Annotated in this window: 48 protein-coding genes (1 of these 48 running past the window's edge); 21 read left to right on the forward strand and 27 right to left on the reverse strand. The window is 42.1% G+C overall.

Annotation, left to right across the window (positions count from 1 at the left end; translation table 11 throughout):
- The coding region (locus tag QVD32_RS02205; RefSeq protein WP_287710093.1) for a phosphodiester glycosidase family protein at positions 1-2,446 on the forward strand (2,446 nt) is incomplete at its 5' end.
- 193 nt (positions 2,447-2,639) lie between these two features.
- The gene (locus QVD32_RS02210; protein ID WP_021891180.1) at positions 2,640-5,246 is read left to right on the forward strand and encodes a M6 family metalloprotease domain-containing protein; all 2,607 of its coding nucleotides are present in this window, start codon (positions 2,640-2,642) and stop codon (positions 5,244-5,246) included.
- 89 nt (positions 5,247-5,335) lie between these two features.
- Here the strand turns inward: QVD32_RS02210 and QVD32_RS02215 are convergent, their stop codons facing one another.
- Entirely contained in the window at positions 5,336-6,721 is a 1,386-nt protein-coding gene (locus tag QVD32_RS02215; protein ID WP_021891181.1) for a Gfo/Idh/MocA family protein, read from the reverse strand.
- A 163-nt stretch (positions 6,722-6,884) separates the two neighbouring features.
- On the opposite strand from QVD32_RS02215, the gene QVD32_RS02220 reads away from it, so the two are divergent.
- Both QVD32_RS02220 and QVD32_RS02225 read left to right on the forward strand, forming a co-directional pair.
- Positions 6,885-7,442 (forward strand): hypothetical protein, encoded by a 558-nt coding sequence (locus QVD32_RS02220; RefSeq protein WP_147401592.1) that lies wholly within the window; start codon positions 6,885-6,887, stop codon positions 7,440-7,442.
- Between the two features lie 94 nt (positions 7,443-7,536).
- A complete protein-coding gene (locus QVD32_RS02225; protein ID WP_021891183.1) occupies positions 7,537-8,574 on the forward strand; it encodes a DUF6340 family protein in 1,038 nt (345 codons plus the stop codon).
- A gap of 477 nt (positions 8,575-9,051) precedes the next feature.
- On the opposite strand, the gene QVD32_RS02230 is transcribed toward QVD32_RS02225, so the two are convergent.
- The 5 genes from QVD32_RS02230 to QVD32_RS02250 all read right to left on the reverse strand — a co-directional run bounded on the left by QVD32_RS02230 (position 9,052) and on the right by QVD32_RS02250 (position 16,846).
- Positions 9,052-10,314 (reverse strand): phosphoglycerate kinase, encoded by a 1,263-nt coding sequence (locus QVD32_RS02230; protein WP_021891184.1) that lies wholly within the window; start codon positions 10,312-10,314, stop codon positions 9,052-9,054.
- A 96-nt stretch (positions 10,315-10,410) separates the two neighbouring features.
- Positions 10,411-11,241: an orotidine-5'-phosphate decarboxylase gene (pyrF, locus tag QVD32_RS02235; protein WP_021891185.1), complete on the reverse strand. Its 831-nt coding sequence runs from the start codon at positions 11,239-11,241 to the stop codon at positions 10,411-10,413.
- Positions 11,242-11,253: 12 nt separating this feature from the next.
- Positions 11,254-12,366, reverse strand: a complete 1,113-nt coding sequence (gene prfA, locus QVD32_RS02240) for a peptide chain release factor 1 (protein ID WP_008861909.1) — start codon at positions 12,364-12,366, stop codon at positions 11,254-11,256.
- A 248-nt stretch (positions 12,367-12,614) separates the two neighbouring features.
- Positions 12,615-15,170: an alpha-glucan family phosphorylase gene (gene glgP / locus QVD32_RS02245; RefSeq protein WP_008861910.1), complete on the reverse strand. Its 2,556-nt coding sequence runs from the start codon at positions 15,168-15,170 to the stop codon at positions 12,615-12,617.
- Positions 15,171-15,193: 23 nt separating this feature from the next.
- Positions 15,194-16,846 (reverse strand): glycosyltransferase, encoded by a 1,653-nt coding sequence (locus tag QVD32_RS02250; protein ID WP_021891186.1) that lies wholly within the window; start codon positions 16,844-16,846, stop codon positions 15,194-15,196.
- Positions 16,847-17,065: 219 nt separating this feature from the next.
- On the opposite strand from QVD32_RS02250, the gene QVD32_RS02255 reads away from it, so the two are divergent.
- The 3 genes from QVD32_RS02255 to QVD32_RS02265 are packed head-to-tail and all read left to right on the forward strand — an operon-like array spanning position 17,066 to position 18,744.
- Positions 17,066-17,347, forward strand: a complete 282-nt coding sequence (locus QVD32_RS02255) for a hypothetical protein (protein WP_021891187.1) — start codon at positions 17,066-17,068, stop codon at positions 17,345-17,347.
- Positions 17,348-17,355: 8 nt separating this feature from the next.
- A complete protein-coding gene (locus QVD32_RS02260; RefSeq protein ID WP_118687220.1) occupies positions 17,356-17,904 on the forward strand; it encodes a lysophospholipid acyltransferase family protein in 549 nt (182 codons plus the stop codon).
- Between the two features lie 54 nt (positions 17,905-17,958).
- Positions 17,959-18,744, forward strand: a complete 786-nt coding sequence (locus QVD32_RS02265; protein ID WP_021891189.1) for an amidohydrolase — start codon at positions 17,959-17,961, stop codon at positions 18,742-18,744.
- A gap of 96 nt (positions 18,745-18,840) precedes the next feature.
- Here QVD32_RS02265 and QVD32_RS02270 read toward each other — a convergent pair whose 3' ends face one another.
- The 4 genes from QVD32_RS02270 to dnaG all read right to left on the reverse strand — a co-directional run bounded on the left by QVD32_RS02270 (position 18,841) and on the right by dnaG (position 23,892).
- Entirely contained in the window at positions 18,841-19,158 is a 318-nt protein-coding gene (locus QVD32_RS02270; protein ID WP_147401591.1) for a hypothetical protein, read from the reverse strand.
- 83 nt (positions 19,159-19,241) lie between these two features.
- The gene (locus QVD32_RS02275) at positions 19,242-20,582 is read right to left on the reverse strand and encodes an ABC transporter permease (RefSeq protein WP_118687218.1); all 1,341 of its coding nucleotides are present in this window, start codon (positions 20,580-20,582) and stop codon (positions 19,242-19,244) included.
- A gap of 11 nt (positions 20,583-20,593) precedes the next feature.
- On the reverse strand, positions 20,594-21,526 hold the full coding sequence (locus QVD32_RS02280) for an ABC transporter ATP-binding protein (protein ID WP_046414160.1): 933 nt from the start codon (positions 21,524-21,526) through the stop codon (positions 20,594-20,596).
- Between the two features lie 122 nt (positions 21,527-21,648).
- Positions 21,649-23,892, reverse strand: coding sequence for a DNA primase (gene dnaG, locus QVD32_RS02285; protein ID WP_394368836.1), 2,244 nt, complete (start codon positions 23,890-23,892; stop codon positions 21,649-21,651).
- 541 nt (positions 23,893-24,433) lie between these two features.
- Here dnaG and QVD32_RS02290 point away from each other — a divergent pair.
- On the forward strand, positions 24,434-25,690 hold the full coding sequence (locus QVD32_RS02290; RefSeq protein WP_147401590.1) for a T9SS type A sorting domain-containing protein: 1,257 nt from the start codon (positions 24,434-24,436) through the stop codon (positions 25,688-25,690).
- 71 nt (positions 25,691-25,761) lie between these two features.
- Here the strand turns inward: QVD32_RS02290 and lpdA are convergent, their stop codons facing one another.
- The 6 genes from lpdA to lplA all read right to left on the reverse strand — a co-directional run bounded on the left by lpdA (position 25,762) and on the right by lplA (position 32,500).
- A complete protein-coding gene (gene lpdA, locus QVD32_RS02295; protein WP_118687215.1) occupies positions 25,762-27,111 on the reverse strand; it encodes a dihydrolipoyl dehydrogenase in 1,350 nt (449 codons plus the stop codon).
- A 70-nt stretch (positions 27,112-27,181) separates the two neighbouring features.
- On the reverse strand, positions 27,182-28,645 hold the full coding sequence (gene gcvPB, locus QVD32_RS02300; RefSeq protein ID WP_118687214.1) for an aminomethyl-transferring glycine dehydrogenase subunit GcvPB: 1,464 nt from the start codon (positions 28,643-28,645) through the stop codon (positions 27,182-27,184).
- Positions 28,646-28,648: 3 nt separating this feature from the next.
- The gene (gene gcvPA, locus QVD32_RS02305) at positions 28,649-29,977 is read right to left on the reverse strand and encodes an aminomethyl-transferring glycine dehydrogenase subunit GcvPA (protein WP_021891198.1); all 1,329 of its coding nucleotides are present in this window, start codon (positions 29,975-29,977) and stop codon (positions 28,649-28,651) included.
- Positions 29,978-29,995: 18 nt separating this feature from the next.
- The gene (gcvH, locus tag QVD32_RS02310) at positions 29,996-30,373 is read right to left on the reverse strand and encodes a glycine cleavage system protein GcvH (RefSeq protein WP_021891199.1); all 378 of its coding nucleotides are present in this window, start codon (positions 30,371-30,373) and stop codon (positions 29,996-29,998) included.
- 28 nt (positions 30,374-30,401) lie between these two features.
- Complete coding sequence (gene gcvT / locus QVD32_RS02315) at positions 30,402-31,496, reverse strand: glycine cleavage system aminomethyltransferase GcvT (RefSeq protein WP_021891200.1); 1,095 nt, start codon at positions 31,494-31,496, stop codon at positions 30,402-30,404.
- Positions 31,497-31,525: 29 nt separating this feature from the next.
- Positions 31,526-32,500, reverse strand: a complete 975-nt coding sequence (lplA, locus tag QVD32_RS02320) for a lipoate--protein ligase (RefSeq protein WP_021891201.1) — start codon at positions 32,498-32,500, stop codon at positions 31,526-31,528.
- A 154-nt stretch (positions 32,501-32,654) separates the two neighbouring features.
- Here lplA and QVD32_RS02325 point away from each other — a divergent pair, with 154 nt between their 5' ends.
- Positions 32,655-33,212: a pentapeptide repeat-containing protein gene (locus tag QVD32_RS02325; RefSeq protein WP_021891202.1), complete on the forward strand. Its 558-nt coding sequence runs from the start codon at positions 32,655-32,657 to the stop codon at positions 33,210-33,212.
- Positions 33,213-33,222: 10 nt separating this feature from the next.
- On the opposite strand, the gene QVD32_RS02330 is transcribed toward QVD32_RS02325, so the two are convergent.
- Both QVD32_RS02330 and lon read right to left on the reverse strand, forming a co-directional pair.
- Positions 33,223-34,287 (reverse strand): D-2-hydroxyacid dehydrogenase, encoded by a 1,065-nt coding sequence (locus QVD32_RS02330; RefSeq protein WP_021891203.1) that lies wholly within the window; start codon positions 34,285-34,287, stop codon positions 33,223-33,225.
- A gap of 8 nt (positions 34,288-34,295) precedes the next feature.
- Positions 34,296-36,728, reverse strand: coding sequence for an endopeptidase La (gene lon, locus QVD32_RS02335; protein WP_371417637.1), 2,433 nt, complete (start codon positions 36,726-36,728; stop codon positions 34,296-34,298).
- A 193-nt stretch (positions 36,729-36,921) separates the two neighbouring features.
- On the opposite strand from lon, the gene QVD32_RS02340 reads away from it, so the two are divergent.
- The 9 genes from QVD32_RS02340 (at position 36,922) to QVD32_RS02380 (ending at position 49,756) form a co-directional block, all read left to right on the forward strand.
- The gene (locus QVD32_RS02340) at positions 36,922-37,635 is read left to right on the forward strand and encodes a tRNA1(Val) (adenine(37)-N6)-methyltransferase (RefSeq protein WP_215664655.1); all 714 of its coding nucleotides are present in this window, start codon (positions 36,922-36,924) and stop codon (positions 37,633-37,635) included.
- A 67-nt stretch (positions 37,636-37,702) separates the two neighbouring features.
- Positions 37,703-38,257, forward strand: a complete 555-nt coding sequence (locus tag QVD32_RS02345; RefSeq protein WP_008861930.1) for an HdeD family acid-resistance protein — start codon at positions 37,703-37,705, stop codon at positions 38,255-38,257.
- 255 nt (positions 38,258-38,512) lie between these two features.
- Positions 38,513-39,850 (forward strand): hypothetical protein, encoded by a 1,338-nt coding sequence (locus QVD32_RS02350; RefSeq protein ID WP_021891205.1) that lies wholly within the window; start codon positions 38,513-38,515, stop codon positions 39,848-39,850.
- A 28-nt stretch (positions 39,851-39,878) separates the two neighbouring features.
- On the forward strand, positions 39,879-41,507 hold the full coding sequence (locus QVD32_RS02355) for an OmpP1/FadL family transporter (RefSeq protein ID WP_021891206.1): 1,629 nt from the start codon (positions 39,879-39,881) through the stop codon (positions 41,505-41,507).
- A 91-nt stretch (positions 41,508-41,598) separates the two neighbouring features.
- Positions 41,599-43,638 (forward strand): tetratricopeptide repeat protein, encoded by a 2,040-nt coding sequence (locus tag QVD32_RS02360; RefSeq protein WP_021891207.1) that lies wholly within the window; start codon positions 41,599-41,601, stop codon positions 43,636-43,638.
- Between the two features lie 9 nt (positions 43,639-43,647).
- Positions 43,648-46,287, forward strand: coding sequence for an AsmA family protein (locus QVD32_RS02365; protein WP_252206186.1), 2,640 nt, complete (start codon positions 43,648-43,650; stop codon positions 46,285-46,287).
- Positions 46,288-46,477: 190 nt separating this feature from the next.
- A complete protein-coding gene (locus QVD32_RS02370; protein ID WP_021891209.1) occupies positions 46,478-48,043 on the forward strand; it encodes a DUF3943 domain-containing protein in 1,566 nt (521 codons plus the stop codon).
- 235 nt (positions 48,044-48,278) lie between these two features.
- Positions 48,279-49,160, forward strand: coding sequence for a decaprenyl-phosphate phosphoribosyltransferase (locus tag QVD32_RS02375; RefSeq protein ID WP_021891210.1), 882 nt, complete (start codon positions 48,279-48,281; stop codon positions 49,158-49,160).
- Between the two features lie 5 nt (positions 49,161-49,165).
- Entirely contained in the window at positions 49,166-49,756 is a 591-nt protein-coding gene (locus QVD32_RS02380; RefSeq protein WP_021891211.1) for an HAD family hydrolase, read from the forward strand.
- 27 nt (positions 49,757-49,783) lie between these two features.
- Here QVD32_RS02380 and QVD32_RS02385 read toward each other — a convergent pair whose 3' ends face one another.
- A complete protein-coding gene (locus QVD32_RS02385; protein WP_008861938.1) occupies positions 49,784-50,902 on the reverse strand; it encodes a DUF362 domain-containing protein in 1,119 nt (372 codons plus the stop codon).
- A gap of 250 nt (positions 50,903-51,152) precedes the next feature.
- On the opposite strand from QVD32_RS02385, the gene QVD32_RS02390 reads away from it, so the two are divergent.
- The 3 genes from QVD32_RS02390 to QVD32_RS02400 are packed head-to-tail and all read left to right on the forward strand — an operon-like array spanning position 51,153 to position 52,976.
- On the forward strand, positions 51,153-52,106 hold the full coding sequence (locus tag QVD32_RS02390; protein ID WP_021891212.1) for an alpha/beta hydrolase: 954 nt from the start codon (positions 51,153-51,155) through the stop codon (positions 52,104-52,106).
- Entirely contained in the window at positions 52,103-52,399 is a 297-nt protein-coding gene (locus QVD32_RS02395) for a DUF2089 family protein (protein ID WP_021891213.1), read from the forward strand. The genes QVD32_RS02390 and QVD32_RS02395 overlap by 4 nt, the downstream gene beginning before the upstream one ends.
- Entirely contained in the window at positions 52,389-52,976 is a 588-nt protein-coding gene (locus QVD32_RS02400; RefSeq protein ID WP_021891214.1) for a hypothetical protein, read from the forward strand. The genes QVD32_RS02395 and QVD32_RS02400 overlap by 11 nt, the downstream gene beginning before the upstream one ends.
- Positions 52,977-53,232: 256 nt before the next feature.
- On the opposite strand, the gene QVD32_RS02405 is transcribed toward QVD32_RS02400, so the two are convergent.
- From QVD32_RS02405 to QVD32_RS02440, 8 genes are all read right to left on the reverse strand, one after another.
- Complete coding sequence (locus QVD32_RS02405; protein WP_008861942.1) at positions 53,233-53,712, reverse strand: DUF4252 domain-containing protein; 480 nt, start codon at positions 53,710-53,712, stop codon at positions 53,233-53,235.
- 2 nt (positions 53,713-53,714) lie between these two features.
- Positions 53,715-54,209: an anti-sigma factor gene (locus tag QVD32_RS02410; RefSeq protein ID WP_021891215.1), complete on the reverse strand. Its 495-nt coding sequence runs from the start codon at positions 54,207-54,209 to the stop codon at positions 53,715-53,717.
- Positions 54,206-54,703: a GFO_1088 family ECF-type sigma factor gene (locus QVD32_RS02415; protein WP_021891216.1), complete on the reverse strand. Its 498-nt coding sequence runs from the start codon at positions 54,701-54,703 to the stop codon at positions 54,206-54,208. The genes QVD32_RS02410 and QVD32_RS02415 overlap by 4 nt, the downstream gene beginning before the upstream one ends.
- A gap of 2 nt (positions 54,704-54,705) precedes the next feature.
- Entirely contained in the window at positions 54,706-55,140 is a 435-nt protein-coding gene (locus QVD32_RS02420) for a DUF4252 domain-containing protein (protein ID WP_021891217.1), read from the reverse strand.
- A 20-nt stretch (positions 55,141-55,160) separates the two neighbouring features.
- Positions 55,161-55,616 carry a DUF4252 domain-containing protein gene (locus tag QVD32_RS02425; RefSeq protein ID WP_021891218.1) on the reverse strand — a complete coding sequence of 152 codons (456 nt, stop codon included), beginning with the start codon at positions 55,614-55,616 and terminating at the stop codon, positions 55,161-55,163.
- 169 nt (positions 55,617-55,785) lie between these two features.
- Complete coding sequence (locus tag QVD32_RS02430) at positions 55,786-56,328, reverse strand: 2-oxoacid:ferredoxin oxidoreductase subunit gamma family protein (protein ID WP_021891219.1); 543 nt, start codon at positions 56,326-56,328, stop codon at positions 55,786-55,788.
- A gap of 15 nt (positions 56,329-56,343) precedes the next feature.
- Entirely contained in the window at positions 56,344-57,105 is a 762-nt protein-coding gene (locus QVD32_RS02435) for a thiamine pyrophosphate-dependent enzyme (RefSeq protein ID WP_008861948.1), read from the reverse strand.
- A 38-nt stretch (positions 57,106-57,143) separates the two neighbouring features.
- A protein-coding gene (locus tag QVD32_RS02440; RefSeq protein ID WP_008861949.1) for a 3-methyl-2-oxobutanoate dehydrogenase subunit VorB crosses the window boundary here: on the reverse strand, positions 57,144-57,671 show its final stretch. The gene runs 552 nt beyond the window's last position; only the last 528 of its 1,080 coding nucleotides appear in the window; the start codon falls outside the window, past its right edge; its stop codon occupies positions 57,144-57,146.

A 57,671-nucleotide genomic window follows, 5' to 3' on the forward strand; every position in this document is an offset into this window, starting at 1 on the left:
ATATATGAAAAATTATTTGTTCCCTTTTAGTTTCTTATTGTTTAGTTTGGGCATTCAGGCTGAGAAGCCGCAGTGGGGTATTCCCGATACGATAAGTCATTATCCGATAGGTCCCGGAGCTGTGTATACTCATATCGAGTTTACACAAAAGCCGATACAGTTACATCAAATTACATTGGATTTGAATAACGAATATAATGCGGTAGAGGTATATCCGTCTAACGGGAAGACTCCGGATGCCTCACGGGAGACAACGTCATCGCAGTGTAAGAGTAACTCTTATGAAGGACACCGGGCGTTTTTCGGGGTAAATCACGATTTATTTCATTATACGGGGCAGACTACGGCTGCGGGGATCAATGTACGTAACGGAGAAGTTGTCAGTCATTACGGCGATTATGGTCGTTCTGTCATGTCTATTAGCAAAGATAAGGTGGCAGAGGTTTTCCCTCCTAAATATTCGGCAAAGGTAATTTGTCCAGACCAAACAGAAATAACGATCGACAATGTGAACGAGTCGGCATACGGAATACAATCATACAGAAATTGCGTATTGTTCAATACGTATAGCAGTCTTACTCTTACGGAAGACGGTTTATATGTGAAAATAACGCCGCAAGGGGAATGGATTATTAACGGTAACTCGACTCCTTGTCGGGTGGAGGCTATGGAGCATACCCCTATACAACCCGATGGAAAAAGTCATATTTTGTTTATGAGAAACCATGCGTCGGAGCAGTTCGAGGATAAAGTAAAAGTAGGCGATGTCGTTTATATCGACCAGCGGTTTGTGAATACGACGTTTCCCAATTCCGGCATATCCGTTCCACCGGCACAAAACGTTGTACAAGCGTTGCATGGTTGGCCGAGCGTGATATTGAACGGAGAACTTCACGATAAAGAGTACAACGATTTTGTCACTCCCGGACGTGAGTTCCAAGACTATCCTTGTACATTGGTGGGGATAACGAAAGACGGGAAAAGATTGTTTATCATTACCGCCGACAAGGCCTCTATGGTTGAGAATGCTTATTATTTAGTAGAGCAAGGAGCTTGGAATGTCGTTAATTTTGACGGTGGGGGATCGGCTACTATGGTTGTTTGTGACGAAGTGGTAAATACTCCTACCGATGGAAAAGAGAGGGCTGTGATGGATTCGTTTCAAGGTATTTCGTTAGCTCCGGTTGACAGTACGTTTTCTTTCGTTTCTTTTTCTAAACCTTCTGTGCAGGCTATACCTTTGTCGGTGGTTCCTTTGAGGGTATTGGCTCATAACCGTTATGGCGAGATTATCGACGATGATTTTAAAGATGTTACTTATTCGTGCGAACCGGAGGAATTGGGATATGTGAATAGTCGTGGCGAGTTTTGTGCGGGAGCTGTTTCTATGTTAGGAACGATTACGGCTCGGAAAGGTGACTCTGCATGTAAAATACGGGTCGTTATGGGTAATGCCGGCAAGTCGGTTAAATTATGTGCCGATAGTCTTTATATTGACGATATTAGAGAATATCCGATAGAGATCGAGACCGAATCGGACGGAAAGAAATATATGGTAAATCCTGCTATTTTTGACTGGCAATCTGTGGGAACGGATTGTTGTGATGTAGTGGACGGTGTCGTGAGAGGTGTCACGAACGGGCGAACTGTGTTGCAAGGGAAATATGGAGATGTAGAAATTCAGTTACCGGTTATTGTTGAAATTGGAGTGGGAGAGAAGGTGCATGAACATTTTTCTGATGGAGCTTCTTTTTCTGTAACCGGTAGTTCTGCTATAACCGACATTCGTTTCGATTCGTCTGTCCTTCCTGTGGGTTGGAGTGACGGTACTACTCTGTTGTTCGATTTATCCACCGGGCGTGCTCCTAATATTATGTTGGATAAGCCGATACGTTTCTTCGGGTTACCCGATTCGATTTCGATACAGGTGAAAAATTGGGGCGCTTTAATCAATAATATTTCCTATGAATTTTCTTGTTCTACTGGTTCTTGGAGCCGTATCATTAATCCGGATGCCGATAGCGATTCTGTTTATACAGTGTCTTTTGCCGATTTAGATGTAACGGCTTTCCCGGTGGTGTTGAATGGTATGAAGATATACTTGTCGACACAGATAAAGGGACCGAATCAGAAAATTTCATTTAGGGATTTGAAGGCTTATTACCCTCATGAAGCACCCGATGGGATAAAAGAGGTAAAATGCGGATCTGATTTTTCGATAAGTAAGATTGATCCGGGAGTAATAAGGATACAAGGTATATCGGAAGGAGAAGATATTGTTATTACTTTGTCGGATATGAACGGGAGACTGCTGGAAACTTTCTGCGATAAGGCTGTGGATTGTGGTGTTTGTGACATAGAGTTACCGTTCGTATTACCTCCGGGTGTATATTTGGTGGGAATACAGACGAAAAGCGGTCGTGTAGTGGAAAAACTTGCATGGTAATGAGAAGCGAACCCCGAATTTTTCGGGGTTCTTTATTTAGGATTCTTTCGAGAGAAGGCTATCTGTATTTTTTAAGAGTGTTTTGATCATTCGGAGGAATACAAAACTTTTTTCATAAATTAAGAATACCGTATTTTTTTCTTTGTTTTATTTTTATTAGTATCTTTATTCGCTTTTATAAACATGATTGTCTATGAATAAAAATTTTATCTCATTGTGCGCCGGTATTTTATTGGGTGTATCTCCGCTTTTTGCCGTACCGGCCAAGCCTGTCCTTGTTAGGGTCGCTCAACCGGACGGGACCGTTGTAACCGTTAAAACCGTAGGTGATGAATTTTATCATTACAAGTCTACTTCCGATGGCATTCCGGTAGTACGTGGCGAAGATGGTTTCTATCGTTATGCCGAGTTGTCTGCAACGGGACTGGTTGTTGCCGGCAATGTGATAGCCCGCGATTCGTCGATGAGGAGTGTTTCGGATAAGGCGTATTTAACATCGCTGTCCGAGAAGAAGATTTCACAGAAACTTTTTAGTCGTCGTAATCTACGGAAGCAACAACTACAAAACAATATAACTCGTCGGGTTACGCAGGCTACTGCCGGTGACGATGTGCACGGTTTGGTCTTGTTGGTTCAGTTCAGCGATAAGAAATTCAGTTCGGTGGGGACACAGCAGGCTTTTGACGAGATGATGAATAAGGAAGGATATGATTATATGGGAGCCATCGGTAGCGCTCGGGATTATTTTATTTCTCAATCGGGAGGACTTTTTCAACCGACATTCGATGTGGTAGGGCCTATCACTCTCGACAATACGATGGCTTATTATGGGGCTAATGATTATTCCGGGCAAGACGTACGTCCCGATGAGATGGTTATCGATGCTTGTAAGAAAGCCGAATCGATGGTCGATTTCACGATATATGACAGAGACAATGATGGATTCGTCGATTTGGTGTATGTGATTTATGCCGGATATGGAGAATCCTCGGATATAGACGGTTCTTTGGAAGATGCGATTTGGCCTCATGCTTGGTATATTTATCAAGGTGCGCAAAAGCGAGTATCGGTCGACGGTAAATATCTCGATGCTTATGCTTGTTCGGCCGAGCTGTTGGGGAACAGTGGTACTACTCGGGACGGAATCGGTACATTTTGCCATGAATATAGCCATACGTTGGGACTCCCCGATTTTTACGATACGAGCGGTGTGACTTCGAATTATGGAATGGGCACGTGGAGTTTGATGGATTATGGCTGTTATAATGGCCCTGATTCCGATGGCGACGGTTATTCCGATGGTTCTGTTCCGGTCGGGTACACAGCATACGAACGGGAGTTTTGCGGTTGGATAACTATCGAAGAGCTGACGGCTCCTTCTTCGGTTACACTGGAAAATCTGGCCGATAGCAAGAAGGCCTATAAGATAGTATCGAGCGATAAAGATCAATATTTTACATTGGAAAATAGGCAACAGACAGGTTGGGATCGATATATGGCATCGGCCGGGCTGATGATCGTGAAAGTCGATTACGATCAGTCCGTTTGGGATTATAATACGGTTAACAACGAATCGAGCCGCCAACGCATGACCATTATGCCGGCTGACAATAAATATAGCGAGTATAATGAAGATGGTGACTTATATCCCTATAATGGTAATACTTCTTTTACCGATGACAGTCGCCCAGCTGCAAAGACAAATACCGGATTGAAGTTGGGAAAACCTGTAACCAATATCGAACAGGATAATGGTGTGATTACGTTCGACTTTATGGGAGGAACCCCGGCAGTGGTTGCTCCCGTGGCCGATGTCGCTACTCATGTGACAACAACCGGATTTACCGCAAACTGGTCGTCGGTAGAGAATGCTGTCAGCTATACGTTGCAGGTCGATAGAAAACAACCGTCGGCCGGTGGCGAAATTTTACTGTCGGAAGATTTCTCGAATTGCACGGCTGACGAGACTACAAATATCGCGGGAACGACTACATTCGGAAATGCGAAGGACGGTTATTTCCAAACTTCGGGTTGGAGTGGTAAGTATTTGTTCCCGAACATAGGAAAGATGAAACTAGGTAATTCGGATAATGGGGGAGCTGTATGTACTCCGGCTATTGATTTATCTTCTTGCGACGGAGTATTTACTGTCCAGTTCGATGCCTCTATGTTCGATGGAAGCAAAGAGAAAAGTGTTGTGATAAAGGTATATGTCGAAGGAGATGAGTCGAATGCTCAATCGACCGAAATTCTTTCGACCAGTAAGATGAATACTTACACAATGACTTTTACAGGTGGTACAGCCGATAGTAAAATCGTGCTGATGTCGACAGCGAGCAGTGGAAAAAAGAGGGCTTATCTCGATAATATCGTTGTATATAGCGGTGAAGTTTTACCTGAGATGGCTTCTAAACAAGCTGTTAGCGATGTTTGGCCTCTGATTGTGACGGGAATTACGGATACATCGTATCAGCTCGTTGACTTGGAGCCGGGGTATGTGTATTCTTATAAAGTAAAAGCTGTGACCGCAGAGGGGGAAGAAAGTGACTATTCCAATGTGGTGAAGGTGGATTTATCTACCGGTATTTGCGATTTGCCGGAGTCGCACAATCGAGTGTATACTGATAACGGTTATATTGTGGTCGAGTGTGAAACGTCACAGCCGGTCGAGGTCGTTAATTTGACAGGTCAGATTGTCGTATCTGCATCCGTGAATGGACGTTCTTTGTTATTGGTTCCGGTTAGGGGTGTATATGTCGTGCGCTGTGGTACATCGGTAACTCGTGTGGTTGTGAAATGATGGTATTTATATAATAAAGAAAAGACCGAAGCGAATGTAAATGGGCTTCGGTCTTTTTTTATGGTCTATATATAAAAGTTTTTGAGAACTTAAATTTTTACTTTTCGATCGTTCAGCCGACTTTCTTCGGCTTTGAATCCCATAATATGGCTTTCGACTGAAACACTTATGGGGCTAGACAGATAGTCGCGGTTATCGTTCCCGACAGCGTTTATAAAATCGCGAACCAAACACAAGTCTCCACCGCCGTGCCCGTGTCCGACGTAACTTTTCACTTCTTCTACTTTGGCATCCCATATGCGCTGTTTCCCACTGCGGAAATCGGTTACGGTAAATGTTGTCATATCACCTACGATTTCTCCTTTTGTACCCATTATTTGAGTCCTTCTTCCTCCTTTGGCCATGAATGCCTCCATAGAGAAATTGGCTGTAACACCATTTTCAAATTCCATGCTGGTCACGTAGTGGTCGCATTGGTCATTGTCCATTTGGAACACGCAGCGTCCGTAGTCGGTAGTCCGTATCACTTTACGTATTGCCTCGTTTTGAAGGCTGCGTTCTTTGGGCAGGTCGAATGCATATATATGTTTTCGTTTTTTCAAATAAATGTCTAATGCAGAATAGGGGCATTCATTTTCATGCGGACAATCTAAACAACGTTCGGTAGCACCTTGCGGCATATTCTTCCGCTTGAAATAGGTTAAAGAGCCGTAGGCCGAAATGGATTTGCATGGAGAGCCGACCAGCCATCTGATAATGTCGAGGTCGTGGCAGGATTTTGCCAAAATAATGGGGGTGGTTTCCTTTGAATTATGCCAGTTGCCTCTTACATAAGAGTGCGCCATGTGTGCGTATTGTATGGGTTCGAGATGTTGTATACTAATCAGTTGCCCTATGTCACCCGAATCGATGATTTGTTTGAGAGCGATGAAATAGGGTGCGTATCGTAATACATGGCAGACTCCTACAATGGCATTTTTTTTGATCGCTAAATCTCGAATGTCCGTACATTCTTTTTCAGTAGGTGCTATGGGTTTTTCGAGTAAGATGTGATATCCCATCGAAAGCGCTTTCATACAAGGATCATAATGTAGATTGTCGGGTAGACTAATGATAACGGCATCTGCGAATTTTGTTTTATTCAAGGCTTCTTTCCAATCGGTAAATCTGTTTTCTTCCGGGACATCGTGGTCTTCGGCCATAGATTTTAGCCGAAATTGATTTTTATCGGCGACTCCTACTATTTTCATGCAATCGGGGTACTTTTTCGCATATCCGGCGTAAACGCTTCCTCTGTTACCCGCACCAAGGACAAGAAATGTTACCGGCCGATTTACATTGGCTTTCAGGTCTTTTATGTCGGTGGCGATTCGAGATACATTGTTTGTCTGTTTTCCGTTGGCTAAAATAGAAGGAGCAAAAGCTGCACCGACAGCGGTAAGCCCCATTACTTTTAAAAATTCCGAGCGTTTCATGATTTAGATTTGATTTTCAAAATTTCTACAAATATATAAAAGAGAAAAATACGAAACAATTTATATGTTTAATATTTTCGATTTATATATATATTGCTTCGATTCATTTCTTATGAGATTGTAATGGTGTTTTTTTTGATCTTGTTTGTGTGAGAGAAGTTGAATGATTACATTTGTTTGTTCAATATTGGCATGTATGGGGAGCGATGAGTTGAAGGCATTTTTGACGGCTTTGTCGGGTAGGGATATGAAAATTCGAATTGCAGAATTTTTACAGCAGGAGGATTGTATCGCCGAAGCAATGGATATAGCTGTGGGGGAATCTGGTTCAGAGGCATTTCGTGCAGCATGGGGTATCTCTGCAATATACGAAACGAACCGCCTTTGTTTTTTACGATATAAAGATAAGTTCGTTTCGGATTTTTGTCGTGTCAACCACCACGGGGTAAGAAGAGAATATGGCCGTATAATGTTGAGTATGTTGAAACATAAGGAGTATATTCCAGATAGGCATTCTGCTGAAAATTTGGCCGAAATAGTCTGTTCGTGGAGTATTGACCCGAAGATAACGATATCGGAAAAAGTGTGGACTTTTTCGATATTGAAATTTTTATCCCGGTGGATAGAATGGGGTGAAGATATGTTACAACAATTGGAGGCTCTATGTGAAACTGATATGTCGCCGGGAATGAGGGCCTTAATGCGTCGATTGCGCAAATAGTTTAAAATAGCTTAAATGTTTTTTATTCATCTCGTGAACACTTTGCCTAGTATTACATTTGTATAATAGAACCTAAGGCATAAAGGAGATTTATATGAAGAAGTTATGGGGTTGTATATTGGTATTTGCTGTGTTGCTGACGGGATGCCGATCGGCTTCGGTACTCTCGTTCGATGTGTGGCGACCGGCAAAAGTCACTTTTCCGGCGGATATCGTGCGGGTAACTGTCGTTAATAATTCGGCAGAGCCTAACGAAAAAGAGGGGAATAAATATAAGGATATTTCGGGTAAGGAATATACGTTGGTCGTACCGCATGACAGCACGACTTATCGTTTGGCGGAATATATAGCATTAGAGCTTTCTGATGCACATTATTTCCCTGAGATTACAATTTTTTATGACGACTCTATAACCTTGCCTAAAAGTTTGTATCCTCTTTTGTCGGAAAATCAACTTTCGATTGTAAGGGGAGGGGCCGATAATACAGCGGTCGTGTCTCTCGATAAAACCGATATGGTAGTAAATATGGAGGATCACACTTTGTTAGGTTCTTCCGGAGAGACTGTCTTTGTTACAGACTTATCGGTAGCCACGACTTTGAATTTACGTGTATATTGGCCGAACAAGATAGAACCTTCTTCCGAAATGGTTACGGATACGTTATATTGGCAATCTTTCGGATATACGCCAGATGATGCTCATAGTTCATTGCCTCTGACCGCTGAGTTTATTCAAGAGGCGATGAGGCAAATTTCTGCACGGGTAAGAGAATTGTTTATTCCTCATGTAGACAATGTCAATCGTTATATTTATACATCTACCAATCCGGCGATGGATGATGCTTATGATTTTTGGCAGCAGAAAAAATACAAAGAGGCTTCTTATTTGTGGGAATATGTTTATGAAGAACAGAAAAATGAAACTACCCGAGCTATGGCAGCAGCCAATTTGGCTGTGTATAATGAGCTGTTCGATAATTATAAAGTCGCTATTGAATGGGTAGATAAATCACTTTCCTTATTTGAAAAGAGGGTGGATAGTAACGCTTCTGATATAACTGCTTTACGGGATTATCGTCGGCAATTGATGGAACGGAAGTCTGATAATTCTTTGTTGCAGAAACAGATGTAGAGGCAAAGATTGGGAAGCCCTCTATTTTCTTGCATCTTCATCACCAAATAAAGGTGATGTTTTTGGGAGTGGAGTTTTTGTTTGTATTAACCCCCTCGCCCTGCGGGCACTCCCCCTATATTTTGCTGCGAAGTACGGCAGGGGGAGAGAGGGTTAAAAAGCATTTCTAATATTTTTAGACTCCTCCATTGCTGTGCCTCGTAGCATTACGGGGTGTGGCGTTAGCTATATAGGGGAGGTGTCACAAAGTGACGGAGGGGTTGAAAACGCCATCGTATCAGTGTTTATACTGGATATATCCCTTTCTTCCCTGACGTGTCCCATAGCATTACGGAGAACTGTGTTAGCCATATAGGGAAATATACACGAACAATCTCCGTTAATTATCGACTGAGCCCCCAATAGGTCCATGCTAACTTGTAATAAAAAAACGTCCAAATTTTATTTGGACGTTTTTTATAAATATTTATGGGCATGTTAGCCTTGTATGGCAGCTATACCCGGTAAAGTTTTGCCTTCGATGGCTTCGAGTAGAGCTCCACCTCCGGTCGATACATATGAAACTTTATCGGCCAATCCGAATTTATTTACGCAAGCCACAGAGTCGCCCCCGCCTACGAGAGAGAATGCTCCGTTTTTAGTTGCTTCTACAATGGCTTCTGCAACAGCACGGGAACCTGATGTAAAATTATCGAATTCGAATACTCCTGTCGGACCGTTCCACAGAATAGTTTTCGATTTCTTGATTACGTCGGCGAACAGAGCTTCGGATTTAGGACCGATGTCCATACCTTCCCAACCATCGGGTATTTTATCGACATCACAGAAGTCGGTATTGGCATCGTTCGAGAAATCGTCGGCGATCTTGGCATCGACTGCTAAAACCAAATTTACATGATTGGCTTTGGCCTTGTTGATGAGTTCGAGAGCTAAATCGAGTTTGTCGTCTTCACAGATGGAGTTACCGATTTTACCGCCCAATGCTTTGGTAAAAGTATAGGTCATACCACCGGCGATAATCAAGTTATCTACTTTGGTCAATAGATTTTCAATAATATCGATTTTCGAAGAAACTTTCGAACCACCCATAATGGCCGTGAAAGGACGAACCATCTCTTTCATTACTTTATCGACGGCGGCAACTTCTTTACCCATGAGGTATCCGAACATTTTGTTTTCGGGAGAGAAGTATTCTGCCATCAAGGCCGTAGAGGCATGAGTACGATGTGCTGTACCGAAGGCATCGTTTACATAAACATCTGCCAAGTCGGCGAGTTCTTTCGTAAATTCTTTTTGGCTGGCTTTGATCGCTTTTTTAGCAGCAGCTTTTTCTTCGTCGCTGGCATCTTCGGCCAATCCTCTGGGCTTTCCTTCCTCTTCGGCATGGAAACGCAAGTTTTCGAGAAGAAGAACTTCTCCGGGTTTTAATGCGGCTACGGCTGCTTTTACTTTATCGCCAACACATTCATCTACGAATTTTACTTCGGTTCCGAGCAATTCGCTCAAATGTGCAACGATATGACGCAAAGAGAATTTGTCTTCTGGACCTTTTTTGGGGCGTCCCAAGTGAGAACCGATGATGAGGCTACCGCCATCGGCCAATATTTTTTTCAGTGTAGGTAATGCTTTTACCATACGGGTGTCGTCGGTGATATTAAAGTTCTCGTCGAGAGGAACGTTAAAATCTACGCGGACAAATGCTTTTTTACCAGCAAAATTGTAATTGTCAAGTGTTTGCATATCGTTTAATATTTAGTATGTAACTCTTTTACTCTTTGGCAAATTTAGATAAAAATCGATTATCTTTTTACTATTAAATGCTATTTTCTCTAAAAATCAAAGTAGTCCCTTTGCGTGCAATAGATGTTCCATTTCATATTGTACTTTTAGAGCTTCTTCCCGGGCAGCTTCTGCGAATTTCTCGTCTGTGGCAGCATAGATGATCTTTCGGGAAGAGTTGACGAGTAAACCGCATTCGCGGTTCATGCCGTATCGAGCCACTTCTTCGAGGCTTCCACCCTGCGCTCCTACACCCGGAACTAAAAGGAAATTATGCGGAGCTATACGGCGTACGTCCTCGAATAGTTTTCCTTGTGTCGCTCCGACGACAAACATCAACTGTTCGTCTGAGGCCCAATTTTGAGCCGTGCGTATTACTTTTTCAAATAGCCGTTCGCCGTAAGAATCTGCTGTCAATTGGAAGTCATAAGATCCTTTATTCGAAGTAAGTCCGAGCAGAATGACCCACTTGTCGGGATAGCCGAGAAAGGGTTTCACGCTGTCTTCTCCCATGTAGGGGGCTACGGTCACGGCATCTAAATCGAGGTGGCAGAAGAAGCTACGAGCATATAGCTCCGATGTGTTTCCTATGTCGCCACGTTTGGCATCGGCGATGATAAATTGGTCGGGGTAATTTTCCCGAATATAATTTACTGTCTTTTCAAAAGCGGCCCATCCTTGCATTCCTAAGCTCTCGTAAAAAGCCAGATTGGGCTTATAGGCCACGCAAAGATCGGCCGTAGCATCGATAATAGCTTTGTTAAAAGCAAAAATGGGGTCTTCTTCTTGTTTCAAGTGAGACGGTATCTTTTCCATATCGGTATCCAGACCAATGCAAAGGAAAGATTTTTTCCGTTTGATATTTTCAAATAATTGTTTCTTGTTCATGATATATGTGGATTATAGTTCGCTCTCTTTTAATCGTTCTGCATTCTCTGCCACGATTAAATGGTCTATACAATCTTGTATGTCTCCATTCATGAAGGCAGGTAAGTTATAGATCGTATAATTGATACGATGGTCGGTGATACGTCCCTGAGGATAATTGTAGGTGCGGATTTTGGCCGACCGGTCTCCGGTAGATACCATTGTTTTACGCCTGCTGGCGATGTCGTCTATGTATTTCTGGTGTTCTTTGTCGTAGATGAACGAGCGTAGACGAGAGAGTGCCCGTTCTTTGTTTTTAGGTTGGTCGCGGGTTTCGGTGCATTCGATAAGAATTTCTTCGGAGACACCGGTGTTGGGATTCTTCCAAATATACCTTAACCGTACACCCGATTCTACTTTATTGACGTTTTGGCCTCCGGCTCCGCTCGACCGGAAAGTATCCCATTTTATTTCTCCTTCGTTTATTTCGACATCGAATTCTTCGGCTTCGGGCAATACAGCCACTGTTGCCGCAGAGGTGTGCACGCGGCCTTGTGTCTCGGTGGCAGGGACTCTTTGTACTCGGTGTACTCCCGATTCATATTTGAGTGTGCCGTATACATTATCGCCCGATACTGTGAAAATGATTTCTTTATATCCGCCGGACGCTCCCTCGCTGTAACTGCTGACTTCGGCTTTCCAACCTTTGGTTTCGCAATATTTAGCATACATGCGGAATAAGTCTCCCGCGAAAATGGCTGCTTCGTCTCCACCTGTTCCTCCCCGTATTTCTACGATGGCATTTTTGCTATCTTCGGGGTCGGCAGGAACCAACAGTAATTTTATTTCTTCTTCGAGTTGCGGCAATTGTGACGTGCAAGAATCGAGTTCCTCCTTTGCCATATCCCTCATTTCGGGATCGTTTTCGGTTTCGAGTAATCGGCGAGATTCTTCTATTCCGTTAAGTATTTGTTTGTATCGTTTGGCTGCCTCCGATATTTTTTCGAGGTCACGATATTCTTTGGTGAGTTTTACAAACCTTTTCATATCGCCGATAACGGCAGGGTCAGTAATCAAAGTTCCTATTTCTTCGAATCGGATAAGCAGTCCTTCCAACTTTTCCAATAGTGTAGTCTGTTCGCTCATTCGGCCTATTTTTGCTTTTGGGCAAAGATAAGAAATTTCGCCCGATTTATTTTAACAGAAGGATTGAAAAAGATGGCTCGGCATAGAACGATAGTTTTTGAAACCAAGTCTGTGCCGAGCCACCCCACATACAGAGTAGTAGTTTAGGTATTAAACATACTTATCTATATAATGTTTGATGTTTATCCTTGCTTAACGTGGTTTAACTATAAAAATAGCCGAGAAAGGTACTCGGCTATTTTTATAGACTAAAACCAACGGACGTAGGCCAAATCTTGACGATGTGGCAGGTCTGGATTTTTGGGATACATTCGGAATGAATAGCGGAAGACCCCTGAATCGTTAAGTTGGTATTGTATTTTATAAGTTACTTTCGTTCCATCGGTTTGAACCGGTTCCATTTCGAGTGTCTTGTATGGCTCGGTGTTACCTTCTTCTACATTGGCTATGACTAGTTCTACACCCAAACAGTTGCCCAGTCCTTTATTATCCAAAACGACAGACATTTCGTATTCTTCACCTACGTGCGGATTATAAAGCAATCCGTCGGGTATGGATACGGAACAGATCTCGATATCGTTCCATTTGGATACAAATTCTTCTTTCCAAGCTGCGATTTCTTTGGCTTTGGCGAATTGGTCGGCTTTTAGTAATCGGGTACGTTTGCCTTCTTTCAGATAGAACCGGTCGATATAATCGTGCAGCATGCGTTCCATCGTGAACTCTGGTGCAATCTTCGCGATGGAATTCTTGATGTATTGTATCCATTCCGGGGAATATCCTTTGCTGTTTTTTGCGAAATAGAGGGGTACTATTTGATTTTCGAGCATGGAATAGATTGTCGCCGCATCGAGTTGATCTTGTTGGTTTTGGTCTTGGAAAGTTCTTTTATCGGTAAGTGCCCAGCCGGCTCCTTCTTTGTATCCTTCGTACCACCAGCCGTCTAATACGGAGAAGTTGAGTACTCCGTTCATTTCGGCTTTCTCGCCCGATGTACCGGAGGCTTCCAATGGACGGGTAGGGGTATTTAACCAAATATCGACACCGGAAATAAGCCGTTTGGCGACTTTCATGTCGTAATTTTCGAGGAAAATAATTTTACCGAGGAATTCGGGCATACGGGAAATTTCCACAATTCTTTTTATCAAACCCTGTCCGGCTCCGTCGGCGGGGTGAGCTTTCCCCGAGAAGATAAATTGTACCGGATAATTGGGGTTGTTGACTATTTTTGAGAGTCGTTCAAGGTCTGTGAATAACAGGTGTGCTCTTTTATAAGTGGCGAAACGACGGGCAAAACCGATCAGTAAAGCATTCGGATTGATTTTTTCGAGAACCGAAACAATACGGGAAGGGTCTCCTTGATTCTTCAACCAAGTTTCACGAAAATCGTCTTTGACGAATTTAACGAATTTATTTTTTAAAGTTTGTCTGATGTTCCAGATGATTTCGTCGTCCACTTCGTAAATCTTTTCCCACATTTTGGGATCGGATTGATGGGACATGAATTCGGGACCGAAAGTCTTAACATAGAATTCTTTCCATTCCGAAGCAGCCCACGTGGGCATGTGTACACCGTTGGTGACATATCCGACATGCAATTCGTCGGGGCTATATCCTTTCCAAATGGGCTGGAACATTTTCTGTGAAACTTTACCGTGCAACCAGCTTACCCCGTTTACTTCTTGACAAGAATTGCAAGCGAATACACTCATTGAGAATTTTTCGTTTGTATCGGGATTTTCTCGTCCCATATTCATCAGGTCTTTCCACTCTATCCCTAATTTGGCCGGAAATTCTCCCATGTATTTCCCGAAAAGAGATTCATCGAAATAGTCATGACCTGCGGGAACAGGGGTGTGTACGGTATAAAGAGAAGACGACCGTACTACTTCGAGAGCTTCGTTAAATTTTAAGTGGTCGTTTTGTACGTAGTCTACCAATCTCTGTACGTTCAGTAATGCCGCATGGCCTTCGTTACAATGGTATAGGTCGGTTTTGATTCCCAATTTATTCAACATTAAGATACCGCCGATTCCTAGCAAATATTCTTGTTTCATGCGGTTTTCCCAGTCGCCGCCGTAGAGCTGGTAAGTGATAGGACGATCCCATTCGCTATTCGTATCGAGGTCGGTGTCGAGCAGGTATAATTTGATTCGACCGACATTTACTCTCCAAATGTGGGCATAGACGATTCGTCCCGGGTAGGGAACTTCGAGAACCATCGGTTTGCCGTCTTGTTCGGTTAATTGCTCGATGGGTAGTTGATTGAAATTCTGGGCTTCATAGTTGGCGATTTGCTGCCCGTCCATTGACAGAGTTTGAGTGAAATATCCGTATCGGTATAGGAATCCTACGGCTGTCATATCGATATTACTGTCACTTGCTTCTTTTAAGTAGTCTCCTGCTAAGATACCTAACCCTCCCGAATAGATTTTCAAAACGTGGCTCAATCCATACTCCATACTGAAATAAGAAATGGAAGGAACGTCTTTGCGTTTTTCTACTTGTAGATATTTCTCGAACTTGTCATACACATCTTGAATGTTGCGCATGATTTGTTTGTCTTTGGTTATTTCTTCGAGCTTTTCGTAACCAATGCGTTGTAGGAATAAAACGGGGTTTTCATGAACCGATTTCCATAAATCTTTATCGATCGATTTGAAAAGGTTTATGGCTTCATTATTCCATGACCACCATAAGTTTTTAGCTAATATTTCTAAGCATTTCAAATCTGTCGGGACTTGTGATTTAACAGTTATATCCCGCCAATTAGGAGTGTTTGTATTGCTTACTTGTACTTTCATAATTGAAATATATTATAAGTTTATTATTTTCGTAATGCTGCTTTTTTCAGAGCCAAGTGGAATGCTTGTGTATAATATTCTATAAAATGTTTCCATTCGGCTTCAAGTGAAACGTTTGTGGCCGCTTGGCCTATTTTTGCTCGTTGAGCTTTCCCGCAGTGGCTGAGGGCGAGGATAGAGTCGGCTAAATCTTCCGATACTTCTACAAAATTCAAATCTCCCCGATGCAAAACTTTTACACCCGATTTCTCTAAACCCTGTTCCTTTCGGCTGTTTATCCATTGCCCGAACCCTGATAAATCGGTAGTGATCGTGGGTATTCCGAACGCAATGCTTTCCAAAGGTGTATATCCCCACGGTTCGTAATATGATGGAAAAGCCGTAGCATCTAATCCTATTAACAAATCGTAGTACGAAAGGTTGGCAATTCCGTCTTTTCCGGTGAGGTAGGACGGCAGGAAGATAACTTTCAATCGGCTTCCAGCTTCGTTATCTAAATTTAAATAATGTATCTGATTAACCACACTGTCTTGATCGTAATTGTGAAGCGTGTGGGTGATGAAGGGAGCGGGAAGGGGCGTTGCCTCATAGGTAGCGGATTGAAGCCTATTTTGTAAGTCAATTCTCGGACCTTCCACCCAAGCCGGGACTAAAATAAACGCTACTATTTCTCTTTCTAAATCAGGACTTTTTGAGACTCTTTTAACCGCATCGATAAAGAGGTCTATCCCTTTGTTTTTATATTCGTAACGTCCCGATGTGGCGATCAAGAAAGCATTTTTTTTCGGTCGCTCCCCTGTCAATGCTTCGACAATATCACATAACCGTTTACGGGATAGGTTACGTTTTGTTGAGTATGATTCTTCCGCCGGAACAAAATCCCTCTCAAATCCATTCGGGGTGACGATGTCGGGTGTTCGTTCTAGTAATTGAGAACATTCTTTTGCCGTAATGTCGCTTACTGTTGTGAAACAATCTGCTTCGTGGGCTGCACTTTTTTCTAAGGAGTGTTTCGATACCATGTTCAACTCTTCGGCCATCTGATCTCCGTTGTAACCGGCTAAATAGTCATATAGAGGTTTCCCATTTCCTGCAATAGAACGACCGATAGATGTCGCATGAGTTGTGAAAAGCGTCGCGATTTGCGGTAAAGTGTACTTTACGTGAAGTAGTCCCATACCTGTGGTCCATTCGTCGAAATGGGCGACGACCTTAAATTTTTCACCCTGTATGAACTTGTAAAAACTTTCGATAACCACAGCCGACGCATAGGAGAATATACACGATTCGTCATAGTCTCCGTAAGCTGGTAAAGAGTTTACCCCATACCGGTTCCACATTTCACCATATAAATCGTTTTTATAAGGATATAATGATTTGAAATCGACTAATATGACGATAGGTCTGCCCGGTATATCCCACCGACCTATCTTTACTTTCATATTTTGGGGTAAAGAGGCTTGTTTATGCCAGTCTTTCAGAAGAGTTTTGGATCTGATAAAATAGGGACACGGTTTATCTCCCCAGATATCCGGTCCTATGAAAATAATTCTATCTTTATATAGTTTTTGGAGCGTTCTTGCTTTTGTGGAAAGAACGGTATATATGCCGCCCACTTTATTGCAAACCTCCCAACTTACTTCAAATATATAATCAGGTATAAGTTGCTTTTCCATGATTACTATAATAATATTATACTATTGTTTTGCAATAGAGCGAACAAAGTTACAACAAATATTTTGTAACTCAGTGATAAAAAATGTTTTTTAGAATCGTGCGATTTGTCATATTTAGTGAATTGAGATTGTATATTTCTTAGGTAAAAAAGAGAATCTTTTTGGGAAACTTCGAGAAATAGGATTATATTTGTCTGACAAACTTAAAAAGAAAAAGTTATGGCTAATAAAAGAACTTTGAAGAAAGAGATTAATTACGTTGCCGGAGAATTGTTATCGGAATGTCTGTGTAATAAATATCTTATACCGGGTACTGATGCCGAAAAGGTAGATGCATTGATGGGAAAGATTATCGGTATCCAAGATGATTTTTTATGTCGAGTAGGGGCTAATGGAGATAAAGATCCCAAGAAAGTAAAAGTTTATTACCGAAAGCTCCGTGCTGACTTCGATAAAGCAATAGATGAGATTTTTGAAGATTTGGCGTCTCTAAATGCTTGATAAATAATATGAAGAGGGCAATCAGCTCTTTTATATTAAGACTTTTCGGGTGGACGGTGGAGGTTGATGTCCCCGATTATCCGAAGTGTGTTATCTGTGTGGCTCCCCATACCAGTAATTGGGACTTTTTCATAGGGAAATTGGCTTATCTTTCTATCGGCCGTTACGCTGGATTCATGATGAAAAAAGAGTGGTTTTTCCCTCCTTTGGGAAGTCTTTTGACGTCGATGGGCGGGGTTCCTGTAAGTAGGGATAGGCGTACCGATATGGTGTCGCAACTTGTTGAGATTTTCAAATCTCGAAAGCGTTTTTCCATAGCGATAACCCCGGAGGCTACCCGTAAGGCGAATGCCGATTGGAAGAAAGGCTTTTATTATATAGCGAGAGATGCCGAGGTTCCTATTGTATTGGCCTATATCGATTATAAGGATAAGGAGGTGGGCATAAAGAAAGTTTTTATGCCGACGGGAGATGTGGAAAAAGACATGCGCATGATAAAGTCTTATTATAAAAGTTTTCATGCACGACGACCCGAAAATTTTGTTACCGGATTGTAGTATTCATATAAGGGGCAGAATTCGTTTATTCTGCCCTTTTTTAGTTTCAGTAGTATGGGTGATGTTTTGAGAGTTTCGTTGATACAGACCGATATTGTTTGGGAGGATAAAAGAGCTAATTTAGACAAGTATGCCGCAATCCTTTCCCATATAACGGGAGACTGCGATTTGGTGGTTTTTCCCGAGATGTTTACGACCGGTTTTTCCATGCGTGTGGAAGATTTGGCAGAGTGTATCGATGGAGAAACTATTACCGAGGTAAAGAAATGGTCTCGAAATTATAATGTGGCGATAGCTGGTAGTTTTATTGCTCGGGCTGGTAATGTTTGTTTTAATAGGGGATTTTTTATCGAGCCCGATGGATCGGAACACTATTATGATAAGAGACATTTATTCCGAATGGGAGAAGAAGGTCGTCATTTTGTCTCAGGGTCGGAAAAACTTATAGTAAATTATAGAGGCTGGAATATTTGTTTGCTCGTTTGTTATGATTTGCGTTTTCCCGTTTGGTGTAGAAATGTAGGGAATGAATATGATTTGCTGTTATTTGTGGCAAATTGGCCTCAATCCCGTTCGTATGCTTGGAGAAATTTGTTAATAGCCCGGGCTATCGAAAATGCGGCTTATGTTTGTGGCGTGAACAGAATCGGGCAAGACGAAACATCGATGGTTTATAGAGGAGATACGATGGCAATAGGGGTTAAAGGCGAAGTTATCGCAGAATCAGAACCGTTTGTGCCACAAGTTGTAAATGTAGAATTGGATTTATCTAAATTAAAGTCTTTTCGGGAAAAGTTCCCGGTTTGGAAAGATGCCGATGAATTTGTGTTGAAAAAATAATGAATTATTTTTTTAATACAAAAAAAGAAAGGCAGAGACTCTCCCGAGCCACTGCCAGAATTATCGTGTGTAATTTATGAAAGCTGAATAGAGGTTTTACTCCTTTTTATGTCGTTGTTTACATTCCCAAATAGTACCTTTGTTTTCTGCATTTTCAAAAAACTTTTTTACGGCTTCTCGTTTGGGCGGAGGCATCAGTCCTCCGAATTTTAAACAAATGTTACCTTCTTGGTCGTAAACGACGGTCGTGTTTTTGTCGAACGCTCCGGGAGTAGTCGCAAAAACGGCGTAGTAGTTTTTCCCGTCTTTTTCATAAAGAGTTATTTGGCATTCTCTTTTCTCGAATTCTTTTTTCCGTTTTTTCAGCCACGATATTTCATCGACCGGATTGTTGTGTTTTGGGGTTCTTTCCACAATATATTTATTACCGGTACAGGAAAATAGTAATAGCCCACAAAAGACAAGAATGAGGTATCGAGAGTTTTTCATAATGGTTTTTATGCCTTATAACGTATCCACTTTATCATTTCTTTGTAGCTGGGCTTTTTGCCATACATGAGTATTCCCACCCGGTATATTCTTCCGGCTACCCACGCCAGTCCAATGGCAGAACCGTAGAGAATAATCATCGATACTATCAACTCCCATGTAGATACCCCAAAGGGGATTCTTACCATCATTACGATGGGGGAGGTAAACGGTATCATCGAACACCACATGGCTAACGGTCCGTCGGGATTCTCGGCACTGAATATGCCTGCATATAGGGCGAAGATGATAATAAAGGTAATGGGAACCATAAATTGTTGCGTATCCGACTCATTGTCGACTGCCGATCCTATGGCTGCGAATAAGGAAGCATACAGAATATAACCTCCGATAAAGAATAATACGAAACATATGAGCAACTGGGTGAGATTGATACTTCCCAGCATGTTTTGGATTTCTTGCATGGCTCCCATTTTCCCTGTGAGTTGAGCTGCATCTACACCGTTCATGCTCCCTGCGACGGCGGTCATGTTTTCGATATTGGCCGTATCCATACCACCGCTAAAAGAGAAAATCGCTCCCACAGACAAAAATATCCCGATGATAAAAAGAATCCAAATGCCCAGTTGGGTGAGGCCTACCAGTCCGATACTGGTGATTTTGCCGATCATCAGCTCAAAAGGTTTTACCGATGAAACCATTACTTCCACAATTCGGTTGGTTTTTTCCTGCATGACACTTGACATGACTTGGCCTCCGTAGAGCATGAGAAACATATATATAATCAATGTCATGGCCATACCGATAACCATGACCATTTCTGATGAGGTTTGTGTTTCGGCGCCGTCTTCTTCCAAGCGTATAGTGTCGACATGTAGGTTTATGTCGGAATCGTCTATGATTTGTTTGATATTAGGAATATTATATGACAATAATTTCTCGTTTTTCAAAAACTCTTCCATTTGCGACGTGATCATCGACTCACAGCTGTTCGTTATTTGTTTTTGAGAGTAGATGGTCATACCTTTGGGATTGTTCAACAGATTATCTTTGATGATGACATAAGCATAGGGTTGGGATTCTTCGGCACGCATTTCCACCGGGTTGAGTATTCCCTGCGTATAGGTGAATTGGTATTCTTCGGAGTTTTCGTAAATATTCTTGTAAAGACCGGTTTGGTCTATAATGGCTATTTGTCTGACTTCATCGCTCGATAGTTGTGCGAGCCAAATAGGTGCGAATATCAAGGCGACCATGACAATCGGTGAGAGTATCGTCATTAAGATGAACGATTTTTTTTGGACGCGAGTCAGATATTCGCGTTCTATAATAAGAGATATTTTACTCATAATATACAGATTTACTTGATGTTTGTATTTTCTTTGAGAGCCGATTCTCCCACGGTTTCAATAAAAATTTCGTTCATGGTGGGCAGAATCTCTTCAAATCCCGATAACTGGCATTGTTGCGTGAGCAGGGAGATGAGTTCGTTGTTGCTCATTTGGGCATTTCGTTTGCGCAGTGTATATGTAAAATTGGCGTGTCGTTCTTTTGTCTCCAATATTTCATATAGATCGTTGCTTTGCAGATTCCCTTGTTGTACTTCGATTTTGAAGAGATGTTTTTTGTGCTGTTCGCGAATACTGTTTATTTCGCCTTGTAAGACAACATGCGAACGATTGATGAGGCTGATCTCGTCACAGAGCTCTTCGACAGATCCCATATTGTGGGTAGAGAATATGATCGTAGCGCCTTTGTCTCTCATTTCGAGAATTTCTTGTTTCAGCAGATTGGCATTGACGGGGTCGAAACCACTGAACGGCTCGTCAAAAATCAGTAGTTTGGGGTTATGCATAACGGTAGTGATAAATTGTATCTTCTGTTGCATACCTTTTGAGAGCTCTTCTATTTTTTTCTTTTCCCAACCTTTTATGTCGAATTTGTTCAGCCAATATTTCATGCCTTCTTTGGCATCGTTTTTCGATAATCCTTTCAATTGAGCCAAGTATAAAATCTGTTCTCCTACCTTCATCTTTTTGTAGAGTCCACGTTCTTCGGGTAGGTAACCGATGTGTTCCACATCTGAGGGGTGTAAAGGACGCCCTTTTATTAAAACTTCGCCTTCATCGGGTGCTGTAATTTGGTTGATAATACGGATTAACGTTGTTTTCCCGGCTCCATTGGGGCCTAATAGTCCGTAAATGCCGTTTTCGGGAACATGTACGGTAACATTGTCGAGAGCCCGATGAGAAGCATATTGTTTAACAATGTGGTTGGCTTCGAGGTAATACATAGCTTTAATTTGAATAATAGGTGTGTTATTGACGGAACAAAGGAATATATAAAATTTTAATTATACAATAAAAATGATAAAATTTTATTGTTTCTCGATAAATAAATATTGAATTGTATATATTATTGGGGCGAAATAATGCGATCTCCTATTTGTTTGGCCAAAGTGGTTCTCAATTGATTTAATTCTACATTCTGTTCCATTAGTTCGATTATCTTTTCATTATCTTTATTTTGTGTGGCTTCTTTTATTTTTTCCTGTATTTGTTTGATCGTCTGTTCGAGAATAGCATTTTTTAATTCATAGATAGCTCGTGGAATGAGTTCCCATAGTCTATCGGATTCGGTCTCTACTTTTTGATACTTGGTGTGTACTTTACTCAACTGGTATTTATCGCTGACTAAATCTACGGCTAATAAACTTATTTGAGTGTCGGGGTAGGTCGTAAAATAACGTTCGAGAAAATTGCTTTCGAAGGTTTGTAACTCTTCTTTCATTTGCTCGGTTATATTTTCTCGTGCTTCGGCCTCCTTTCTTTGTTTGTCGGTAATATCGCCGTTTTCTAAACGAATTTGTTCGATTATCTCATTTATTTGGTCTTGGACTTTCGGCAATAGCTCTTGTCGCAAAGAAGAGACTTGCTGCGCAACGTGTTCGCGCTGTTGGGAAGCCAGTTCTATAATATGTTTATAGAGAGGGTTGCTGAATGCGATATTATCGATCGCGAGTTCTTCGACAATATACTCCCATACTTTTTGCCAAGTACCCGTGGCCGTTTCGAATAAATCACGGTAACCATATCGTACGACGTAACGGATTAATTCTCGTTCATATTTATCTAAGGGTGATCTATTTTCTCTTTTTGACGATAAAGAGGTAGGGGTAGGGAGGGGGATATTTTTATCTGTTTCCGGTATTTCTGATGAGGCAGGTGTTGCACCCTCTGCGTCGGAGACTTGATTTACAGATATATTATTTCCAAAAGAGTCCTGAATAACAGCCGGTCTCACCGTCTGCGATTGGGAAGATTGATATCGGTCTCGGGTAGATTGTTGTTCTGCCCGTTGTTGTCGCATTTTGTTCAATTCGAATAAAAGGACTTGTTCGTCGATTTGTAATAACCGACTGCATTCTTGCACGTAAACCGATCTTACAATGGTATCGGGTATAAGCGAAATGCTTTGTACGATATTCGAAATGATACCGGCTCGTTTTATAGGGTCTTCTCCGGCATCTTCCAATAGTAATTGAGTTTTGAATCGGATAAAATCCGTTTCATGTGATTTTATATATTGGGTAAATGATTCGGCACTTTGGCTTTTGGAGAAAGAGTCGGGGTCTTCGCCATCGGGAAGTAAGACTACCTTGATGTTAAGTCCCTCTTGAAGTATCAGGTCTATACCTCGCAGTGACGCTTTTATGCCCGGAGCATCACCGTCGTATAGAACTGTGATGTTTTCGGTAAATCGATGTATCAATCGTATTTGTCCGGGAGTCAATGCAGTTCCTGAGGATGCTACGACATTTTCAATGCCGGATTGATGCATGGATAATACGTCGGTATATCCTTCTACCAGATAACAACATTTCTCTTTTTCGATAGCTCGTTTAGCTTGGAAAATACCGTATAGTTCATTACTCTTGTGATAAATGTCCGATTCGGGAGAATTGAAATATTTACTGATTTTTACACCCGATTTGAGTATTCGGCCTCCGAATGCGACGACTTTCCCCGACACACTATATACTGGGAACATCACTCTTCCGGCAAACAGGTCGTAAATACGGTTGTTTTGACCTTCACGGCAAAGCCCTGTTTTTAGTAAATAATCGGTTTTGTAACCTTGTTTCTTAGCTTCTTGTGCAAGTGCATCTCGCTTTTCAGGAGAGTAGCCCAATCCGAATTTTCGAATAATATCTTCATTAAAGCCTCTTTCTCTGAAATAGGCTAACCCCACAGTGCGTCCCTCTTCGGTTTCTAATAGCGATTTACTGAAAAAATTTTGAGCGAAAGCGTTGATGATAAACATACTTTCGCGGTCGCTTCTTTTCTGTTTTTCCTCATCGGTCAACTCTTTCTCATGAATTTCGATATTGTATTTTTTCGCTAAATATTTCAGTGCTTCGTAATACGATAGTTGCTCATGTTCCATAATGAAATGGATCGCACTACCTCCTTTGCCGCAACTGAAACATTTACAAACACCTTTGGATTGAGATACGCTGAACGAAGGGGTTTTATCATCATGAAACGGACACAACCCCCAATAATTAGCACCTCTCTTACGTAGACTTACGAAGTCTGATACTACCTCTACGATATCGGTAGCGGCCATAATTCTATCGATGGTTGCTTGGTCTATCATTCCTTTTTTCTTTTTCTCCACGAAGATAGTTATTTCTTTGCGATAATAATTGGGGTGATTTATATTTTTCAAACAGGAGTAAATTATAGAAATAAAATATTTTTCATTGAATGAATTTTACTAAAAATATTTATTCAACAACTAAATAATGTTAGCTGTTGAATCTTTTTGAAGTAAAAACTTGCTGTCGTATTAGAAAATTCATACATTTGCAATGTGTTTTTCATAGTATTAGATTTAAGGTTAATGAAGATTGGTTGTCGTGAGACAACCTTTCCTTTTTTAAACCCTTTCGTTTTTCTTTATTCCTTTGTTGATATTTAATAGGTGTTGTCGATGTATATGAATAGCTGGTGAGAGACGTATGTTATTCGTTGTATAAGAAGAATTAGGATTTCAAGAATCCTTATGCCCCTCGACTTATTTTGTTTTTATTGAATATAAATATATATTTTTTATTATAAAGTTGTACTAGTTCTTTAATATTATTATATTTGTAAAGAGTTTATTCAAAGGAAGTAATAATTTTAAAGAAAACAGTGTGAAAAAATTTACTTTTTGTGTGGCCTTTGCGGCTTTATCGGTAAGTGCAGGGCTGGCTCGGTCGCCATTTGTGTTGAGTGATGCAGTTCCTGCGGAGTGCATGTCGATGGAAAAGGTGGATATGCCTATGATGAACAGAGCTATCTCCAAACCGGCTTCTGCCTTGAAATTTGATTTTGTAAAAGAGAATCGAAAACATCTGATGAAAAAAGATGCACAGATTGCAGCATTGACAGCACCGGAAGCTCTACCTGCAACGAATGTATCGGATGTCGGATTTGTAGCGAACTGGAACACGGTTTCCGGGGCGAATTATTATTCGGTACAAACTTACAGGCATTTTACGACTACGCAAGATGTTGATTATATTTCCTTGTATGAGGATTTTTATTTTGCAGAAGCTGCTCCGGAGGAGTTTACCAATTATCTTGATGGCTATACCTACCGTCGGAACTGGATTCTTTTGTATGGAAAGATAGGGGATCAGTCTATTATATTCCCTCAAACTTCTTCTAAGGGGCAGACTGAATTGCAAACTCGGGAGATGGATCTTAGCGGTGAGGGTGAAAATGAAACTGTTTATTTCGGTATCACGGCCGAAGGTGCTGTGGGTGATAAAATAGGGATTGGCTATTACTATATAGATGCTGATGGGAATGATCAATCTATGTCATTGGGAACAATTCCTTTCGAAGAGTCGACTTTGGATGCTATGTATGAGGTAGAAGTGCCGTCAAGCGAGTCTGCCGGATTTTATTTGTATACTGTTGGGGCAATGCAGAATACAGGCGATGTGAAATTAAAGACTTTTTTGGTATCGCGAGATCTCACTGCGGGTACTGAATTTATGGAGGTGTATGATTATCGACGAACTCCCGAGACTTCTGCCACTTTCTTTACCATAGAAAAAGATATCGAGACAGAAGGTGTTGTCGATGAGTTTGCATATGCTGTGATAGCTCTTGATGTAAATATGCAAACCGGAAATGTTAATGACAACTCAGATCCGTCCGAAATTATTTTCGTTGGTGAATCCAGCGCTGTTGAGGGATTGAAGGCCAGCAGAGAAAAGATCTTTATACACGACAAGTTGCACGTCGTATTGGATAAACCGGAAACGGTGAGTGTATATAATATGGCTGGTGTATTGGTTGCTTCTTATGAGGGGGGCGAAGGCGACAATGAGTTTTCGTTGTCCGCTTCCGGAGTCTATATCGTAAAGGCCGGTAATACGATTGCCAAAGTAATGAAGTAAGATTGAGTTTGATTAAATATAAAGAAAGGCTTCCTGCGTTACGGGAAGCCTTTCTTTATGATAGATGGTGTTTAGAATTCCCGGGCACACTCTTGCAGAATTTCCGAAAGGGTGGGGTGTGCATGTATCATTTCTTTTAATTGGGCTACGGTCGTTTCTCTGTTCATGAGGGCAGATACTTCCTGCACTAAATCGGCTGCATGAGCTCCGAATATATGTGCTCCAATGATTTTTCCGTTTTCATCGGTTATGAGTTTGCACAGACCGTCAGGTTCTCCCATACTGATGGCTTTTCCATTGGCTCGGAACAAAGTTTTTTTAGCCGTGAACGGTATGCCGCGTTGTTTGCATTCCTCCTCGGTGAGTCCCACCATACCGGCTTCTGGACGAGTGAAGACAGCCGCAGGAATGGTATCGAGCTTTATTCTCTTGTCGATACCGAGAATGTGGTCGATTACTTTGCGGCCTTGAAAAGATGCGGCGTGGGCAAGCATGCAATGACCGTTTACATCTCCTATGGCATAGATCCCGGGGATATTGGTTCGGAGCGTATCGTCGGTTTCGATTCCTTTGGGCGAATATCGTACACCGGCATTATCCAGCCCTATACTCTCTACTCTTGGGCTTCGACCTACGGCAATCAGGACGATGTCGGCCTCGGTGGAGCATTCTTTACCTTTGTGGGTGTAGTGCACGAGCAGTTGTGCTCCGCTTCGTTCAATCGATTCGACGGCAGCTTGGTTGTAAAATTCGATACCCCGTTTGGATAGTACTTGTTTCAGACGCTTACTGATGTCGCTGTCGAAGTTGGGAAGAATTTCTTTGGCGTATTCGAGCATGGTGACCGTGCTGCCGAAACTACGGAAGATGGAGGCGAATTCGAGCCCGATGACTCCGGCTCCAATGATACACAGTTTTTGGGGGATATGGTCGATGTCGAGCATTTCGGTCGAAGTGAGTACGCCGGGTAGGTCACAACCTTCGATCGGAGGTCTTTTGGCTGTCGAGCCGGTAGCGATGAGTATGTGTTCGGCGGTATATTTCTTACCCGATTCCGATATTACCGTATGTGCATCGAACAGTTCGGCACGTTCGGGAATGTAGGTGATAAGTTTGTGCTTCAATAGAAATTCTATGCCCGATGTCAGTTGGGCGACAACTTCGTTTTTCCGTTCCATGATACGTCGGAAATCGATCGTCGGGGCAGAAACATGGAATCCCCATGTATCGCAATCGGTTATTGTATCGGCTATTTCGGCGCTACGGCAAAGGCATTTTGTAGGAATACAGCCTTCGTGGAGGCAGGTTCCCCCTGCTTTCCGCTGTTCGAACAAGGTTACACTCAGCCCCTTTTTCGCTGCATATACGGCTGTTTCGTAACCTCCGGGGCCGGCTCCGATGATGATGACATCGCTGTTCATACTTGAATTTTATAAAAAATCGGAGAGGAGAAAGAGGTTTGTCTCTTTCTCGGTCTCCGATAGTTGAATATTATGATTGTTTTTGTAAATCTTTGAATCGTAAAATCGGATTTTTCGCCGCTGTGGTTTCGTCGAGCCTTCTCACCGGAGTGGAGTGGGGCGCGCTTTTTACCAAATCGGGGTTTTCGATCGCTTCGTGGGCGACCGTGCGCATCACCTCTATGAACTCGTCGAGAGTCTCTTTCGATTCCGTTTCGGTCGGTTCGATCATAATCGACTGATGGAACAACAAGGGGAAATAGATCGTGGGCGCATGGTAGCCGTAGTCGAGCAGTCGTTTGGCGATGTCCAATGTAGTCACTCCTGTGGACTTGTCGAGTAATCCGTCGAATACGAATTCATGTTTACAGATGCCTTCGATGGGCAGATAGTAACAGTCTTTCAGCGATTCTTTTACGTAGTTCGCATTTAATGTCGCTAACTCTCCCACGTGTTTTATCTGTTCTTTTCCCAGTGACAGGATATAGGCGTATGCTCTCATCATCACTCCGAAGTTCCCGAAGAATCCCGAAATGCGTCCCATACTGTCGTTTCCTCCTTCGATGGAGTATTTATCGCCTTTTTTAACGATTCTTGGGCGGGGCAAATAATCGACGAGTGCAGGGGAAACACCTACGGGACCACTGCCGGGACCGCCTCCTCCGTGAGGGGTGGAAAAGGTTTTATGCAAATTGATGTGCATAATGTCGAAACCCATGTCGCCGGGACGGCAACGTCCCAACAAGGGATTGAGGTTCGCTCCGTCGTAGTAGAGCAGGCCTCCGCAACCATGTACCAATTCGGCAATTTGGGGTATCTCTTTCTCGAAAATACCCAATGTGTTGGGGTTGGTCATCATGATACCGGCTATCGTATCGTCGAGCAACGGTTCGAGTTTCGTGACATCTATCGTACCTTCGGGCGTGGAAGGAACTTCGACAATCTCCAATCCACACACTGCCGCACTGGCGGGATTTGTACCGTGGGCACTGTCGGGGACGATTACTTTGGTGCGCTTCAAGTCTCCTCGCTTGATGTGGTATTGTCTCATCAACATTAGACCGGTCAATTCACCGTGGGCTCCGGCAAATGGATTTAGTGTAAATTCTGCCAGACCTGAAATCTCGGATAGAGCATGAGCCAATTCGTAATAAAGACGTAAAGCCCCTTGTATGGAATTCTCGGATTGTAATGGGTGCAATGCCGTGAACGATTCCATAGAAGCCATTTCCTCATTGATTTTGGGATTGTATTTCATCGTACAAGAACCCAATGGATAGAACCCGGTTTCAACTCCGAAATTTTTATTGGAGACATTGGTATAATGACGCACGACATCAAGTTCGCTCGCTTCGGGGAGTTTGGCCTCCGTCTCTCTGCGCAAAGATTGCGGGAGGTCGGCTAAGGAATAGTTTCCGAAGTCGGATTGTTGCAGGGAATACCCTATGCGTCCCGGCTTTGAAATTTCAAAAATCAGCTTATCGTAGTATTTCATGGCTTATCCCTCCTTTTCGATTAATGATACCAGATTGTCTATTTCTTCCCGGGTGCGTTTTTCGGTCACGCAGAATAGGAGAGCGTCGTCGGTTCCCTTGACAGGAATACCGGCCAAGAAGCCTTTTTCTTCGAGATGTTTCAGGAGTGTGTCCCGATTCAAGGTCGTTTTTACGGCAAACTCTTTTAAGAACGGCTTGTCGAAACAGAGCGAAAATTTACCCGTTTCCAGCAATTTGTCGCACAGGTAGTGCGCTCCCGCATAGGATTTCTCATTGACTTCCTTCATTCCTTGTTTTCCCATTAGAGCCATGTATATCGTTACATACAGAGCCATAAGGGATTGGTTGGAACAAATGTTGCTGTTCGCCTTTTGGCGACGAATATGTTGTTCCCTTGCCTGTAAGGTAAGTACAAACGCCCGTTTACCGTCCACATCGGTTGTGGCTCCGACGATACGTCCTGGTAATTTCCGTACTAAATCGCGGGTGGCTGCGAGATAACCGACATAAGGGCCTCCGAAATTCAAAGGCATCCCCAATGTCTGTCCATCGCCGCAAGCGATGTCGGCTCCCCATTCGCCGGGCGTTTTCAGCACGGCCATAGCCGAGGGGTCGGCATAGACGATAAACAACGCTTTGTGTGCATGAGCATTGTCGGCGAATCCGGAAAAGTCTTCGATGATTCCATAGCGGTTCGGGGTACTTGCAATAACACCGGCCACATCGTCGGCTTCGAGCAGTTTCTCCATGACGGCTTTGTCGGTGACACCTTCTTTTTCGGGAATCATTTCCAGATTTACCCCGTGGAAACGGGCGTAGGTTTCGATAACCTCGATGACTCTGGGATTCAGTGTTTGGGAAACAATGACTTTATTGCGTTTCTTGGCATGGGCAATCGACATGAGCATGGCTTCGGCTGCGGCCGTAGCTCCGTCGTACATGGAAGCATTGCAACATTCCATACCGGTCAGCTCGCATATCATGCTTTGAAACTCGAATATATATTGTAGTGTTCCCTGAGAAATTTCGGGCTGATAGGGAGTATAGGCCGTGAGGTATTCCGAACGGGAGATAAGTTGGCCGATAACCGCAGGGGCATAATGGTCGTAAGCGCCGCCTCCGGCAAAGGGAATGAGTTTTTTGTTCGTCTTTCCTAATTCCCGAAAGTAGTTTCTGACTTCATCTTCGGACATCGATTTTTTCAAATCATAATCTTTGTCGAAGCGAATGTTTTCGGGAATCTCGGCATAAAGCTCATCGAGAGACGATAACCCTATCTTCCCCAGCATTTCGGAAATATCGGCTTCGGTATGCGGGAAATATTTGTACATGATGTGTTCCTCCGTCGATTATTCGCAAATGGCTTTGTAGGCTTCGGCATTCATCAGACTGTCCAGTTCGGACTTATCGTTGATTTTAACTTTGCAAATCCAGTTCCCGAAAGCATCTTCGTTCAATAATTCGGGCTCGTCTTCCAGTTTATCGTTAATCTCCACGACGATACCGCTGATGGGCGATAACAGGTCGCTGGCGGCCTTTACGCTTTCGACTGCACCGAACTCTTCTCCTTGATTCAGTTCGTCGTCCACTTCGGGAAGATCGACGTAAACGACATTACCTAATTGATGTTGTGCATAATCTGTGATACCGATATATCCAAATTCGCCTTCTACTTTTAACCATTCGTGTGATTCGGAGTAATAAAGTCCGTCTAATACTGTACTCATAATTATTTGTTTTTAAGTTGTCAATAAATCATTTTTTATAATTTTTTTCGTAGAAGCGTTTCTTAACAACCGTTCCTTTGAAAAATTTTTTGCGAATGTGTATCTCCACTTCGGTCCCCAATGCGGCGTGCGCACTGTCGATGAGAGCCATACATACACTTTTCCCGGTAGAGATTGAATTGTAACCCGTGGTGACGTGTCCGATGACTTTTCCATCGGCATAAACTTCGTAGCCGCTACGCGGAATGGCTTTGTCTGCTAATTCGATACCTACGATTTTTCTTTTTATGCCTTCTGCTTTTTGCAAAATGATGGCCTCTTTGCCGATGAATTCTTCCTTGTCGAGTTTTACGAACATACCTAACCCGGCTTCGATGGGAGTAATGTCTTTTTCGAGCTCATGTCCATACAAGGGAAGACCTACTTCGAACCGCAGCGTGTCGCGGCAACCTAATCCACAGGGAAGAACTTGTTTGGAATCCACCAATATATCCCATACCCGATTGATGAAATCGTGGCTACCGTATAGTTCGAAGCCGTCTTCTCCCGTATATCCGGTGCGCGATACGATTATCGTTTCGTTCTCGTATTTCATTTCTTTGCAGGTATAGAAAAGCAGGTCTTTCACATCGAGGTTCAGAAGTTTTTCTATGCAGGCTTCGGCGTGAGGTCCTTGTACGGCAACTTCTCCGTAATAGTCCGACAAATTTTCTATTTTCAGATCATATCCGGTGCTATGTTCCACAATCCATTGGAAATCTTTTGCAATGTTCGATGCATTTACTACCAAGAAAAATCGCTCTTCTCCCATTTTGTAAACCAGCAAGTCGTCTACCGTTCCACCTTCGGGATACAGCATCATGCCGTAAAAGATTTTACCGATTTCGGCATTTCGAATATCGTTGGTGAAAATATGATTGATGTATCGCTCGCTATCGGGGCCTGTGATGAGAATTTCGCCCATGTGAGAAACGTCGAATATTCCGGCGGCATGGCGTACGGCATTATGCTCTTCGATGATTGTCGTATATTCGATGGGCATGTCGAATCCGCCGAATGGCATCATTTTGGCTCCCAAGTCGAGATGTTTTTGGTGCAGGCATGTTTTTAATATATCTTCCATAGTCAACAGGTTTTTTGTTATAGAATTTTTTAATTGTTATTGAATAATATATCGATGAAACTTTTTCTGCTCAGTTGGCGTATATAATTCTCGATGGGATTGTCATCGAGAATGCGGTTGACAGACTGAGGTGTGAAAGGAACGTTTTGAAATTTGTTCAAAAATTCGTCGATTTCTCCGACGAGAAAATAATCTCCTACTAAATTCATCGATTTGATGATTCCGTTTTTGATTTCCAATCGTATTTCTATTTCGCCGGCAGGGACGTAACCTTTCCGTATCCATGTGTAGCGGGGATTGTTTCCCAATATCCATTCGTCCCGGAGGTATTCCGTTTCTATTTTTTCAATGTGAACGATATCTTTTTGAGTCAGACATTCTTCGTGATCACAAAGTGACGAGCGTATGAATCTCTTGAATTCTTCGATGTCGATGTCGAGATATTCTTTAAGGTTGGTTACTCTTTTTCTGACGGATTCGATTCCCTTAGTAATGAGTTTCTCGTTGTTGGGGGTAATGGATAGAACCAAATCTTCGAGGTTGGTATCGAAGAGCATAGTACCGTGGACGATACTTCTGCCCGACGTGCGATAGAACGCGTTTCCCGATACTTTTTTACCATCGACGGTAATATCGTTTCTCCCTGAGGCGACAGCTTTTACCCCCAGTTTGTTGAGTGTGTGTGCGATTAATTGCAGGTAACGGTCGAATGTGAAACTGACATTGAAATCGTCGGTAATATACGAGAACATGATGTTGCTGAAATCGGCATAGACACAACCTCCTCCCGATTTACGACGGTAATATTCTATTCCGTGAGAGCGGACATAGTCGAAATTGATTTCGTTTTCCATCAATTGGTTTCTTCCGAAAATGACCGTGGGATTGACCTGCCACATGAAAAAGCAATCTTCACCGGGCCGATTATGGGCTATGTATTCCTCCATAGCCAAATAGAAAGACAGACGGCGTACGGCCTTATCCGGTAGGGCGATATATTTCATAGGTATCAGGTCTGCTGAAATTATACCTTACAAATTTATATATTCTTTTGTAATGGGAAATACATTGACCCGAAATTTTCTTGAATTTTATTTTCGAGACGAAGAATCCTTTTATCTTTGCATAAAAGCGAAAAGTAATAAATTAGAGGTAAAAATGAAAGAGGACTTGAAATATAAAGGCGTAGATTTTTCGGATATTGAATCGGATAGAGAGTTTTACGGGTGTACATTCGAAGAATGCAGTTTTGCACAGGCAAAACTGACAAACGTATTATTTTCTCGGTGTGAGTTTATTCGTTGTGATTTTAGTTTATGTAAAATTTACGGAGTTTCTTTTCAAGATGTGAGATTCGTGGGGTGTAAGATGTTGGGGGTCGATTTTACCGGGTGTAAGGGATTGCTCTCTTCGTTTGATTTTGAGAAATGTCTGTTGCAGTTTTCTTCGTTTATCGGTATGAAGTTGAAGTCATGTAACTTTATCGATTGCAATTTGGAAGAAGCGGATTTTACCGAATGTAATCTTGCGGAGGCTAATTTCGATTGTGCCGTATTAAATAGAACCGTATTTTTTCATACGAATTTAGAACAAGCCGATTTCTCTACTGCGATCGGATATGAAATAGATCCCCGTCATAATTCATTGAGAAAAGCCCGATTCTCTCTGGCGGGAGTAATCGGGCTTTTACGACCTTTCGGTATAGTTGTAGATTAATTTAGTAATTTTAGATATTCACTTGATTTACCGTGTGTCCTTCCAAATATTGCCGGATATTGTCGGTTGCAATCTTCATCAATCTTTCCCGAGCTTCGAAAGTGGCCCATGCGATGTGGGGAGTGATGAAACAATTACGGGCATGTATAAGCGGATTGTCTTTTCGAGGAGGTTCTTGCGATAGGACATCTACCCCGGCCGCTTTAATTCGACCTTCGTTCAAAGCGTCGGCCAAATCCTGCTCGTTAACGAGAGGCCCCCGTCCTGTATTGATGACAATGGCCGATGGCTTCATAAGCCCGATGGTTCGGGCGTTTATCAGATTACGAGTCGTGTCGGTCAAGGGGCAATGCAGGGTGATTACATCGCTTTCGGCTAGTAAGGTCTCCAATGTTACGGGAGTGACATAGTCGGGCAGTTGGTCTTTCTTTTTCGATGTTTGGGCTAAAACATTCATTCCGAAAGCATGAGCGATTCTTGCGACTGTGCTGCCTATATTACCGAACCCAATGATACCGATATTTTTTCCTGCAATTTCGAATATGGGACTTTTCTGAAAAGTGAAATCTTTACAGTCCGCCCATTCTCCCGATTTCACACATTGTGAATGGGCGGCAACGTCGCTGGCTATGTTGAGCAGATGAGCAAATACCATTTGAGCGACCGACTCGCTGCTGTAAGCCGGTATATTGGTAACGGCGATACCTCTATTCTTTGCCGCTTCTACATCGACGATATTATACCCGGTGGCTAATACGCCGATGTAGCGTAAATGAGGTAGTTGCTCCAATGTGGTTGCGCTCAATGGAGTCTTGTTTGTGAGAACGATGTCGGCCAAAGCAGCCCGCGATACGATTTCGTCAACAGAGGTACGGTCATAAACGGTGAATTCACCCATTCTTTCGATACCCTCCCACGACAAATCTCCGGGATTCAAACCGTATCCGTCGAGCACGACAATGCGATGAGACTTGCGTTTCTCTTCGATGACGTTTTCTGTTGTGTTTTTCAACTCTTCCCACGATAGCTCGTCAGCTTTTACTTTGTATCCGTTGGTCACTTTCCACTCTCTCATAATCTCTTTTATTTAATGTCAATGGCATTTTTTACTTTTTCATCGGTCAATGCTATTTTCAGGACATCGGTAATATTTTTTACATAGTGGAATGTGAGTCCTTTCAAATAGGACTCTTTGATTTCCTCTATATCTTTTCGGTTTTCTTCGGAGAGTATGATCTCTCGTATTCCTGCACGTTTGGCCGCGAGGATTTTTTCTTTGATACCGCCTACGGGAAGGACTTTTCCCCGTAACGTGATTTCACCCGTCATAGCTAAATGGTCTTTCACTTTTCGTTGGGTAAAAGTCGAGGCCAGCGAAGTTACCATCGTAATACCGGCCGAGGGACCGTCTTTGGGTATAGCACCCTCCGGCACATGGATATGTACGGCCCATTTATCGAAGATGTCTTCATCGATACCCAATAGCGAAGCATGCGATTTGATATATTGCAAGGCAATTACCGCCGACTCTTTCATTACATCGCCCAAGTTCCCGGTCAAGGTGAGCTTTTCTCCTTTCGACTTGCTCAGGCTCGACTCGACAAACAGAATCTCGCCTCCGACTGCTGTCCAAGCCAGTCCCGTTACGACACCGGCATAGTCGTTGTTCTCATATTTGTCCCGGTTGTATTCCTGAGCGCCCAAATATTCGTGTAGATCGTCGATAGAAAGGGTGGGGTTATATTCTTTACCGGAGGCTTTCAGTCGAGCGACTTTTCGCATGATGCGGGCTATTTTTTTATCGAGTTCCCGAACGCCCGATTCGCGGGTATATTGGTCGACTATTGCAGCCATTACTTTTTTGGGAATAACGACATCACCTTCCTTTAATCCGTGATTTTCGAGTTGTTTCGGTACTAGATGCCGACGTCCAATCTCTACTTTCTCTTCGATAATATATCCACTGATGTCGATTAGTTCCATGCGGTCGAGCAGAGGTTGAGATATGGTATTCAAATTGTTGGCAGTAGCGATGAACAAAATTTTCGACAAATCGTAATCGATGTCGATATAGTTGTCGTGAAACGCATTATTCTGTTCTGGATCCAATACTTCGAGTAAGGCCGAAGCCGGATCGCCTTTGAAATCGTTTCCTATTTTGTCTATCTCGTCCAATACGAAAACGGGGTTCGAGCTTTTTGCTTTGATGAGCCCTTGTATGATGCGTCCCGGCATTGCTCCTATGTAGGTACGGCGATGTCCTCTTATTTCGGCTTCGTCATGTAGGCCGCCTAATGAGATACGGATATATTTTCTGTTCAACGCTTCTGCGACAGATTTTCCCAACGAAGTTTTTCCTACGCCCGGAGGACCATACAGACAGATGATGGGTGATTTCATATCACCTCTTAATTTCAGCACAGCCAAATGTTCGATGATACGTTCTTTGACTTTATCCAATCCGTAGTGATCTTTGTCTAATTGTTTCTGGACATGGTTGAGGTTGAAATTATCTTGGGTATATTCGTTCCACGGAAGCTCTAACAACGTGTCCAAATAGGTATATTGTACAGAGAAGTCGGGCGATTGAGGGTGTAGCCTTTCGAGTTTTCTCATTTCTTTTTCGAAAATCTCGGCAGTTTTACTGTCCCATTTCTTTTTTTCGGCTCGTTCACGCAATTCCTGAATATCTTGGTCTTGCATGTTCCCACCCAATTCTTCCTGTATGGTGCGTATCTGTTGTTGCAGGAAGTGCTCTCTTTGTTGCTGATTCAAGTCTTCGCGTGTTTTGGACTGTATGTCGGCTTTGATTTGTAAGAGTTGAGCCTCTTGCGTCAGCATTTCATAGAGCTTGAACAAACGTTCTTTGATATTGCTGATGGTGAGCAATTCTTGCTTTTGGGTTGCAGATAACGGAATATTCGCACCTAAGAAATTGACCAAATAATGCGCACTATCTATGTTCCGAATAGCAAATACCAATTCTTTGGCTTGTTCTCCGATATTTTTCAACAGTTCGAAAGTCAAGTCTTTCAAGGCGGAAACCAAAGCCTCGAATTCCTTGTCGTTGGCATCGGGTAAAATTTCATTTTCCAGCGATACATTGGCTCTCATATAAGGGAACGTTTCGGTAATTTCGTCGATTCTAAACCGTTTCATTTTCCCTTGCAATATGACAGTCGTACTCTCGTCGGGCATTTCCAGAATCTTGATGATTTCACCGATAACTCCTACTTCGTATAAATCGTCTTTTCCCGGATCCTCTACGGCGGCATCTCGCTGACAAACCACACCGATAGGGGTGTGACTGTTTTGGGCATCTTTGATCAACTGTAAAGATTTGGTTCTTCCTACGTTGACAGGGATAGCCACTCCCGGGAATAATACCATATTGCGTAATGCAAGAATGGGCAATCCTTTTGTATTTAAAGTCTTACATTCCGAATCGTTTTGTCCTGATATTTCTGTAAACAGAGGCATAATCGATGGTGTATTTTCGTCGTTTTCGCAGATCATATAATTGTTCTTAGGTGTATGATTAAATATTGACATTTTGACAGGTTTAGGTTTGTCGTTTTTTCATTAAACCTATTTTTACCTATCGTTTTACTCTATTGTACAAGTCGCGTGCCAAAGTTAAGCAAATAGCATGGCATTGTCGAAATTATTATGTTTTTTTGTTTATTTTGCAGGGCAAATGAGTGATGGTATGGCAAATTCTTTTTTTAAGTTTAAACAGTTTACGATACATCAGGAGCGTTCGGCAATGAGAGTCAGTACCGATGGCGTATTATTGGGCGCTTGGAGCAGAGTGGAAAAATCGAATCGCATTTTGGATATCGGTACAGGAACAGGATTGATAGCGATTATGGCGGCTCAACGTTCATTGGCTCGAATCGATGCCGTAGAATTGGACTTCGGTGCGGCCAGTGAGGCGGCATTCAATGTCTCTCTTTCTCCGTGGAAGGATAGGATAACGGTATATTGTATGGATTTTTGTAGGTTTTACGATAAAACTACAAAGCCGGTGTATCATCATATTTTATCTAATCCTCCTTATTTCATAGATTCTTTGCTCCCTCCCGATGGCAAGAGAGAACGGGCTCGACATACGGGAACTCTTGATTATGAAGTTTTATTCGAGGGTGCGTCCTATTTATTGTTGCCCGATGGGAAGTTATCTTTGGTATCTCCGGCCGATTTACAAGAACATCTTATTTTTATTGCTTCGTTGTATGGATTCTATCCGGTGCGGTTTACTTATGTTTCGGGTATTTTGGGTAAAGCTCCTAAACGATTGTTGTCGGAGTGGAGTAGAGCTCGTAGACCATTGGAAGAAAATGCTTTTTCCATAGAGAAAAGAGGGGAGGGATACACTCTTGAATATATAATGCTTACTCGTGATTTTTATTTGAAGATGTAGTCACTGAAACAATTACGGTGTCCCATGTGTTGTATAGCAAAGATTGTATCATTTAAAATAAATAATTATGGATATTGCAACAATGCATTTTTGGGGAAAGACCAAATATTGGTGGGCTTTGATTATTACGGGTATATTGATGATCCCTTGCGGACTGTGGCTATGGTTTCAACCGGCATTGGGATACGAGGTGTTATCTCTGTTGTTGGGGTGGCTTTTGATTCTTTTTGGAATTGTTCAGCTCATTGTATCGGGCAATGTTAAACAAAAAGTTCGAGGATGGGGCTGGTGGCTTGCCGGTGGAATTATCGATATACTTATCGGGTTTATATTAGTCGGGAATTTATCTTTCAGCGAGGCTGTGCTTCCTTTCTTTTTTGCCTTTATTTTTGTGTATAAAGGGATTGCGAATTTGTTTTCTGCATTGAATATGGTTTCTACCCATAGATATTGGTGGTTGTATTTGGTTAACGGGTTGTTATTGTTGATACTTGGATTGTTATTCTTCGCTTCACCTTTTACGGCTGCGTTTTCTATTATTTTTTTGTGTGCGGCTGCCTTTATTTATTGGGGATTTTCTCTTATTTTCTTCGGTTATTCTTTGAGACCCGTGGAACAGTAGGGGAAAAAGGAATTATTCGGTAGGTTTCAAAGCGCTCTCCATAAGGGGGCGCTTTTTGTTTAAGGGAGTTAAAACCTTTTGTGAAGGCTCTTTATAAAGTGGAAAAGAGTATATTTGTAAAAATTATAGGAGTGGGATGCAGCATTTAGTCTGTTTTTAGACTCTTTTTAATAAAGGTCATTAAACTATTCTTGCAAAAGAGAGTCTAATAGATATAATTTCAATAGAGTAATTTAAGATTAAGGAGAGATGATTATGAAAACAAAAAAATTTGCCCTGTTGATTATATTGTCGATGTTGGTGACGGGTTTTGCCGGGGCAGACTCGTATATAGTCGAAGATGATATTTATTATAATCCGAACGATAAAAATCCTGTTGTAGAAAAGAAAGAAAAAGAGGCCCAGAAAGAACTTCAAGAGAAAGCTGCGGTTAAAAAAACATTGATGGCAACGTCGGATAATCACTTTCGAGATGTCGATGAATATAATCGTCGTGGAGAATCTTCCGATATGACGCTTGAAGATATTGCGGCCAATCAGAAAGAAGATTATGTAGAATACAATGTGGTCGATGAAAATGGCGACGACGGATATTATTTGAATGGTTTTAACGGCTCCGACTCGGATTATGAATACGCTTTGCGCATTCGCCGTTTCCACAATCCAAAGTTTGTCGTTTCGGTAAGCGACCCATTCTATTCCGATATTTATTTTTTGGATAATAACGATTGGAACGTTTATATCTCGGATAATTATGCGTGGGTAACCCCGACATGGACAAATCCGTGGTATTGGAATTATACATGGGCGCCATATTCTTATACCAGCTGGTCTTGGCGTTGGAGTTTGGGTCCGTGGGGATTCTCGTTCGGATATGATCCTTTTTACAGTTGGGGTGGTTATTGGGGCTGGAATTCATGGTATCGTCCTCCTTTCTACCACCATCACCATCATCATTATTACGATCGTCCTTACTATGGTTGGAACAGACCGTATCGTCCTCAGTACACTCCCAACGGCCGCACTCCTAACCGCTATGGCGGTAGTGCGATATCTTCCGGGAACTCTGCTGCATCGAGCAGGCGGCGTGCGACTGTCGGCACAGGGACTTCGGGAAATACGACCGGTCGTCGTACGGTTGGAAATGTAACTTCTACATCGGGCGGACACGGTTCACAATCGGTAAATGGAGTACGTACAAATCGAGGCACTGTAATAAGCAATAGTTCCAATTCGAATGGCAACCGGGGGTATAGTTTCGGGGAGGCAAATTCTTCCAGAAGGGGGAATTCCTCATTTTCAGGAACGGTTTCTAACCCATCGAGTAGTCAAAGTAGAAGACAGACGACCATCAATAATAATACAAACTCTTCGAGAAGAAATTATAATAGTATAGGAAATGGTGGACGAGGTAGTTCCTCGTATAATCGCAGTACACCTTCTTCCAATCGAAATTCGGGTTACTCGAATAGTTCTTCGTCGAGTCGTCGTTCCTCCGGTAGTTATTCTGCTCCGTCTCACTCTTCTTCGTCGAGAGGAAGTGGAACGTCTTCCCGGGGAAGTAGCAGTAGCGGACGTGGTGGACGCAGATAAATAGGGTTGAATTTTCAAAATGAGACATATGAAGAATGTAAGATATGGTTTGGCATTAGCTGCTCTATGTAGCAGCTCAATGCTTTTCAGTCAGGGAGTTGTTGATGCTTTGAAATATTCTCAACAAGACATACGGGGAACGGCTCGTTATATGGGTATGGCGGGCGCTTTTGGCGCATTAGGAGGGGATATTACGACATTGAGCCAGAATCCGGCAGGTATAGGAGTTTATCGCAATTCCGATATAGCTGCAACGATAGACCTTTCCAATCAAGTAAGTTCGGTGAATACGGCTGGAAATAGAATGTCCGATAGCAAGTTTAATGTTTCATGTAATAATTTTGGCTTTGTATGGACTGTCCGTTTTAATCAGGAAGCCTTGAAAAATTTGAATTTCGGTTTTGCTTATAATAAGCAAAAATCGTTTGACCGCTCCTATAAAGCCGGCTATTCGGGGATAACCGGAGCCAGTTCGCTTTCGGGGTATATTGCCCATTTATCCGAAGGTTATTCTGTTGCGGATTTAGCTTATCCAGACAATAGTGGGAGTAGCTATGATCCGTATAACAATAATCCGTGGTTGAATGTATTGGGATATCAGTCCTATTTGATAAATCCAAAAAGTACGACAGGAAATACATGGAATAGTATAGTAGGAAACGGTACGAATACAACGGGAGATCTCTATGTTCGAGAGAAAGGTTCGATCGATGAATACAACTTTAATGTCGGGGGAAATATCTATAACGTATTTTATTGGGGGTTAGGAATTGCCGTTACCGACTTTTCTTATGATATTCAAAGCGGATATGGTGAAAATTTTACGGGGGGATATATCTCATCGGGTAGCCCGAGTGTGGACGGCTGGTACTTGATGAGAAATGCATTACATACGAACGGATCGGGGATAAAAGTCAATTTGGGTGTCATTATGAGAGCCACCGATAATTTCCGTTTGGGCTTTGCTTTCCATACTCCTAATTATTATAAAATGACCGATTCGTATGTGGCATCGGTGAAATATGATTTTAATGAATCGGGGACACGTTATGACGATTTAGCCGAAACGCCGAGTGGAAGTTATGATTATGAATTTCAATCTCCGTGGCGTATGATAGCCAGTGCTGCTTATGTTTTTGGACAAAGTGGAATTTTAAGTTTTGATTACGAGTATACATCTAGTAATAATATGTCGTTCGACGATCCCTATTCGGTCGATGCTTTTTATAAAACTAATCAGGAAATTACGGAGATGGTTTCTCCTATGCATACATTTAAAATCGGAGGCGAATTTCGTATTACACCCCAAATCAGTGCTCGTTTAGGATATGCTTATCAGACTTCCCCTGTGAAATCGGAATACAGGTCGGGACGCGAAATTCCTACGGCCGGAACGCTTACGATGTTTACCTTAGATAGAGAGACCAATTATTTTACAGTAGGTTTGGGATACCGCTTTTCGAATGTTTATGTAGATATGGCTTATATGCATCGCTACCGTCGTAGCGAGCTTTTTCCGTTCTCTCCGTTGCCGGCTGCTGTGGATAATCCTTATAATCCAGATCAGACAGAGCCGTCGTTGGCCATTTCGCCTCAGATATCTTCGTTGACGGACCATAATAATTCTTTTGTTTTAACTTTGGGTGTAAAGTTCTAAGACAGAACGGAAATATATTTTGAAAGAGCGACTTAAAATCTAAGTTGCTCTTTTGTTTTTTATGAAAAGAAATGTATATCTTTGAAAAGATATGGAAAAATTCCATGACAAGATGGAAGAAAATTTTGTGATAGATACAGGGAATAAAGAATTTCAAGACGCTTTGAGCTTGATTCAATATACATCTCAGTCAGTTTTTTTGACAGGGAAAGCGGGTACGGGCAAATCTACTTTTTTGAAATATGTGTGCGAGCATACCAAAAAGAAATATGTAGTTCTGGCCCCGACAGGAGTGTCGGCGATTAATGTGGGTGGTAGTACGATTCATTCTTTTTTTAAGATGCCGTTTCGGCCCATGTTGCCCGACGATCCCGATTTGAGTTTGGCGGGAGGAAGAATATATGAATTATTAAAATACAATAAGAAGCAGCGACAGTTGCTGCGTGAAGTGGAATTGATTATTATCGATGAAATATCGATGGTACGGGCCGATATGATTGATTTTATCGATCGTGTGTTACGGGTTTATTCGGGTAATATGAGGTTTCCTTTCGGTGGCAAGCAGTTATTGTTGGTAGGCGATGTATATCAATTGGAACCGGTTGTGACTTCCGATATGCGAGATATTCTTAGCCGGTTTTATTCTAATTTCTATTTTTTTTCGGCACGGGTTTTTAGAGAAATGTCGTTGGTCCCTATCGAGTTGCAAAAAGTGTATCGCCAGCAAGATGAGCGTTTCGTAGAAGTATTGGATAAAATAAGAAACAATACTGCGACGAGAGAAGAACTCGATTTGTTGAATAGCCGTTATCTCCCGCAATATGAACCTGAGAAGGATAATTTTTCGATTACATTGGCGACTCGTAGGGATCAGGTGGACTATATCAATGAAAACCGACTATCTGGATTGCCGGGGAAAGAATATACATTTACGGGGACGATAAAAGGTGATTTCCCTGAGGGGAGTTTGCCTACTTCGTTGGAACTGGTTGTAAAGATCGGGGCCCAAGTGATTTTTATAAAGAATGACCCGGAACGCAGGTGGGTGAACGGGACGATAGGAATGATTTCGGACATAACGCCCGATGAGAAAATCGAGGTGGTGCTTGAATCGGGTGAGATGTATGAGTTGGAGCGTTGTGTTTGGGAGAATATCAAATATACCTACAATGAAAAAGAAAAGACTATCGAGGAAAGTGTATTGGGCACTTTTTTACAATTTCCCATTCGTTTGGCTTGGGCTATTACCGTGCATAAGAGTCAGGGATTGACGTTTAATCGTGTGATTGTCGATTTTACGGGAGGGGCTTTTGCCGGGGGACAGACGTATGTGGCTTTGAGTCGATGCCGATCTTTGGAAGGTATTGTGTTGAAACGGCAGATCACGCATCGGGATATATTCGTAAATCCCGATATCGTACGGTTCAGCAAAGGTTTCAACGATTCTGTTTTGATAGAACAGTCATTGAAGCTCGCACAAGCCGATCGTCTGTATGTCGAGGCTGTAAATGCTTTCGACGAAGGCGATTTTGACAAGATGTTACAAAGTTTTTTCAAGGCTATCCATACGAGATATGATATTGAGAAACCCGTAATTCAGAGGTATATTCGTAAAAAATTGAACGTTATCAATCAGTTGCGTGTTAAAAATCGGGAACTTCAACAGGCGTTGTCCGATAGGAATACCGTATTGCGTAAATATGCACATGAATATTACCTATTAGGGAACGAGTGTATAACTAAGGCAAAGGATGTGCGGGCGGCTTTGGCCAATTTTGACAAAGCGTTGTCTCTCGATCCTACGTTGATCGATGCATGGGTAAGGAAAGGAATTACGCTCGAAGATCAAGGCGATGAACATGGAGCTATGGCGTGTTACAATGAAGCTGTAAGGTTGAGCCCGTTGAGTTTTAAAGCTCTATATAATCGGGGTAAATTACGCTATAAACAAGGCGATTATGAAACGGCATTATCCGATTTTGCAAAAGCCGTTAAACAAAAACCGTTACATGCTACGGCGCACGATCGACTCGGAGATACTTTTATCAAGCTGGAAATGCCCGATATGGCCGCTCGTCATTGGGCTATTGCAGAAGAGTTGAGGGAGAAAAAACAACAGAACAACAAATAAATAATAACTATGATGAACAAAGGTCTGAAAAAAGGATTGAAGATTACCGGAGTAACCGTGGCGGTTATCTTGGTATTCATGCTTGTCTTGCCATTTGTGTTTAAAGACAAAGTGATAACTATTGTGAAAAAAGAGGCCAATGAGATGTTGAATGCCAAGCTCGATTTTGAATCGCTCGATATCAGTCTCTTTTCTCATTTCCCGAGTGCGTCTATCGAATTGAATGGTTTGACACTTTCGGGTATAGATGATTTTGAAAACGACACGTTGGTTTCTGCTGAATCCATCGATGTGGCTGTAAATGTGATGAGCCTGTTTAGTGACAAAGGTTTCGATGTGAATTACGTCGTTTTGGACAAGCCGTCGATAAAAGCGGTGAAGTTGGCCGATGGACGGGTGAATTGGGATATTATGAAACCGGACACGGTCGATGTGGAAGAAGAAAAAACGGTCGAAGTAGAGGGCGAATCTTCTTTCCGTCTGAAATTGAAAAATTTTAAGATAGTCGATGCTACGATCGTTTATGTGGACGATTCCACGAATATGCAATTCTATACCGATAAACTGAATTTGAAGCTATCGGGCGATATGAGTGCCGATATGACCGATATAGACAGTAAATTGTCCTGTAAAGATATTTACTTCGCGATGGGCGGTATCTCTTATTTGAAACAGGCTGAGGCCGGAGCGAAGTTAACGGTATCGGCCGACTTGAAGAATAATAAATTTATTTTGAAAGAAAACACGTTGAGCTTGAATGCCATTGTCCTGAATCTCGATGGTTGGGTAGCGCTCCTCGACGATGGGGCTATGGATATGGACTTAAAGATAAACACTTCTGAGATAAACTTTAAAGAGATACTTTCTTTGATACCGGCTATATATCAGAATAATTTCGATAAATTGCGCACGACAGGCAATATGTCGCTTACGGCTTTTGCAAAAGGGCGAATGGCCGGTGAGAATATGCCCCAATTCGGGCTAACGCTCGGTGTGAAAGATGCTACACTTAACTATGAAGGAATGCCGGCTTCGGTCGATGGAATCAATATAGGTGCTTCGGTGAGCAATCCGGGCGGAAGTCTGGATAAAACAATTATCGATTTATCGGAATTTCGTCTCTCTATGGCAGGCAATCCTTTCAAGGCCGCACTGTATGCCTCTACACCTATATCGGATTTGAATTTCAAGGCTACTGCCGACGGTACGGTTCATTTGGGGAAAATCAAGGATATTTATCCTTTGGGCGATTCTATAACCCTGAGTGGTATCGTTACCGCCGATTTGCAATTTGCAGGCCGTATGTCCGATATTGAAAAAGAAAATTATCAGAATATAAGAGGGGAGGGAACACTAACTGTCGCCGACATGGATTTAACGATGAAAGGTTTGCCTGCCGTCGCAGTGAAAAAGGCGCAGGCTTCGGTTTCGGCCAAAGCCATGTCGTTGTCTCAGCTCGATGTTAAGGTCGGAAAGAGCGATATTCAAGCCCATGGTTCTTTATCCAATTATCTGGCGTACGTTTTGAAAAATGAGACTATAAAAGGCTCTTTGACGGTGACTTCGTCGCTACTTGACTTGAACGAATTGATGGGTGACTCGGAAACTTCGGGAGAAGAGACCGTCGAAGCCGATACAACGACTCTTTCTGTGATAGAAGTTCCTAAGAATATCGATATGACTTTAAGTGCCGACTTCAAGAAAATCCTTTTCCAGAAGATGGAACTCGATAATGTGACGGGTAAACTTATCGTTGCTGACGGTGCTGTACGAATGACTCCGTTGAGTTTGAACGCATTCGGTGGAGCAATGGTGGCGAATGGTATTTATAGTACGGCCGAGAGCGTTGTTCGTCCTATGGTTAATTTTGACCTCGATATACAAAAAGCCTCCTTTGAAAAAACGTTCGAGCAATTGGACATGATTCAGAAGATTGTCCCCATTTTTGCTAAAACCGGTGGAACATATTCCGTTAAGGTCGACCTGAAATCTGCTCTGGATAGTCAGATGTCGCCCGATTTAAGTTCTTTGACAGCCGATGGTGTCATTCAATCCAACGATATTCAATTACAAAATATCGAAGTATTCAGCCAGTTGGCAACGCTGTTGAAAAACGATAAATTGAAGAATATCGAAGCGAAAGATTTGAAAATCTCTTTTACCATTAAGGACGGTAAAGTAAAGACTTCGCCTTTTGATATGAAGCTGGGTAATATTACAATGAATCTTTCTGGTGTTACAGGCCTTGATCAGACGATTGATTATCGAGCTAAAATCAATATTCCGGGGGCCGGGGCTTTAAGTAATGTTTCGGCGACGATAGGAGGAACGTTCTCCAAGCCATCTATTAAGTTGAATACCGATGAGGTTGTTAAGAATGCCGTGACGGAAGTTTTGGGAGTGGATGCCGAAGATATAGAAGCTCAGAAAGCCGCTATTCGTAAGCAGGCCGAAGAGGCGGGAAATAAATTGATCGCTACGGCGAAATCAGAGAGCGAGAAGCTCATTTCCAAAGCATCGAATCCTTTGGCGAAAGTCGCAGCTCAGGCAGCCGGTAAGAAATTGGTGGAAGAAGCAGAGAAACAAGCTCAGAAGTTAAAGAACGAGGCCGAGAAATTGATAGAGAAACAATATGGTGGGTCGGAATAAGAAAATTCCGATTGAAAGAAAAAGGGAGACGAGATTCGATTTCGTCTCCCCTTTTTGTGGAAAGAAGAGGAGAAGCCTTTTGTAAACTCGAAATATTGTTCCAAAGTGCGGGAACATTATCCGATAACTCCCATCAGATATGCTCTTACAAGTTTATTGATTATCTTGGTCGCCGATAAAAGAAAAGAAGGTGAAAATAGGTATAAATTTTTGTTGCGTATTGGCGATTCTTAGTGCTGATGCGCTATCATTGAACGCAAATGTGACTGTGCCCGATTCGGTAGCGGAGCCGGGTGTTGAACAAATGGATACTTTGGTGGTAGAGAGCAAAGGAGAACCTGAAATCAATTCTTTGTTCCAGTTAGGTAGCAATGTCCCGACGCATTTAAATGTGGCTGCACCGGCAAAAAAACGTCCGTGGTTGGCTGGTGCAGAGGTAGTGGCGGAAGATCTTTTGTTTCATGTGCTTACCCGATATCTTATTAAAGAGGACTATGCTCAAATTTCATGGTCATCGATAAAAAACAATTTTAAGACCGGCTTGTTGTGGGATAACGACAAGTTCGAGACTAATCTTTTTTCACACCCATATCAAGGTAATCTTTATTACAGCAGTGCCCGTTCCAACGGATTGAATTTTTGGGAATCTGCACCTTATGCTCTTTTGGGAAGTTCTATTTGGGAATGGTTTATGGAGACACAACCGGCCTCGATCAACGATATAATGTCTACAACCTTTGGCGGAATGGCCTTAGGGGAAACGACCTATCGTCTGTCTTCGTTGGTCTTGAACGGACAGGCTAGGGGGTGGGAGAGGGCATCCCATGAGTTAGTCGCCGCGTTTTTAAATCCGGTACGGGCAGTCAATCGTTTGATGACAGGGGAAGCGTGGCGTATAGGTCCTCGGTATGTGGATAAAGAAGCGACTATCCCGTTTCATTTTCGATTTGAGGCCGGGTATCGTATGCTCGATAACATTAGGGAAGGCAAGAACAAAAGTATACATGTCGGGTGTATGAATTTCTCGTTGATTTATAATGACCCGTTCGAAATTGAAGGGAATGTTCCGTTCGAACATTTTACGGCTCGAATGTTGTTCAATATGTTCGCCCATCAACCCATTATCGGAGACGTAAATATTTGCGCTTCTATATGGGGCCGGGAACATGATTATAAAAATGGGAATGAATTGTTTGCCGGTATATTCCAGAATTATAGCTATTACAATAGCGGAAGAATGGATAATGAGTCGAACGAAGTGCCGTTTCGCATTTCCGAGACTGTATCCTATGGCCCCGGTGTTTTATATCGTATGAAATTGCATGAAAATAACACTTTGGCCTTGAACGGATTTGTGTCGGGAGTGGCTCTTGGCGGTGCTTTGTGCGATTATTATCAATTTCACGACCGTGATTACAATATGGGAAGCGGATATAGTATCCGCCTCAACGGCTTGTTTACTTTGCAGCGTCGGTTCGGCATTTATTTGGGATTTGAGAATTACCATATTTTCACGTGGAAGGGGTATGAGCATAAGGACTATGAAAATATGAATCCTCATTATCTCGATGCACAAGGCGCTGTCGGAGACGCTCGTTTGCAGATGATGAATCTACGTGGTTCGTTTGCTATTAGTCCAAAGGTGGGTATCTCTGCCGAAACAGCTTGGTGTCGGCGAAAATCACATTATAAATATTTCCCCGATGTCCTGTCCGACACATTTGAATTTCGGCTTATGTTTTCATATCATATTTGAGATATTTACTAAATTTATACATAGTAAAATATGAATATGAAAACACATATTTTTCTTGTTTTTATGCGTTATGCCGAGTTTTTATATCCCATATTGCAAAAACACATGGGGCAATAAATCGTCTGTTTATTAGATTTATTCCGATCGTCGCTGTGTATTGGGGAAAACGATAGGTGTATATTTTGTACTATTCTGTATAATATTATATATTTGTTGTGTAAAATATACCAATAGTATGGTGAAAGATATAATTTCACTCGCTCGGCCTCAACAGTGGCTTAAAAATGTATTTATTTTTCTTCCGATATTTTTTAGCCGGAAGTTGGGTGACGGGGCTTGTTTGAGCTCCGCATTGATTGCTTTTGTTATTTACTGTTTGGTCGCTGGGTCTATATATTGTTTGAATGATATTTGCGATAGAGAATCCGATCGCTTGCATCCGACTAAGTGCCGGCGACCTATCGCTTCGGGTATAGTATCGGTGGGAGCCGGATATGGTATAATGGCTCTGTTGTTGGTCTTGGCAATCGCTTTGACATTTGTTTATGATTCAACCGTCCGGCATGTGTTGCTGATAAATGTCGGTATCTATTTTATTTTGAATATAGCCTATTGTTTTTGGTTGAAACATATTGCGTTGGTCGATGTTTTTGTGATATCGATAGGCTTTGTGTTAAGGGTTCTTGCGGGTGGAGTCGTTACGGGGATATGGATTTCGCCGTGGATTATCTTGATGACGTTTCTGTTGGCTCTGTTTTTGTCGTTTGCCAAAAGGCGGGACGATGTACTCATTTATGAGCGGACCGGAGACAAGATGAGGCTTAATATAGCCCGTTATAATTTGGAGTTTATCAATATGGCGATAACTCTTGTCGGGGTTATCGTGGTCGTTTGTTACATTATGTATACTGTATCACCGGAGGTGATCGAAAGAATGGGGACCTCTAATCTCTATCTGACTACGATATGGGTTTTGGCTGGAATCTTACGTTATTTGCAGTTGACAGTGGTAGATAAGAATAGCGGCAGTCCTACAAAGATATTGATACACGACCGGTTTATCCATGTTTGTATTGTGGGCTGGGTTCTGTCTTTCGGGGTTCTGATTTATTTTTGAGGAATATGAGAATTGCTATTTTCGATTTTGATGGAACGGTTACTACCAAAGATACACTTTTGGAATTTATCAAATTTGTGAGAGGGCCTGTTTCGTTCTATGCGGGTTTTCTTAGGTATGCTCCGCAACTTTTGGCGTATAAATTAGGGCTTTATCCGAATTGGAAGGTGAAACAACAAATATTTTCTCATTTTTTCAAAGGAATGAGGTTGGAGGATTTCAATCGGTTGTGCGAGGAATTTTTTCAAAAGGAAGGAAAGGCTCTTGTTCGGCAAAGTGCAAGGATTGCTATATGGGAACAATTGCAGAAATGCAATAGGGTTTTTATTGTAAGTGCAAGTATTTATAATTGGATCAAACCTTTTGCTTCCGATTTAGGTATCCGGGACATATTATCTACCGAGATCGAAGTGGACGGTGAAGGTTGTCTGACCGGTTTCTTTTCGAATAAAAATTGTTATGGACAGGAGAAGGTTGTGAGGCTGCTGGAACAGATTCCCGATTTAGAAAATAATTACTTGATCGTATATGGCGACAGTAAAGGGGATTCGCAGCTATTGAAATATGCCAACGAATCCCATTACCGTGCCCTGTGATTGATTCCTCTTTGGGGAATAGCGGTCTTATACTGTAATCAATTCGTATTGCATAACTCCTAATCCGATCTTTTGTGCATGTTCGAGTCCGGCTTGCCAATTGGTATCGGGGTGCATCAGATGGAATTTATCGGCGCCTTCGAGATGTTCGTGCGGGTGTTTCTCAGTCAGACAACTGCCATTGATTGCCGGTGCTGCGATGACCATATCGGCGCAAGCCTTGTCCAAAGCGACCGGGTCGAATGATGCGAGTATTCCCAAATCGGGGATAATGGCGGCATCGTTGTGATTCCAACAGTCGCATTCAGGTGAAACATTCATAATGAAACTGATGTGGAAATGAGGCTTGTCCTTCAATATGGCTTGGGTATATTCGGCTATTTTATAGTTCAAACGTTCAGACGTATCGCATTCTCCCATTACGGCTGCATCGTGTTGGCATAAAGCGACACATTGCCCGCAACCGACACATTTGGTATAATCTATTTCGGCTTTATGGTTTTGGTTCAAGTGTATGGCATCGTGGGCGCAATGCTTGACACAGATGTTACAGCCTTTACAGTTCTCTGTTTCGATTTTGGGTTGAGAATTACAGTGCAATTCTAGTTTACCGCCTACGCTCGCTCCTCCCATTCCTAAGTTTTTTAAAGCACCGCCGAATCCGGCTTGCTCATGACCTTTGAAGTGAGTCATTGAGATAACTATATCGGCATCGGCTAATGCCGATCCAATTTTCGGAGCCTTGCAGTACTCCCCGTTTAAAGGTATTTCACGGTACTCCGTTCCTTTCAAACCGTCGGCGATAATGACTTGGCATTGTGCTGAAATGGGGTTATATCCATTTTCCATGGCGCTTTGTAAATGGTCTACCGCGTTGGCACGTCGGCCAGAGTAGAGCGTGTTGCAGTCGGTAAGAAAGGGTTTTGCTCCCCAAGAGCGGAGTAGGGTTGCCAGTCGAGCTGCATAGTTCGGACGGAGATATGCTAAATTTCCCGGTTCTCCGAAGTGTATTTTTATAGCTACGAATTGGTCTTTGAAATCGATACTTTCGATTCCAGCTCGTTTGATTAAACGCTCCATCTTGTCGAGTAGATTGCTCGAAGGAGTCGTGTGCAGATTGGTAAAGAATACTTTGGATTTATCCATAGAAATTTGTTTTAAGTTAGTGGTAGAAAATGTAAAATCTATCGTTAAAACGGTGATGTTCGATTTTCCCGGTAGACTGTTCGTTTCTTACATTTATTGCAAAAATAAGGAAAAATCATGATTGTATTATTATCTTTTATTTTATTTGATATGAATAAAATTAATTATATAATAAATAAAATTGAAATTTGTTTGTCGTTTTATCATGATTGTATTATTTTTGTGTCATAAGAAGTAAATGAAAATATATATGAAACAATTAAGATTAATCATTTTATTCTCTATTTTGTCTTTGTCGGTAACTGTGAGGGCTATGAAGGAACAATCGGTGTCATTGGATACACCTACGGGAAAAATTAACGGTAAAATAGGATTACCGGATGCTGAAAAGCCACCGATAGTTTTGCTGATAGCCGGTTCGGGGCCTACCGATATGGACGGAAATACGAATTCCGGCGGATTTTCTATGAAGAATAATTCATTGAAATTGTTGGCGGAGGGGTTGGCGCAGCGAGGTATTGCAACTCTCCGTTTCGATAAAAGGGGAATTGCTTCGAGTTCTGCGGCTACTAAAAAAGAGAGAGACCTTAGGTTCGAAGATTATGTGACAGATGTTCAGGGCTGGATAGATCGGTTGAGCGAGGATAGTCGTTTTTCCGATGTATTTGTTTTGGGGCATAGTGAGGGTTCTTTGATTGGTATGTTGGCGAGTGTCGATAATCCGAAGGTAAAAGGTTTTATTTCGTTGGCAGGAGCCGGTCGGCCGGCTTATGATATAATAGAAGAGCAACTGTCGGGGCAACCGGCAGAGGTCCGGCATCTGGTAAAATCGATCAACGATTCGCTGAAAGCTGGAAAGGAAGTATCCAATATTCCTATGGGATTGATGGCTTTATTCCGTCCATCTGTTCAACCTTATCTCATATCGTGGTATCGGTATAATCCACAAGAGGTGATTGCAAAATTGAGGCAGCCGGTATTGATTATACAAGGCGATAAAGATGTACAGGTGTCGGAGGAGGATGCCAAGCTGTTGGAACAATCTTTACCGAAAGCACAATTCCAGATTTTGAAAGATATGAATCATGTGTTGAAAACGTGTGAGTCGGTCGATATGCAAGTTCAGCAAGCTACTTATGCTAATCCCGATTTACCCGTTCAAGAGGATTTATTGATAACGATTGAAAAATTTGTGAAACGATGACGACAAGCGTGACTAGAAAAAAATTGCCCTTGCGGTGTCCTGCATGCGATGCTCCGCTTAGAGTATCTAAAATGATTTGCGGTCGTTGTGCGACAGAGGTGTCGGGAGAATTTGAACTACCGGTTCTGACCAGCTTGAATGAAGAAGAGCAACGATTTATGCTTGAATTTGTAAAAGCGAGCGGCAGTTTGAAGGATATGGCGAAAAAGATGGGGGTAAGTTATCCTACTGTGCGCAATTATTTAGATGATTTAATAGAGAAACTCAATAACATGGAAGAAAATGAAAGATAGTTGGAAATTTATATCGAATCCTTTTTATAAAGTAGCCGGTTATAAGGCTGCCGGGTGGGGGATATTGGGCATAGTTATAACGACAGCGATCGCTTATGGAGCAGATGTGCATTTTCATGGATTGCTTCATTATGGTGGAGCTCCTCATAGTGAGTGGTGGTGTTTTGTCGTGGAGCATTTGGTGATTTGGTTGATACCTTCGTTATTGGTTTATATATTGAGCCTGTTTTGCAGTCGTTCCCATATTCGTCCGATAGACGTTCTAGGAACAGTTGCTTTTTCCCAGCTGCCTTTTGTTTTGTTGGCTTTGTGCATGGCTTTCCCACCGGTACGGCATTTCATGTCCATACAGTCGTTACAGGCCATAGAGGATGCGCTATCCGATAAAATGTTTCTTTTTTCGGCTATTTGGATAGGGGCTTTGAGTCTTTTGATTGCGATCTGGGTTTTGTATTGGATATTTCGAGCTATTTCGGTTTCTTGTAATTTAAGGGGGCGTAATTTGTGGATTGTGTTTATTGTAGGAACTTTCGGCGGAGATATTCTTTGTCGTTATTTAATAGGGCTGTGTTATTAAGAAGCTGTTTTAAATTTATTGAGAAATAATATTATCATTGCAAGCAGGTATGTTCCGGCCATATTGCGCCCCTGTCTCGCATCTTGAATCCCTTGATTTTTGTCAATAGCCCACTATTGACTGCATATCTCGGACTCCAATCTGCTTCAACATAGGTCTCAATCTGTCTCGGAATAAATTTAAAACAGCTTCTAATAATTTGAAAGGGGGCAATGATTTTATTTGCCCCCTTTCAATATCGGTTTGCGGATAAGGTTTATAACCCTGCGTCTTTTGTCAACTCTTGAAGATGGGTTATTGAAATATCTCCTAATAGACGTATAACAGTAAATTCTCCACAGTCGCCGTCATCGACCAGCATGATTAATTCTTTGATCTTTTTGTCTGTTTTGGGTTGCACGTAAAAAGCTACGGTCTCGCCGTCGTCTTTTACTTTCATCAGTTCTTCGTATGGAGCTTTTTGAAATACGATACTTTCTTTTCGCATTTGAGGAATCAGAGCTTCATTGTCCTCGCAAGTTAAGATTTGAATTCGATCTAACTCGTTGATAACAGCTTTTAGATTTAATCCTTCTGCGTCGATTTGTCCTTCGGGCATCATATTCAGCAATGCCTTCGATATGTTGACGTATGTCACTCCTTTTTGATTAGCGAATTTTTCTATGAAGTTGTTTTCGGCAGTAGCTGAAAGAATACCGAATACAGCTAATAATAGAATATAAATTGTCCGTTTCATAATTATTTGTATTTTAGATGTTTATTGACTATTCGATTGGTCTCGATAATTTCTTTTTGAGCTTGTTGCCATTGGTTCGTCCCCTTATTTAATTTCTGGGAAACGAGAATTAAAGCTCGTTGAGCCTCGGCACAGGCATATATTTCTTGATTGCTGAGTCGTTTGGAAGATGGTTGTCGGTACATGTATAATCCGGTGGAAATCGCTAATATAATACCGGCAGCGATACCGCTTATCCATTTCCAATTTCGGGAAAAAAGAACCTGCCTCTTTTTATCGGGCAACCGATCTATGTATGACGATAATTTTTCTTCCAGATGATCGGGAATATGTACCGAACGATCGGGTATAAGAGATAAAATGATGCGCTTCTCTTGAATAAAATCCTCTGGAACTTCGTGGGTTGCGAGATAGTCTCTCAATCCTTGTTCTTCGGTATCCGATAGATCTCCTTTGAAGAACATGTCTATTTGTTGTCGTAATTCTTGTTCATTCATAATCTTTGTATGAATAGTTCTTTAATCGTTTTTCTGGCTCGGGAGAGAAGTACCCGTATATTGGCGTTACTCAAACCGGTTTCGGTTTCTATCTCGTCAGTGCTTTTGTCTTCGAAATGCCTTAAAAGTAGAATTTTACGTTGTTGTTCGGGAAGTTTATTTATGATGTTCAACAGAACCTTCATGTCTTCTTTTATTTCATAGGCCGTATCGGGTTGTGGAGCAGGCTCTGTCTTTTGAACTAATACAGAATCGTTGTCCGTCTCGATTTGTGGCGCTCTTAGTGTGTCGAGGCATAAATGTTTTATCGTTGTGATGGCATAAGCCTCGTTGTTTTCTATGTTTTCAAGACTTTCCCGTTTCTCCCATAGTTTCAGATAGGTATTTTGTACCATATCTTCTGCATCGTATTCATTTCCAAGATATCGAAAAGCGATGTAATACATTTTCTTATGACAGGGTAGAAATCTCGCTTTGAACTCTTGATGAGTCATATCTAGTTCGTTTTAGATTTTTCGAGCATGTCGGATTTTAAGTTCCCTTTGCAACGTACGACGTTAATTTCGTCTGAATACAGGGATATGACTACTACTTCTTTTATCTTCTTCGGAGTAGACTTGATAAGGATTTTTACAAATTCATCGTCTTCACTGGTCGTGAGAATCGTCTCATAGGGTTTAAAGTCTACTTCTTCAATTTCTTTTTTTAGGGCTAGATAGGTTGCGTTGTCTATATCGGCTTCTACTACTTCAATGGCCTTAACACCGTCGACTACGCCTTTTACCTGAGGCTTTTTGAAATCTTCCGTATAGTATTCGGCATTTGGCAGCTCTTTTGTTTTTTTGAAAAGATTATCAATTTTGTTATTGGCGAATAAAATTTGCAGAGTCGACAATAGTACTATAATAAGAAGAAAAATTCTTGATTTCATAGTGATGTATTTATTGTTTATTATGCGTTGTCTTCTATGATATTCTGCATTTGATTGGGATCGATTTTCCCTTTGATTCGGATTAAACTGATTTCATTTTCTTCGAGGGAGATAATGACGATTTCCCGGATTTTTTCTTTTTCTATTTTCATCAGGATTCGAACAATCTCGTTTTCTTCGTTCGAGCTGGTTACTGTTTCATAGCCGTCGGAATCGCATTGTGTTATTATTTTCTCGAATCTCGTATAATCTTTGGACGAGATATTTTCAGCATCGATAATACTCATCGATTTTATTCCTTTCAGCTCTGACGAAAATGGTTTGAGCAATCCCAAAACGAATGAATTGAGGTTTACTTTCTCTGCATTGGGCATTCGGGAAGCCGTATTGAATAAGTTGTCGATACAATTGCCGGCGGAGATAGAAGAGAAACTGCAAAATGCTGCAAGTGCTAAAATCAAAATTTTTGTTTTCATATCTGTTGTTTTTTAGTTGTTACTTTAATTTAGACCGGTGCACCTTTTAGGGCCTTTCATATAGGAGACGGATAAATAATAAATATGTTACAAAGAAAAATAAAAAAAGCGAGGGAAAAATGATTTTCTTTTTTCACCTCGCTTTTTTAGTATTATAAAATTAGCCGTTTCAGACTTTGCGAATAATCTCCATTCCTTTGAGTATAGCTTGTTCATTCATGGGAATGAGATGATGATGTCGTTCGGGCAGTGACTTTTTCAGTCCTTTCAGTACATTTTCCATACTTACCATTGGTCTTAGTTTTAGTAAGCCTCCCAATACGATCATGTTGAATGCTTTGGTATTGTTCATTTCTATGGCAGCTTCCATAGCGTTGATGCAATATACATTGATATCCGTTCTCGTAGGCGGGTGGTGTATTCCGTATCCGTCATAGATGAGTATACCGCCGGGCTTTACTTTACTTTCGAATTTTTCAAGAGAAGGTTGGTTCAGAATAACAGCCACATCGAATGCATTCAATACCGGTGAACTTATACGTTCATCGCTGAGTATGACTGTTACGTTTGCCGTTCCTCCGCGTTGTTCCGGTCCGTATGAGGGCATCCACGTAACCTCTTTATCTTCCATCAGTCCAGAGTAGGCTAATATTTTCCCCATAGAGAGTACACCTTGTCCTCCGAATCCTGCTATGATAATTTCTTCTTTCATATCCGTAGTTTTTAATTATACGTTTTTGAGGTCTCCCATCGGGTATTTGGCAAACATGTTTTCCTCCATCCATTTGTTAGCCTTTGCCGGCGACATTTTCCAGCCCGAATTACAAGTCGATACGACTTCTACCAAAGATGTGCCTTTTCCGGCCATTGCGTTTTCGAAAGCCAACCGGATTGCTTTTTTCGCTTTGCGGATAGAGGCGGGAGTGTGTACACTTTGACGAGTCACGTAACAAGTTCCGTCCACCCGTTCTACCAATTCAGCAATTCGTAAAGGATAACCGTTCAGTGCGACATTCCGTCCGTAGGGACAGGTAGAGGTCACCATTCCTTCTAGTGTAGTAGGAGCCATTTGTCCGCCGGTCATTCCGTATATACCGTTGTTGATAAATATGATGGCTATATTCTCGCCGCGATTGCAAGCGTGAATGGTTTCGGCCGTTCCAATGGCGGCCAAATCGCCGTCACCCTGATAGGTGAATACCATTTTCTTGGGGTTAAGCCGTTTTACGGCCGATGCGATGGCCGGCGCACGTCCGTGGGCAGCCTCGATCCAATCGATGTCGAGATAATTATAGGCAAAAACAGCACAGCCTACGGGAGCGATACCGATCGTTTCTTCTTCAATACCCATTTCGTCTATAACTTCGGCAATAAGTTTATGTACTACTCCGTGACTGCAACCCGGACAGTAGTGCATGGGATTATCGTTCATCAGCCGAGGTTTAGTGTAAACCAAGTTTTCGGGCTTTATAATTTCGTTGATATCCATGTGCATAAAAATTATGAACCAGATAAAGGTTCGGGTATTTACATTAGTTTTTCTTTGAGAGCATTAAGAACTTCGTCGGGGGTAGGTACGATTCCACCTAAACGTCCGAAATGTTCTACTCGCACTTTTCCGTTGACAGCCAATCGAACGTCTTCTACCATTTGTCCGGCATTCAACTCGGCCGATAGGATTCCTTTCACATGATTTGCATGGCGAGCGATAGCTTCCGTCGGGAACGGCCATAGCGTGATGGGTCTCAACAATCCTATTTTGATACCTTCTTCTGCTGCCAGCTCGATTGTCTTTTGGCATATACGCGACATGGAACCGAATGCGACAATCAGATAGTCGGCGTTTTCGCAATTGATTTCCTCGAAGCGGACTTCATTTTCACTGATACGTTTGTAGGTGGATTGGAAGCGAATGTTATTCTGCTCCATAATTGCCGGATCGAGTTCGAGAGAGGTGATTACATTTCTTTTCCGATTTTTGGTTTTTCCTAATGTCGCCCACGGATTTTGTTCCCTTATTTCTTCTTCTGTACGGCGTTTGCGGAAAGGCGGAAG

Source organism: Barnesiella sp., assembly GCF_022723415.1.
Lineage (GTDB): Bacteria > Bacteroidota > Bacteroidia > Bacteroidales > Barnesiellaceae > Barnesiella > Barnesiella intestinihominis.

Excerpts from the sequence above, each read along its gene's own strand:
- QVD32_RS02220 (WP_147401592.1), top strand. The coding sequence starts at position 6,885 with ATGATTACATTTGTTTGTTCAATATTGGCATGTATGGGGAGCGATGAG.
- QVD32_RS02210 (WP_021891180.1), top strand. The coding sequence starts at position 2,640 with ATGAATAAAAATTTTATCTCATTGTGCGCCGGTATTTTATTGGGTGTA.
- QVD32_RS02260 (WP_118687220.1), top strand. The coding sequence starts at position 17,356 with ATGAAGAGGGCAATCAGCTCTTTTATATTAAGACTTTTCGGGTGGACG.
- QVD32_RS02395 (WP_021891213.1), top strand. The coding sequence starts at position 52,103 with ATGACGACAAGCGTGACTAGAAAAAAATTGCCCTTGCGGTGTCCTGCA.
- lpdA (WP_118687215.1), bottom strand. The coding sequence starts at position 27,111 with ATGAACAGCGATGTCATCATCATCGGAGCCGGCCCCGGAGGTTACGAA.
- QVD32_RS02425 (WP_021891218.1), bottom strand. The coding sequence starts at position 55,616 with ATGAAAACAAAAATTTTGATTTTAGCACTTGCAGCATTTTGCAGTTTC.
- glgP (WP_008861910.1), bottom strand. The coding sequence starts at position 15,170 with ATGAAAGTACAAGTAAGCAATACAAACACTCCTAATTGGCGGGATATA.
- QVD32_RS02265 (WP_021891189.1), top strand. The coding sequence starts at position 17,959 with ATGGGTGATGTTTTGAGAGTTTCGTTGATACAGACCGATATTGTTTGG.
- QVD32_RS02415 (WP_021891216.1), bottom strand. The coding sequence starts at position 54,703 with ATGACTCATCAAGAGTTCAAAGCGAGATTTCTACCCTGTCATAAGAAA.
- QVD32_RS02380 (WP_021891211.1), top strand. The coding sequence starts at position 49,166 with ATGAGAATTGCTATTTTCGATTTTGATGGAACGGTTACTACCAAAGAT.
- QVD32_RS02325 (WP_021891202.1), top strand. The coding sequence starts at position 32,655 with ATGAAAGAGGACTTGAAATATAAAGGCGTAGATTTTTCGGATATTGAA.
- lplA (WP_021891201.1), bottom strand. The coding sequence starts at position 32,500 with ATGAAATATATCGCCCTACCGGATAAGGCCGTACGCCGTCTGTCTTTC.
- QVD32_RS02410 (WP_021891215.1), bottom strand. The coding sequence starts at position 54,209 with ATGAATGAACAAGAATTACGACAACAAATAGACATGTTCTTCAAAGGA.
- QVD32_RS02225 (WP_021891183.1), top strand. The coding sequence starts at position 7,537 with ATGAAGAAGTTATGGGGTTGTATATTGGTATTTGCTGTGTTGCTGACG.
- QVD32_RS02405 (WP_008861942.1), bottom strand. The coding sequence starts at position 53,712 with ATGAAACGGACAATTTATATTCTATTATTAGCTGTATTCGGTATTCTT.
- gcvPB (WP_118687214.1), bottom strand. The coding sequence starts at position 28,645 with ATGAAATACTACGATAAGCTGATTTTTGAAATTTCAAAGCCGGGACGC.
- QVD32_RS02340 (WP_215664655.1), top strand. The coding sequence starts at position 36,922 with ATGGCAAATTCTTTTTTTAAGTTTAAACAGTTTACGATACATCAGGAG.
- pyrF (WP_021891185.1), bottom strand. The coding sequence starts at position 11,241 with ATGAACAAGAAACAATTATTTGAAAATATCAAACGGAAAAAATCTTTC.
- QVD32_RS02345 (WP_008861930.1), top strand. The coding sequence starts at position 37,703 with ATGGATATTGCAACAATGCATTTTTGGGGAAAGACCAAATATTGGTGG.
- QVD32_RS02215 (WP_021891181.1), bottom strand. The coding sequence starts at position 6,721 with ATGAAACGCTCGGAATTTTTAAAAGTAATGGGGCTTACCGCTGTCGGT.
- QVD32_RS02350 (WP_021891205.1), top strand. The coding sequence starts at position 38,513 with ATGAAAACAAAAAAATTTGCCCTGTTGATTATATTGTCGATGTTGGTG.
- prfA (WP_008861909.1), bottom strand. The coding sequence starts at position 12,366 with ATGAGCGAACAGACTACACTATTGGAAAAGTTGGAAGGACTGCTTATC.
- QVD32_RS02255 (WP_021891187.1), top strand. The coding sequence starts at position 17,066 with ATGGCTAATAAAAGAACTTTGAAGAAAGAGATTAATTACGTTGCCGGA.
- QVD32_RS02400 (WP_021891214.1), top strand. The coding sequence starts at position 52,389 with ATGAAAGATAGTTGGAAATTTATATCGAATCCTTTTTATAAAGTAGCC.
- QVD32_RS02365 (WP_252206186.1), top strand. The coding sequence starts at position 43,648 with ATGATGAACAAAGGTCTGAAAAAAGGATTGAAGATTACCGGAGTAACC.
- gcvT (WP_021891200.1), bottom strand. The coding sequence starts at position 31,496 with ATGGAAGATATATTAAAAACATGCCTGCACCAAAAACATCTCGACTTG.
- dnaG (WP_394368836.1), bottom strand. The coding sequence starts at position 23,892 with ATGATAGACCAAGCAACCATCGATAGAATTATGGCCGCTACCGATATC.
- QVD32_RS02435 (WP_008861948.1), bottom strand. The coding sequence starts at position 57,105 with ATGGATATCAACGAAATTATAAAGCCCGAAAACTTGGTTTACACTAAA.
- gcvH (WP_021891199.1), bottom strand. The coding sequence starts at position 30,373 with ATGAGTACAGTATTAGACGGACTTTATTACTCCGAATCACACGAATGG.
- QVD32_RS02330 (WP_021891203.1), bottom strand. The coding sequence starts at position 34,287 with ATGAGAGAGTGGAAAGTGACCAACGGATACAAAGTAAAAGCTGACGAG.
- QVD32_RS02355 (WP_021891206.1), top strand. The coding sequence starts at position 39,879 with ATGAAGAATGTAAGATATGGTTTGGCATTAGCTGCTCTATGTAGCAGC.
- QVD32_RS02280 (WP_046414160.1), bottom strand. The coding sequence starts at position 21,526 with ATGTATTACCTCGAAGCCAACCACATTGTTAAACAATATGCTTCTCAT.
- QVD32_RS02430 (WP_021891219.1), bottom strand. The coding sequence starts at position 56,328 with ATGAAAGAAGAAATTATCATAGCAGGATTCGGAGGACAAGGTGTACTC.
- gcvPA (WP_021891198.1), bottom strand. The coding sequence starts at position 29,977 with ATGTACAAATATTTCCCGCATACCGAAGCCGATATTTCCGAAATGCTG.
- QVD32_RS02360 (WP_021891207.1), top strand. The coding sequence starts at position 41,599 with ATGGAAAAATTCCATGACAAGATGGAAGAAAATTTTGTGATAGATACA.
- QVD32_RS02375 (WP_021891210.1), top strand. The coding sequence starts at position 48,279 with ATGGTGAAAGATATAATTTCACTCGCTCGGCCTCAACAGTGGCTTAAA.
- QVD32_RS02385 (WP_008861938.1), bottom strand. The coding sequence starts at position 50,902 with ATGGATAAATCCAAAGTATTCTTTACCAATCTGCACACGACTCCTTCG.
- QVD32_RS02420 (WP_021891217.1), bottom strand. The coding sequence starts at position 55,140 with ATGAAATCAAGAATTTTTCTTCTTATTATAGTACTATTGTCGACTCTG.
- QVD32_RS02275 (WP_118687218.1), bottom strand. The coding sequence starts at position 20,582 with ATGAGTAAAATATCTCTTATTATAGAACGCGAATATCTGACTCGCGTC.
- QVD32_RS02250 (WP_021891186.1), bottom strand. The coding sequence starts at position 16,846 with ATGGAAAAGCAACTTATACCTGATTATATATTTGAAGTAAGTTGGGAG.
- QVD32_RS02390 (WP_021891212.1), top strand. The coding sequence starts at position 51,153 with ATGAAACAATTAAGATTAATCATTTTATTCTCTATTTTGTCTTTGTCG.
- lon (WP_371417637.1), bottom strand. The coding sequence starts at position 36,728 with ATGATCTGCGAAAACGACGAAAATACACCATCGATTATGCCTCTGTTT.
- QVD32_RS02230 (WP_021891184.1), bottom strand. The coding sequence starts at position 10,314 with ATGCAAACACTTGACAATTACAATTTTGCTGGTAAAAAAGCATTTGTC.